The following is a 54,347-nucleotide window of genomic DNA, read 5'->3' on the forward strand; positions in this document are numbered from 1 at the left end:
CCCGCGGCCGTGGGACATGGCGGCCGTGGTGATCGTCACGAACGGGACCACCCACCGCAGCCTCACCCCGCACCTCCCTCAGGACCTTCCAGTATCGAATGCCGCCTTCGCCGAGGCGAGAGGCGAACGGCCCAGCGGCGCTCCGCCCTCCGAGGCGGTGCGGAGCAGGACCACCGCGGACGCGCTGATCAGCAGGCCCAGCAGGGTGGTGGGGTGGACCGGCTGGTCGAACATCGGGGCTGCCCACAGGGCCGTGGTGGCCGGGGTCAGGTAGAGCAGGGTGCTGGCTCGGGTCGCGCCGTCGCGGGTCGCGACGAGGTAGTACAGGCCGTAGCTGCCGATGCCCGCGACGACCGCCCACGCCACGGCTGCCCAGAAGGCGGTGCTCGACGGGGGCGTGAGGTGGCCCGCGGTCGCGGTGGACGCGGTGAAGAAGACGGCCGTGAAGAGCGCCTGCACGGCCAGGGTCTGCCCGAGCGGCGGTGTGGGCCACCGCTGCTGGAACAGGGTGCCCGCGGTCAGGGCCAGCATCGCTCCCAGCGGCAGGAGCAGGGCCGCCGCGGTGACGCCCGCGCGCAGGTCGCCCACCGCGGTCAGCGCGACCCCGGCCGTGCCGAGCGCCAAGCCCACCAGGTGGCTCACCCGCAGGCGCCGTGCGTCGAGCAGCACGGCCGCGACGAGCACCAGCGCGGGTTGCAGCGAGGCGATGAGGGCGGAGGTGCCCGCGGGCACCCCGGCGGCAGCGGCCCAGAACACGCCGCCCAGGTAGAGGCACTGGCACAGCAGCGCCAGCACGGCCTGGCGCGCCCACTCCCGCCGGTCCGACCGGGCGGCGGCGCGGACGGCCCACGGGAGCAGGACGACGGCGGTGACCAGGCACCGCCACGCCAGGACGGTGTCCGGTGCCGCGTGCCGGGCACCGAGTTCGGCGCCGATGAAGCCCGAACTCCACACCACGACCAGGGCGGCGGCGCTGATCGTCGACACGGCCCTGGGACTGGGGAACTTGGTGACCATCGAGCCAGGTAACCATACCGGTTGGTATACTCGCAGTGCACCAACCCAGGAGGCGAACCGTGCTGCCCACGCTCACCAGGCTCGACGAGTCCACCCCCGCCGCGCTGCGCCCGGTGCTCCAACCGCTGCCACCGCTGACCAGCGCGGGAACGCGGCTGCTGGAGGCCGCCAGCACCCTGTTCTACGACCGCGGGGTGCGCGCCGTGGGCGTGGACCTGATCGCGGAGTCCGCGGGCACGACGAAGAAGACCCTCTACGACCGGTTCGGCTCCAAGGACGCCCTCGTCGCGCTGTACCTGCTGCGGCGGGCCCACCGCTGGCGCGAGCACCTGCTGGCCCGGCTCGCCGAGGTGGACGGGCCGGACCAGCGGGTGCTGCTGGTCTTCGACGTGCTGGAGACGTGGATGGGCACCCAGCGGCGCGGCTGCGCCTTCGTCAACGCCTACGCCGAACTCGGGGACGGCGACCACCCGGCCGTGCCCGTCGTCCGCGCGGAGAAGGCGTGGATGCGCACCCTCTTCGACACCCTCACCGGCGACCCGGCCCTGGGCGCCCACCTGCACCTGCTCTACGAGGGCACCCTCGTCGTCCTCACCGCGGGCGCCAACCCCCTGGCGGCGGAGGAGGCGCGCGGCGCGGTCCGGGTCGCGCTCGGCCGCGGCGCGTGACGCGCGGCGTCCGGGGCGGGGTCGCGCGGTGGGGTCACCGCACGTGCGGGGCGACCTCCCGCTGCCAGAAGGCGAAGAACTCCTCCTGCTCCGGGCCGATCTGCTGCACGTACACCTCGTCGTAGCCCGCGTCCGCGTACTCGCGCACGCTCTCCACGTACCGCTTCGGGTCCGGGCCCGCGGGCAGCACGTCGGCCACCATCCGCTCGGTCACGAGGGTCGACGCCTGCTCGAAGTGGCGGGGTGTCGGGAGGACCTGCGCGAGTTCGCCGGGCAGGTGCTCGTTGGGCCACAGGCGCAGCGCCGTCCGCACGCCCTCGGCCTCGGTCGCGGCGTGGCAGACCTTGAACCCGCCCTGCGCGGGCCCCTTCCCACCCGCCGCGCGGTACCGCCCGATCAGGTCGCCGTCGGGCTTGGTGCTGCACAGCCCGTCGCCGATCCGGGCGGCCACGTCCACGGCCTTCGGCCCGAACGCCGACACGTAGATCGGCACGGGCTGCTCGGGCAGCGTGTAGAGGCGCGCGTTCTCAACGGTGTAGTGCTTGCCGTGGTGGTCGACCTCCTCGCCGGTGTGCAGGGCGCGGATGACCTCGACGGCCTCCTCCAGCATCTCCAGCCGCACCGGCGCGGGCGGCCAGGCGTCGCCGAGCACGTGCTCGTTCAGCGCCTCCCCCGAGCCGACGCCGAGCGTGAACCGGCCCTCGCACTGGACGGCCGCGGTGGCGGCGGCGTGGGCGACGACGGCCGGGTGCAGGCGCACGGTCGGGCACGTGACCGCCGTCGTGATCGGCAGGCGGGTCACCTCCGACAGCGCGCCGATGACCGACCACACGAACGGGCTCTGGCCCTGCTCGTCGTTCCACGGGTGGAAGTGGTCGGAGATCCACAGCCGCTCGAACCCGGCCTCCTCCGCCCACCTGGCTTGGCGGACCAGCTCACGCGGCCCGAACTCCTCGCAAGACAGGAAATATCCGATGCTGACCATGGTGGACGGCTACCCACCGGCGGTCCGTCGAACCCTCCGTCGACCGGGGCCGTGGATGTCATGCCGAAACGGGTACCCGTGCCCCGAACGGGAAACCCGATCGAGGAGGAGACATGCCCGGACGCCAGGAGCTGCCCAGCACCGTCGAGCGCTCGTCGAAGAAGGCGCAGCGCACGTGGATCAAGGCGCACGACTCGGCGGTCGAGACCTACGGCGAGGGCGAGCGCGCGCACCGCACCGCGTTCTCGGCGTTGAAGCACTCGTTCGAGAAGGTCGGCGACCACTGGGAGGCCAAGCGGGAGAAGGGCCCGTCGGACGCAGGGACCGGGAAGACCCACGGCGGTGTGGACACCAACGCCAGCAAGGCGCACCTGTACGACGTGGCGAAGAAGCTCGACGTGCCGGGCCGGTCGTCGATGACCAAGCAGCAGCTCGTGGAGGCGATCGGGAAGGCGAACGACCGGAAGACCGCGAAGGCGCGGTCCTGAGCGCCGCGGCTGACGACCCAAGGGGATCGGGGAGGAGCCGCGGCTCCTCCCCGATCCCGTTCCGCCGTCAGCCGCGCGCGTCCCGCGCGACCGCCTGGCCCGAGTCGCGGGCGTGGCCCGCCACGTCGGCCGAGGCGTCCTTCGCCTGCTCCGTCGTGGCGCGGGCGGCCTCGCCCGCCGTCTGCTTGACCTCCTGGACGGCCTCCTGCACGGTGCCGCCCACCTCCTCCTTGAGCCTCTGACCGGTGTCGGCCAGGGCTTCCTTGAGCGGTTCCACGTACTCCGAGGCGCGGTCGCCGACCTGGCGCACCGCGTCCTGCTCGACGCGCGTGGCGGGCAGCAGCGACGCGGCGAGCAGGCCCGCCCCGAAGGCCACCAGCCCGGCGGCGAGGGGGTTGCCCTGCGCCTGCCGCCTCGCCTGCTCGGGAGCTTCCCGAACGGCCTGCGCCGCCTGACCAGCGGCGTCCGACACAGTCTCGGCGGCGCTGTGCGCCCTCTCCTGCACGGCCTGCGCCGCGTCCTGAGCGGTGTCCCGCACGCCGGTGGTGGCGTGGTGCGTCGCCTGCGGCACGGTGCCCATCACTTTCTCCCTGAGGGTGGTCAGGCTTCGCCGCACGGTCCTCGTGCGGCGCTGCGCGATGCGCTTCGGGCTCGTGCGGTCCACGATCCGGTTGGTGTCGGCCACCAGTTCGGCGCGCGTCCGGTCGATCTCCTGCCTCAGCCGGTCGGGTGACGTGCCCATTCCGCGTCCTCCTTCAGGGTGTCGATGGTGCGTTCGGGTTTCGGGGACACGGTCTTCAGCCGGGAGCGGCCCGCGCTGAACAGCACCGCGCCCGCGATGCCCCACAGCACGGCGACGATCAGGGTCGCCCAGGCGAGGCCGACGGCGTGCGCGAGGCCGAACGCCAGGGCGAAGCTGAGCAGCACCGCGGTCATGTACCCCGCGAAGCCTGCCGCGCCGAGCATCCCGGCGGCCTTCCCCGCCTTGGCCGCCTCCTCGCGGATCTCGGCCTTGGCCAGTTCCAACTCCTGGCGCAGCAGCCGCGACAGGTCGTTCGCCAGCTCGCCGACCAGGTCACCGAGCGAGGCTCGGTCGTCGTCGACCGGTGGTGTCCCGAGGTGATCAGGGCTGGACATGCGCGGCACCCCCACCCGTGGCGGGCTGCGGCGTCCGCGGCACCGCCGGGTCCTCGTAGGGGGTGACGGTGGGCGGCACCACGGCACCGGCCGGGCCCGGCGCGGTCGCGGGCGTCGGCAGCGGCGAGTCGTACGGCGTGCCCGTCGGGGTGACGGCGGGCGGCGTGCTCCGCCACGTCTCCGCCTGCGCGGTACCGGCGCGTTCGGTCGTGCCGTCCGACGACCCGTTCGCGCTCTTCACCACGCGGCCCACCAGGAACCCGGCCAGGGCGGCGCCGACGAGGAACGTGCCGGGCTTGCGGCGGGCGAAGTCCTGGGCGGAGTCCAGGAGACCACCCGCTCCGCGCTCGTCGAGGAACCGCGCGGCCTGGCGGCCGGTGTCCGCGACCTGGCGCAGCGCGCCCGCCGCCTGCGACCCCTCGGAGGAGTGCTCGGCCATGGCGGACAGCTCGTCGGCGAGCCTGGTGATGCCCTGCGACACGCGTCGCGCCTGGTCGTCGGCCTCCCGGCCGATGCGCTGCCGCACGTCGTCCACGACCTTGCCGGTCTGCTGCTTGGCCTCGTGCGCGACCTGCTGGACCTGGTCCTTCGCGGTGGACGCCACATCCGCCGCCGCGTCCTTCGCGTGGTGGGCGACGGCGGTGCCCTCCTGCGACGCCGTGGAGGCCACCGCCCCCACCGTGCTGTCCGGCCCAGTGGACCGGCCTTGGATGTCAGTCACCGGTTGCTCCTTCAGTAGTTTCTCTCGGTCCCGCATGCGTCTACCCGCCGTCCGGCGCGGGACAACCGATCCCGACGACATCGCCGCAACCGGTTGAGCCGCCGCAGAACGGGCACCCTCCGCGGTCGTGCGCACTCAGGGACGGCACGCCGAGCACGAACACCGAGCCGCCCTCCCGGCAGTCGGGGACCGCCTCGCGGACGACAACCGGCCGGTCGGTCTCCGGGCCGACCGCGCCGCTGCCCCGCGAGCTTCCTGGACCGGGTCGGGTGGGAGGTGCGGGTCATCGCGGGCGTCCTCCGGGCAGGCGATCGGGTCTCGTTCGGACGGTGTGCCGCGGTCCGCGTTTGGGGGTGTGGCGGCGAGGCAACTCACGCCGCATGTCCACGACAGGGATCTTCACGCGCGTCCGGTCGAACTACTCGGGGGACGAGGTGCGCCCGCTGGGCGGCTACCTCCGGGCGATGGGTGGGTTCTCCGGCCTCGTCGGGCTCGCGGCGCTGGTGGGAGGGGCGCGCGGCGCGCGGCTGCCGGAGCGCTTCTCGTGGAGCGACACCGTCCTGGTGTCCGTGGCCGTCCACAAGGCGAGCAGGCTGCTGACCAAGAGTTCGGTCGCGGGAGCGCTCCGGGCGCCGTTCACCCGGTTCGAGGGCTCCACCGGTGAGGGCGAGGTCGCCGAGTCGGTGCCGCCGTCGGGAACCCACCGGCACGCCGTCGGCGAACTGCTGACGTGCCCCTTCTGCTCCGACGTCTGGCTGGCGACGGCCTTCACCGCCGGGCTGGTGCTGGCTCCGCGCGCGACCCGCCTGGTCGCCACGGCCCTGGCCGCCGTCGCGGGGTCGGACTCCCTGCACCTCGCCTACGACGCCGCCAAGTCCGCCGTCGCACGGGCTTCGGAGGGCTGAGCGGTCCGCCCCGAAGGCGCGTCCCGCGAACAGGACGCGCCTTCGTCGTGGTCACGACAGCGCGGGACCGGACTCGTCGGTGCCCGACAGCCGCGCCGGGAACCGGTGGCACTGCTCGGCGCGCTCCGAGCCCTCCTCCATCACGCGGCGGAAGAACTCCGCGATGTGCGGCTGCCCGCCGGTGGGGTGGTCCCCCGGACTCCTCGACCCGTCCCACCGCCGCTGCGCCCCTGGGTGTCCACCAGCGGGCGGGCCGGGGCTGATCCGCGGAGCTGGGACGTCGTGCGCGCTGGTAGGTTGACGGCCGTGTCCAGCCCCGAGGCAGCCAGTAGGTAGCCACCGGCTCTCCCCGGTGGCGCACCCACCAGTCGCGCGCGTTCCGCGTCTCCCCGCGTGAACCCTCCCCCGCCCGTCGTGCGGGGTTCTTCGGCGACTCGTGCCACCGTCCGGGAACCGTTCTGACGTCCGGCCTCCGCGCCGGACAGCGTCGCGCCCGGCGCCCGCCGCGGTGCGCACCACCGAACGCACACCTCTCGACCCCTCGCGGAGTCCTCCCATGCCCTTCGCCGTCTACGTCCTCGCCCTCGCCGTCTTCGCCCAGGGGACGTCGGAGTTCATGCTGTCCGGCCTGGTGCCGGGCATCGCGCACGACCTGGCCGTGTCCATCCCCGCCGCGGGATCGCTGACGTCGGCCTTCGCCCTCGGCATGGTCGTCGGCGCACCGCTGGTGGCGCTGCTGAGCCTGCGGTGGCCCCGGCGCACCGCCCTGCTGGTGTTCCTGGTGGTGTTCCTGCTGACGCACGTGGTCGGCGCCCTCACCACCAGCTTCCCGCTGCTGCTGGCCACCAGGGTGCTCGCCGCGCTGGCGAGCGCGGGGTTCCTGGCCGTGGGCCTGGCCACCGCCACCGGCCTGGTCGCGCCCGACGCCAAGGGCAGGGCCACCTCGGTGCTGCTGAGCGGCGTGACGATCGCCTGCGTCGCGGGTGTGCCCCTCGGCGCGGTCATCGGCGACCTCTGGGGTTGGCGCGCGGCGTTCTGGGCCGTGGCCGCCCTCTCCGTGCCGCCGTTCACCGCGGTCCTGCGCGCCGTGCCCGCCGCCGCACCGGACCCGAACGCCCCGAGCGCGCGCCACGAGCTGCGCGCGCTGCGCACCCCGCGCCTGCTGGTGGTGCTGGTCCTCGGCGCACTGGTGAACGGCGCCACGTTCTGCACGTTCACCTACCTCGCGCCGGTGGTCACCGACGTGGCCGCGGTGTCACCCGACCTGGTGCCGGTGGCGCTGCTGCTGTTCGGCGTCGGGTCGTTCGCGGGCGTGGCGCTCGGCGGTCGGTTCGCCGACACCGCGCCGACGCGGCTGCTGGGAGCGGGCTCCGTCGCGCTGCTGGTGGGCTGGGTGCTGTTCGCCCTCACCGCGGGCGACCCGGTCGTGGTGTTCGTGTTCGCGTTCGTCCAGGGCGCGCTCTCGTTCGCGGTCGGGTCGACGCTCATCGCCCAGGCCTTCTACTCCGCCTCCGCCGCCCCGATGCTGGCGGGCGGGTTCGCCACCGCCGCGCTCAACGTCGGCGCGGCGGCGGGCCCCGCGCTCGGTGGTCTGGCCATCGACGCCGGGGTGGGCTTCCGGGCGCCGATGCTGGTGAGCGCGGCGCTGGTCGCCACCGCGCTGGTGGTCGGCGGTGCGGCGCTGCTGGTGGCCCGGACCCGGAAGGCGGTGCGGGCCACCACGACCTGACGGCAGGTGGTCAGCGCGGCAGCGGTATCTCCCCCGGTAGCGGAGCCAGGTCGGATTCCGCCCTGTCCAGCAGGGCCCACGCCTCCGCGAGCCCGGCGGCGACGCGGTCGCGGTGCCCGCGCAGCTCGTCGACGCGCTTCCGGGCGGCCGTGATCATCGCTTCCGAGCGTTCGGCGGCCTCCCGCAGCAGGGCGTCGGCGCGAGCCCGTGCCTCCGCCTCCTGGCGGGCGAGGGCGCGGGCCGCGTCGGCGCGCCTGCCCGCCATGGCCAGCTCGAAGTCGGTCCGCACGCGCTCCCGCTCCGCGGCGGCCTGCTCGTCCAGCTCACGACGGCGGCGGGCCGCCTCGCGGACCGTCGCCTCGACGTGCTCGCGAGCCCGACGCATCAGGGCGCGGTGCTCGACCTCGGCCTCCCCGCGGCGGGCGTCCAGTCCGGCGACGAGTTCCTCGTACCGCAGGCGCAACCGGGTCGCGGCCTCGTCCGCCGCCGCCCAGGTGCGGTCGGCGGCGGCCTCGGCGCGCGTGGTGATCTCGGTGGCCTCGGCCTCGGCGAGTTCGACCCTGCGGCGCGAACGCTCGTCCAGGGTGGCGGGGTCGACGGGTGTCCGGCACAGCCGGTCGAGGCGGTCGTGCAGCTCCCGCACCTCCGCGCGGGCGGACTCCAGTGCGCGGGCCAGGCCGTCGGCACGGGCGACCGCCGCGTCGCGGTCGACGGCGAGCACCCCCAGGTCCGCCTCCACCGCCTGCACGAACCGCATGACCTGCCCAGGGTCGAACCCCCGCCACACCACGTCGAAATCGGTCCGCAACGGCACCAGTTCTTCTCGGCTGTCGACCGCCGTCACCGTTCCTCCTCCTTGCACCGCACCGCATCGCCACCGTGATGACGAACGCGGGCAGGCCGGAGTTCCCGGCTCGGGGATCGTTCCGGCGGAGCACGGGCACCAGTCCTCAAAGGACTCGAACTACCTCGGTGGACTCACTCCCGAAGATCGTCCGCGGCGCTCGGCGTGCGCACGGCCTCGGCGACCGAACCGCCGGGCTCGTCCGCGAGCTGGCCCCGTTCGACGGCCTCGCGGTGGACCTCCTCGCCGTAGACGTCGCGCGCGTCGGAGCTGATGACGTCGTCGCGGGACAGCTCCTCGGCGTCCGGCTCGCCCGCGGGCGGCTGGACGTCGGGCTGCTCCTCCTCCAGCCGGTCCTCCAGAGGACGCGGGTGGGCCTGCTCGTAGGCCGTCATCCCGTACTTGTCGGCCGCGGTCCACCGCTCGGGCGGGTCCATGCCCGCTTCCAGCGGGTCGAGCTTGAGCCGGTCCTCGTCGAGGTCCTCGGCGCTGTTCAGCGCCGCCGGATCCATCTCCGCGGAATCCGGCGACCCCGTGTCGTGGGGTGCGGTCGGGCTCTCCCGGTCGTCGGCCATCGGTGTTCTCCTCCTCGTGCGGCGGACGTGATCACGCCCGAGGGCGCGGACCCTGGGGTGTCCACAACGGCCGGACCCAAAACGCCCGGCCTGCGCGGGTCCGCGTTTCACCGGCCCTTCGCCGGGCACCCCGGACACCATGCGAGATCACCGCGGCACGCTCCTCGACCAGACCGTCCCACTGGCGCTCAAGGGCTACGGCTGGTTGCCCGACCTGCGCCGCGCGACGCCCGGCGAGACCGTCCGCACCCGCGTGGCGGGTCGGCGGGCGATCGGCCTGTGCGGCCCGGACGCCACGCGCTTCTTCTACGACGAGGACCACGTGCGGCGGCACGGCGCCCTGCCCGGTCCCGTGCGGAGCACGCTGTTCGGGCACGGCGCGGTGCACACGCTCGACGGCGACGCCCACCGCCACCGCAAGGACCTCTTCCTGTCCCTCATGACGCCGGGGAGCGTGGCGTACCTGGTCGAGCACGTCACGGCGGCGTGGGACGACGCGGTCGCGTCCTGGACCCCCGACCGGCCCGTGGTGCTGTTCGACGAGGCGAGCCGCGTCCTGACCCGAGGGGTGTGCCGGTGGGCCGGTGTCCCGCTGGCCGACGAGGACGTGCCCGCCGTGGCGAGCGACCTCACGGCGATGGTGGACGGCTTCGCGACGGCGGGTCCGCGCCACTGGCGGGCCCGGCGGGCGCGGGCGCGCCAGGAGGCCTCGTTCGCCGACCTGGTCCAGCGGGTGCGCCGGGGCACCACGACGGTGGCGACCCGCTCGGCGGTCGACGTGGTCTCCCGCCACCGGGATTCCGGTGGAACGCCGCTCGAACCACGCGTGGCCGCGGTGGAGCTGCTCAACGTGGTCCGCCCGACGGTGGCCGTCGCCTGGTTCGTCGCGTTCGCGGCGCACGCCCTGCACCGGTGGCCCGACCACCGCGAGGCGCTGCGCTCCGGTGACGCCGGGTTCGCGACGGCGTTCACGCACGAGGTCCGCCGGTTCTACCCGTTCGCCCCGTTCCTCGGCGGTCGCGCCGTCCGAGACCTCTCGTGGCGCGGCGAACCGATCCCGGAGGGGTCGCTCGTGCTGCTGGACGTCTTCGGGCAGAACCACGACGCCGCCGTGTGGGGCGATCCCTACGCGTTCCGCCCGCAGCGGTTCCTCGACCGGCCCGCGAGCGCGTTCGACCTGATCCCGCAGGGTGGCGGCGATCCGGCCGCCGGTCACCGGTGCCCCGGCGAACCCGCCACGATCGGCCTGCTGGAGGCGCTGTCGGCGCGCCTGGCCCGCCTCGACCACACCGTTCCCGAGCAGGACCTGACGATCTCGCTGTCCCGTGTGCCCGCACGGGTGCGCAGCGGTTTCGTCCTCACCCCGACCGGCTCGACCGCGCCGCGGCGCGCCGACGTCCTCGCCGCTTCCCGCGACCACGGGTGACACCGGCCGATCACGACCTGGCGACCACCCGGATGGAGTCGAGCGCCGCGTCGACGGGGTCGGGGAGCTGCACGCCGGCGGCGAGACCGCTGCGCGGGTAGTCCACCACCGGCCTGCTGACGACCTCGCCGGGCAGCACCGCTGGTGCGCCCGGCGGGTACGGCGTGATCATCTCGGCCGCGATCCGGCCGACCGCCGCGTCCACGTCCACCTGCTCGGTCTCGCCGGAGAACGCGTCCCTGGGCGGCATCGCCGTCTCCAGCTCCACCCGCTCGGGCGACGGGAGGTCGACGGGCTTCGGCGCGGGCAGGCTTCGGCGCGGGCAGGCTCCGGCCCGCCCGGCACAGGGCGTCCAGCGCCGCGACCAGGATCGCGCCGGTCTCCTCGTCGTCGGCGGTGGTGAGCTGCGCGACGACCCTCCGGTGGTCGGACAGGCCGACGGCGACCCGCTGGTGCTCGCGCAGCCAGTCGGCGGCCTGGTAGCCGCTGATGCCGAGCGGGGACACGTCGACCACCACCTTCAGCGGGTCGATCGACGACGAGAGGTCGAGCAGCTCCTCCCGCATGACCCTCAGCCCCGGTACCCGGTCCACGCGTGCCCGCACGGACTCCGCCAGCGCGAGCGTCGCGTCGAGCAGCCCGTGCCCGTGCCGCGCCATCTGCCTGCGCCAGCCGTCCAGGGTCGCGTGCACCAGCGACGTGGCGCTGGTCGTGCCCAGCAGGTCCTCGCGCGCCTTGAGCACCGCCGGTCCACGCGGTCGCCCTGGAGGTGGAACACCGAGCTCTGCTCGACCGCCGAACCGGCCTTGTGCACGCTGGTCACGCAGAGGTCCGCGCCCGCGTCCACCGCCCACGGCGGCAGGTCGGGGTGGAACGGCAGGTGCGCGCCACGCCTCGTCCTCGATCAGCGGCTCGCCGAACTCGTGGCGCACCTCCGCCACGGCCGCGATGTCGCCGCACGTGCCGTGGTCGGTCGGCGTGACCAGGAGCGTCCGGTTCGGCCTCGAAGGCCTCGCGCACGTCCTCCGCGGCGGGCGGGTTGGACAGGTGCAGGTCGGCGTCCCAGCGGGGGCGCACCCGCACGGCCGCGACACCGCTGAGGATCAGCCCGGACACGACGGACTTGTGGGACTGGCGGGCCACCAAGAGCTTCTCGTGCGGGCCCGCGACCGGCAGCACGGCGCTCCTGACCGACAGCGAACTGCCGCAGGTGGAGAAGAACGCGTGCTCGGCGCCGACCGCGTCGGCCATCAGCTCCTGCGCGTGCTCGATCACGCCGCGGCTCACCCGCCGGTCGTCCAGGCCGTTCGACGAGATGACGTCGGCCTCGAAGACCTGCCGTCCACCACCTCGGAGTCGCCTGGCGCGGATCGGGCCGAACACCCTCCCGGAGCCGCGACGTTTGCCCACCTCCCGCGGGGGAATCCCACCGGACCGGGCATCGGTGCCCGACCGGAGCGAGGAGCGAACGTGGTCGAACAGGCGCGGGACGTCGACACCGCGGGCATGGAGGAGCGGCTCGCCGAGTCGCAGCACGCGATCGACGAGGCCAAGGCGACGGCCGAGGAGCTGGCCGAGACGAACCCCGACCCGTACGAGACGGAGGCCGAGGACGACGAGCCCTCCGGGTTCGAGTCGCCGGAGGACGGTGGGCGCGGCGAAGCGCCGGGTGCCGTGCGGGCCACGCCCGAGAGCTGACCGGAGCCCTGGGCCCGCCGGTCCCCACCGGTGGGCCCAGGGCCGGTCGTGGCGGTACTACGGGTTGCGCCACTTCTCGTCGGTGAGGCGGTCGCTCGCCTGCGGTCCCATGAGGAGCATGCCGCCGTCCACGACGTAGGACGCGCCGGTCACGTAGCTCGCCGCGGGCGACGCCAGGAACGCGACCACGGCGGCGACCTCCGCGGCGTGGCCGGTGCGTCCCAGCGGCACGCCGGGGCGGCGCTGCTCGCGGGGGTCCTCGTCGGTCTGGCCGGTCATCGGCGTGGAGATCTCCCCCGGTGCCACCGAGTTCACCGTGATGCCGTGCTCGGCCAGCTCCAGCGCGAGCACCTTCGTCAGCATCCCCAGGCCCGCCTTGGCCGCGCAGTACGGCCCGGCACCGACGCGCGGCGCGTGCTCGTGGACGCTGGTGATGTTGACGATCCGGCCACCGCGCCCGGCCTCGACCATGTGCCGGGCCGCGCGCTGGGAGCACAGGAACGCACCGTCCAGGTCGACCGACAGCACGGACCGCCACGAGTCGAAGTCCATGTCCAGCAGCTTCTCCGCGCTGCCCGTCCCCGCGCAGTTGACCAGGACGTCGATGCCGCCGAGGTCGGCCACCAGGTCGTCGACGACGGTGGCCGCGGCGGGCAGGTCGGTGAGGTCCAGGTGGCGGACCGCGGCACGGGCACCCGCCTCGCGCACCTCGGCGGCGGTCCGCTCGGCCCCGTCGGCGTCCCGGTGGTAGGTGACTCCGACGTCCGCCCCCGCGCGGGCCAGCGCCACGGCGACGGCCCGGCCGATGCCGGAGTCCGAACCGGTCACGACGGCGCGCAGGGGCGTGTCCGCGCGGTCCTCGGGCAGTGGGGCGATGGTCGCCATGGGCGGTCCTCCGGGGGTCTCTGGGGTCCGGGGGTACCCGTGGCCGCCGCGCCGACACACCGGGTCGCGCGGTCGTTCACGGCTGGGCGGGCACCAGCACGCCGTCCTTGAGCAGCCTGCGCACGAGCACCCGCTGGTCCTCGACGGGCAGGCCGGGCAGGGTCCCCAGCACGACGACACCGCCCGCCGCGAGCAGGTCGAGCGCGGCGGCCGTGCCCGCGGGCAGGGTCATCCGGTCGTGCGGCAGGTCCAGCACCACGCGGTCGCCGTCGGTGCGCAGCCGGAACCGCAGGCCCGGACGCCAGCGCACGGCGTCGCCCGCGTCGGCGTTCCGCGCGGCCGTGGCCTGCGCGAGCGGGGCCAGCGGTCGTGGCGCGTTCCCGGACCACACGCGTCGCCGCACCCGCTCGGCCACGTCGCGGGGGTCGGCGTCGGCGAGCACGTCCCCGAGCAGGCCGACCACGGCGGTGAGGTGCGGCGCGAGCTGGTCCGGGTCGGCGACGTCGATCCCGAGCGGCAGCGACGCGCGCAGGTCGGTGTCCCGGCCCGCCAGCGCCAGCAGCGCCTCCACGAGCGCGTACCGCGTCAGGACGTGCACGCCGACCGTGAGGTGCGCGCTGATCTCGCCCTGCGCCACGGCCGAGTGGAGGTAGCCGCGGGGCAGGTAGAGGGCGTCACCGGGGGCGAGGACCTCGTCGAGCAGCGGTTCCCGCGCCGCGCGCTCGGCGACGGCGTCGGCGTGGTCGGCCCACGGCTGGTCGCGCAGCGGGTCCTGGTGCACCGGCTCGTGCACGCGCCACCGCTTGCGCCCCGCGACCTGGAGCACGAACACGTCGTGCACGTCGTAGTGCGCGGAGAACCCCTGCGACTGCGGCGGGGTGAGGTAGGCGTTCACCTGGACCGGGTGGCCGAGGTCCGCGCCGAGGTCGGTCGCGAAGTCGACCAGCGGGGGCCACAGCCGGTGCAGCCCCTGGAACACCAGCGTGCAGCCCTCGGCGAACAGGGAGGCGACCCGGTCGTCCGCGACCTGGTCTGCGATCTCCGCGCCCACCCCTCCGCCTCGGGTGAACTGGGACGACCCGAGCACGGCCCCGTCGCGCGCCACCCGCAGGAACGGGGTGCGCAGGCCGCGCCGGGACAGCAGTTCGTCGGCCCGCTCCAGGTCGAACAGGTCGTCGAACGGCCGGGGCAGGTCGGCCGAGGGGGTCAGCAGCGGGCGGCGGCCCCAGTGCTCGTCGGCGAACCGGTCCGGGTCGACGCCCACGCAGCGGCGCAGCGCCTCCCGGTCCGCGGACCGGGAGGCGCTGCGCTCAGGTGGAACCGCCATCAGGCCCGACCGCTGCCGGCACCGCCGTCGGCACCGCCGTCCTGCTCGGCGGGCACCCCTTCGGCGCCGCCGTCGGCCGGGCCCTCGGGGTCGGCACCCCCGTCAGCGCCGCCGTCCTGCTCGTTCGGCACCGCGTCCGCTCCGCCGTCGGCGGGACCCTCGGGGCCGCCCGTGCCGCTGGTGATGTCGTCGTCGGTGAGTCCCATGACTGTCTCCTGTGGATCGAAGGTGGTCCCGGATGCCCGTTCCGGGCGGTGTCAAACCGCACGTCATCCGTTGGTGGCGTCCGCACCCGGCCGCGAGCGGCTCCTCCTCGCCGGTGGAGGACCCCACCGGCTCGATCCCGCCCACCCCTGGGCAGGCGTCGCGGCGGACCACCTGCGCGCAGCGCGGGAACCCCGGCCCTAACGGCCCAGCGCGCCCCGGATGAGGTCGCGGACCTTGTCCACGACGGCCGTGGGCGGTCCCAGCAGCAGGTTCGCCACGGGCGACTCGACACCGGGGTGCGGGCGGGTGGGGGCGATCAGCTGCGCCGCGCGCAACGCCCCGCCGAGGGCCTTGAGCTGCTCGTCGTCGTACTGGGAGCGCAGCCGGGGGAACTCCTCCCGCTCCTCGTGGCCCGCGTGCGCGAGCACGTCCTCGCGCAGCTGCACCAGCAGCGTGTCGAAGCCCTCGGCGTCGGGGCCGATGCGGTCCAGCGTCACGAGCAGCTCCTTGGCGCGGCGCTCCTCCGCGACCCTGGCGTCCACCACGGCGTCACCGCCCTCGGAGCGGCGGGCGGCGGGGTGCACCAGCTCCTCCTCCGCGGTCTCGTGCACGGACAGGAGCCGGACCAGTTCGCGGAACGCGGTCGTGCGGTCCTTCCCGGTCGTGGTCTCCACCCGCTCGAACAGGGCTCGGATCTCCTCGTGCTGCCGGATGAGCAGGGTGAGGACGTCTTCGTCTTCGCGCGCGGTCGTCATGACCGACGGGATGCCCGTTCCACGCCGAGTCATGCACCCGGTTTGCCGGACGTCCGAGGGGCAACAACCGTCCTATGTGGCTATTGCGACCGCCGGGCGTGTACCGGCCCCAGGACGACACCCGGCTCCTGGCCGGGGCATTGGCGAAGGCGGCCGTTCCGGCGGGCGGGAGAGCCCTGGACATCTGCGCGGGCACGGGCGCGCTGGCCATCGCGGCGGCCCGCGCCGGTGCGGCGAGCGTGGTCGCGACCGACGTGTCCCGGCGCGCCGTCGTGGCGACCGCGCTCAACGCGCGGCTGCACCGGGTCCCGGTGCGCGCGCAGCACGGCGACTTCGCCGACCTGGTCGGCGGGCGGCCGTTCGACCTCGTGCTGGCGAACCCGCCCTACGTGCCGTGCGGCGATCCCGCCGAACCGCGCGGCCGGGACCGGGCGTGGGACGCCGGGCCTCGGGGGCGGGCGGTGCTGGACCGGTTGTGCGCGGTGCTGCCGCTGCTGCTCGCCGAGGGCGGGACGGCGCTGGTCGTGCACTCCGGGCTGTGCGGGACGGCCACCACGCTGGACCAGCTCAGGGGCGGCGGTCTGAAGGCGTCGGTGGTCGAGCGGCGGACCGTTCCCTTCGGACCGGTCCTGCGCGGCCGCGCGGCCTGGCTGGAGGACAGTGGACTCGTCGAACCCGGACAGCGGACCGAGGAACTGGTGGTGATCCGTGCCGACCGAAGCGCACGCCCGTCCTGACCGACCCCGCAGGGTCGTCGTCGTGCCCGGTGGGCCCGTCCTGGTGGACGGGCCCGTGGAGCTGGTCGGGGACGACGGCACCGCCGTCGTCTCCGACCGGTTCGTCGTGGCGGTGTGCGCCTGCCGCCGCAGCAAGCGCTACCCGTTCTGCGACACCAGCCACCGGCGGCGCGTCCGGACCGCTCAGAGCGGTCCGGACGAGTCCGGCAACGGCTGACGCAGCGAACTCCGGCCCGCCGACCACGCCCCGAGCAGGTGGTCGGCGAGCCGCTGTTCGAGCAGTTCGGTGGCCTGGACCCCGAAGACGACGTCGGCGGTCAGCTCGGGCTCGCGCTCCAGCAGGTCGCCGATGACGTCGCGGCGCATGACCTGCTCGTGCACGGCGTCCGCCTCGACGTGCTCGGTGAAGAACCGGGTGCAGGCCTCCCCCGCCCCCAGCCGCTCCAGCGCCTTCGCCATCCGCTGCGCGCTGGGGGCGGTGGTGATCTCGGCCGCGGCGAAGTGGCCCACGAGCGCGCCGCGCAGCCTCCGGTGCAGACCGAACATCGACATCAGGTTCACCGCGGCGGGCACGTGGGCCGTCACCCGGTCGAGGTAGTGCAGGTAGCCGGATGACAGGTCCGCGGCCTCCAGGAGGTCGGCGAACAGCCTGGAGTGCATGTCCTCCGCCCGCCCGCCGCCGAACTCGTCGAACTCCACGGCCACGAGCGCCGCCTTGGCCCTGCCCTGCAACCGCGGGATCACCCAGGCGTGCGGGTCGGCCTCCTTGAGGTGGTAGATCGACCGGTGGACCAGGTACTCGCGAAGCTGCCACCACTCACCCGCGTCCCGCAGGTGGTGGCTCACGCCCGCGCCGTCCACCGGCTCCACCAGCAGCGCGTCCAGCACCCCCGCGAGGTCGTCACCGCCCTCGACACCGGCCCTCAGCTCGCGCTCGAAGCCGCTCTCCAGCACCGATCGCAGCCGCAGCAGCTCCGGGTCCCACTCCCACCCCGGCGGCACCGCGTCGAAGCCGCGGTAGTGCAGCTCGTAGCAGACGTGCAGCGCGAGCTGGGCGTCGTCGCCGAGCGGGTCGGCGGCGCGGGCCCGCTCCAGCGGGAACGGCCGGTCGGACGGCTCACCCCGCAGCGCGGACACGACCGCGTCCGACAGCGGTCCTCTGGGCTCGGGCAGGACGGCCTGGCCCGAGCTGATCACGACGGTCTCGCCCACGGTGCCTCCGGGTTGTGCGGGTCAACGGCCCGCCGGGTACCCGGTCCGGTCCGGGTCATGCGGGCGACGCCGTGCGCCCCGCCACGTCGGGGTCATGCGGGTGACGCCGTGCGCCCGGCCACGAGGTCGACCGCGGCGGGCAGCCCGTGGACGGCCGCGGCCCGCTGCCGCTCGGCCCCGGTGCCGTCGGCGAGGACCTCCTTCACCAGCCTCCGCAGCGGCACGTCGTCACCGGTGTCCTCCATCGCCTCCGCGACGTGGTCCAGCAGCGCCGACACCAGGTCCTCGGCGGGCACGGCACGGGCCTCCAGCACGTCGACGCCCGGCCCGGTCGTCCCGTACCGCGCCGCCGACCACACGGCGGACGCCGCGACCTGGGGATCGATCTCGGGGCCCTCCACGCCGCGGTCCAGGTCGGCCAGCGCGGTGCGCACCAGCGCACGGGTCAGCCCGGCCTGGAGCACGGCCGCGCCGACCGTCGGCGCGGTGTCGGCCGCGCGCACCTCGACCGTGGGGAACGCGGGCGACGGGCGGGCGAGCCAGAAGCTCATGCGCGGGTCGACCAGCACCCCGCAGTCGACCAGCCGCGCGACCTCGGCGTCGTGGTCGGCGGCCGACGCGAACCGCGGCGGCAGGCCGGAGCCGGGGAACGCCGCCTGGCGGACCATCCGCCAGCTCCCGTACCCGGTGTCGCGCCCGCCGCCGAACGGGGAGTTCACCGACAGCGCCAGCAGCGTCGGCAGCCACGGCCGCAGGTGCCCGATCACGGCGACCGCGGTGTCGCGGTCGGGCACGCCCACGTGCACGTGGCAGCCGCACGACTCGTAGCCGTCGACCACGCCGCGGTACCGGTCCGCGACGGCGGTGAAGCGGGCTCCGGGGGTGATCAGGACGTCGGGTCCGGGCAGGGGCGGTGTCCCCGCCGCGAGGAGCAGGGCGTCCTCCTCGCGGGCGGCGAGCCCGAGGCGCTCCCGGCCCGACAGCAGGTGCCCCCGCAGCTCGCCCAGGTCGCGGCAGACCCCCGTGGAGGCCTCCACCTGGGAGTTCAGCAGCTCGGCGTGCACCAGGCCCGGTCCGTCGCGGCGGACCCGGCCCAGCACGGCGGGTGCCCTCGGCACGGTCCACCGGGACACCCGGTCCGCGAGCAGGAACTCCTCCTCGACGCCGATCGTGACGCCACCGCGGTCGGTCACTCCGGCACCCGGTCCGGGTCGGGGTACTGGCCCCTCGACCGCTCGGCCGCCGTGCCCGCGACGCCGAGCAGCACCATGCCGGCGCCGAGCCCGAGGTGCAGCCAGTTGTCGGCGACGTTGAACGGGACGACGTTGGCGGCCATGTGCTCGCCGACGGCCGAGCCGTAGACCCACAGCAGCAGGTAGACGCCTCCGCCGACCACCAGGTAGGCCCGCGCGGGGCCGCGGGTCCTGGCTGCGAGCAGCCCGAGGACGCCGAACAGCAGGTGCACCAGGTTGTGCAGGACCGACACGGCGAACACGCCGAACAGCAGCGCGCCGGAGTGGGGTCCCGCGAAGGTCATCTCGCCGAAGTCCGCCGTGACGCCGGGCACGAAGCCCAGCACGCCGACCAGGAGGAAGACGGCCCCGACGAACAGGGCGAACGACTGGACGGGGCGGCGGCGCTCGCGCGTGGCCGCCGCCACGCGCGCGTGGGGTGTGCGGTTCTGGTCCATGGTCCGGGGATAACCCGGAGCGGCGGCTCGGAACCCGGCGGGCGACCTGTTTGTGCCGACGCGATCGGGGTAGCCGCCCGCCGTGCGCACCGAACGGGATCGAGACCCGGAGCAGGCCTGCCGCAACGCGGGCCGGGCCGCGCCCCGCCCGCGGAGGAGGGCACGAGCACCGACGACGACGCGCCGCCGGGCCGCGCCGACACCGGGTCGACGCGCTCGGAGGCCGGCCCCACCGGGACCGTCGGCGCCTCCGACCACCCGGTCGCCGACGACGCCGACCGCGGGTGACGGCGGCGCACCCGGCTCCGGGCACAGGCGGACGTCACCCCCGGTCACCGACGACCCCGAACGCGGGTGACGCCCTGGAGCACCCGGCTCCGGGCACGCGCGGACGTCACCCCCGGTCACCGACGATCCCGACCGCGAGCGACGGCGGCGCACCCGGCTTCAGGCACGCGCGGGCGTCACCCCCGGTCGGCGGTGAGCAGCTCCAGCATGTCCGGCAGGTCGAAGAACCGAGCGATGTCGAGCGCCGACCGACCGCCGAGGGCCGGGTCTGCGCCCGCGGCCAGCAGCGCGGTCACGCTCTCCGTGGACCGGCGGAACACCGCGGCGCCGAGCGCGGTCTGGCCGCGGTCGTTCACCCGCGCGGTGTCCGCGCCGCGGTCGAGCAGCGCCCGGACCGACTCGGGGTGGTCGTGGTAGGCGGCGAGGATCAGCAGGGAGTCCCCCGCGCCGCTGGTGAGGTTGACCGGAACGCCCCCGTCCACGGCCTCGGCCAGCCGGGCGGTGTCGCCCTCGCGCGCGAGGTCGAGGATGGAGCGCAGGAAGTCGAGTTCGGCGTCCGTCAGTGCTTCTGCCACGGGGAAACCTTACTGGACAACGACATTCGGCGCCGCTTGAGTTGCACGATTCCAGTTCTTGCGTTTCCATCGGGGTATGCCGGAAAGGACACCGGACTCCCGATTGCGCACAGCGGGCCTGCGCGTCACCAAGCCGCGCACGGCCATCCTGCTCGTGCTCGACGGAGCTGCGGTCGAGCACGAGCACCTGACCGCCGCGCAGGTGGCGGAACGGGCCAGAACCCTGCTGGGGCGGGGTTTGTCGGTCCAGGCCGTCTACGACTGCCTGGACGCGCTGACCGGCAGGGGCGTCATCCGCCGGATCGAACCGGCGGGGCACCCGATGCGGTACGAGGCGAGGGTCGGTGACAACCACCACCACCTGGTCTGCCGGGATTGCGGCAGGACGACCGACGTGGACTGCGCCATCGGTGCCGCACCGTGCCTGTCCCCGTCGCAGCACTCCGGTTTCGTCGTCGACGAGGCGGAGATCACGTTCTGGGGCTCCTGCCCCGACTGCGCGCAGTCGGCCGGTGAACGACACCGGTGACCACCGAGAATCTCCACGAGAGGCGCACGATGACCACCGCATCCTCGCAACAACCCCGGTCCGGTGCTGATCGGCCGGTGCTGACCAACCGCCAGGGGCACGCGGTCCACGACAACCAGAACTCGCGCACCATCGGCGCCCGCGGACCCGCGACCCTGGAGAACTACCAGTTCCTGGAGAAGATCAGCCACTTCGACCGCGAACGCATCCCGGAGCGCGTCGTGCACGCGCGCGGTGCGACGGCGTTCGGCTTCTTCGAGGCCTACGGGACCGTCGGCGACGAGCCGATCTCCCGCTACACCAGGGCGAAGCTGTTCCAGGAGAAGGGCAAGCGCACGGACGTGGCGGTGCGGTTCTCCACCGTCGCGGGTGGCCGCGACTCCTCCGAGGTCGCCCGCGACCCGCGCGGCTTCGCGGTGAAGTTCTACACCGAGGACGGCAACTGGGACCTCGTCGGCAACAACCTCGGGGTCTTCTTCATCCGCGACGCCGTCAAGTTCCCGGACTTCATCCACTCGCAGAAGCCCGACCCGGTGACGTTCGAGCGCCAGGACCCGAACCGCGCGTTCGACTTCCTCAGCCAGACGCCGGAAGCGCTGCACATGGTCACGCTGGTGTTCAGCCCCAGGGGGATCCCGGCGAGCTACCGCACCCAGCAGGGCTTCGGCGTGAACACCTACCGCTGGGTGAACGCGGCGGGCGACACCAAGCTGGTGAAGTACCACTGGACGCCCGCGCTGGGCGTCAAGTCCTACACGGCGCAGGACGCGGCGAACGTCCAGGCGACCGACCTCGGCTCGCACACCCGCGACCTGTACGAGGCGATCGAGCGCGGCGAGCACCCCGAGTGGGAGCTGTCCGTGCAGCTGATGGACGACCACGACCACCCCGAACTCGACTTCGACCCGTTGGACGACACCAAGGTGTGGCCGGAGGAGGTGTTCCCGCTGCGCAAGGTCGGCCGCATGGTCCTCGACCGGGCACCGGAGAACTTCTTCACCGACAACGAGCAGATCGCGTTCGGCACCGGTGTCCTGGTCGACGGGCTGGACTTCTCCGACGACAAGATGCTGGTGGGCCGCACGTTCAGCTACAGCGACACCCAGCGCTACCGCGTCGGTCCGAACTACCTGCAACTGCCGGTCAACGCCCCGAGGACCAGGGTCGCGACGAACCAGCGCGACGGGCAGATGGCCTACGGCGTGGACCTCGGCGAGGGCCAGAACCCGCACGTGAACTACGAACCGTCCATCCTGGGTGGACTCCGCGAGTCGGAGCGCCCCGCCCACGACGAGATCGGCCCGGAGATCAGCGGCAGGCTCACCCGCGCGCGCATCCCGCGCACCAACGACTACCAGCAGGCGGGCGAGCGCTACCTGCTGTCCGAGCAGTGGGAGCGCGACGACCTGGTGGCCAACCTGGTCGACGCGCTCGGCCAGTGCGACCGACCCATCCAGGAGCGCATGGTGTGGCACCTGCTGATGGCGGAGGACGAGCTCGGCCTGCGCGTGGGCGAGGGCCTCGGCATCACCCCGGACGACGTCCGGGGGCTGGAGCCGCTGGCCACGCAGGTGCTGTCCGAGGAGGAGCGGAACCGCGCGGCCAACCTCGGCAAGAACGGCCCGCGTGACGTGACGGGCCGGGAGATGACGCACTGCGTGCCGAACGAGCACGTCGAGGTGACCCGCTAGCGGCGGAGGACGCGGTCGCCGTGCGGGGAGGGTGGTCCTCCCCGCACGGCGCCCTCACGCGTCCCGGCTCTCGTCGATCGCGACCGCTCCCAGCACCTCGTCGAACGACCCGTAGACACCGTCCGGAACGGACCTCAGCGCGTGCACGGTGTCCTCGTCGCCGTTGTTGCGCGAGGCGTGGTCCGTCAGGTGGTCCTTGGCCGCCGGGTAGGTGACGTCGGCGAGCACCGTGCGCAGCCGGTCCACCGTGGTCGTGTCCTGCATCGCTGCCTCCTCGTCGTCGGGCTTGCCGGTCGCACCCCGCTCACCCGCGACCGCGGTTCCACCGTGCGGTCCAGCGCCAGCGAGGGGCGCACACCGAGTTCACCGCGCGGCGGCTTCTCAAACAGGCGGAGCGCCTCCGCCGGACCAGGTGCGGCGCGACCAGCCCGCGGTGCGCGCTCGCGCTCGGCGGTCCCGTAGACAGCGCCACCAGCCCGACCCGCGGCGGGCGTGGAGTATTCCCGGCCGCCGGTGGTGAGCGCACAGCGCGTCCAGCGGGTCCCGTTCGTGACGGGCTGACCGGTTCGCAGGTCCGTTCGGTCGTTTGTCCGCTTTCGCGGCGGGTAGCCGGACGTCAGCCGTTCAACACCTTCGACGCAGAACGAGGTGACGGGCCATGGCCCAGCGCAACCCCACTCCCACCACCCGCGACCGCAGTCCCGTGCGCACTGCCGCACAGGCGGTGGCAGCGGTGTTCCTGCTGGTCGGTGTCCTCGGGTTCATCCCGGGCATCACCACCGACTACGACACCATGACGTTCGCGGGCCACCACTCCGACGCCATGCTCCTCGGCATCTTCAAGGTGTCGGTCCTGCACAACATCGTGCACCTGCTCTTCGGCGCGGCGGGCTTCGCCCTCGCCCGCACGGCGGGCGGCGCCAAGGCCTACCTGATCGGCGGTGGAGCCGTCTACCTGGTGCTCTGGCTCTACGGTCTGATCATCGACAAGGAGAGCGCCGCCAACTTCGTCCCGCTGAACGCCGCCGACGACTGGCTGCACCTCGTCCTGGGCGTCGGCATGGTCGGGCTCGGCGTCCTGCTCGGCAAGCGGGTCGCGGCGACCCCGCGCTGACCCGGTGAGGGGCACCGTCCGTCCACCGCGGGACGTCCGCGGTGGACGGACGGTCCGTCAGGACCGCAGCCGTCGCGCGGCCAGCCGCCCGGAGATGAGCACGGGCGGGATGCCGACGCCGGGCGTGGTGCCGCTGCCCGCCAGGACGACGTTGCCGTTGCGGAACGGCAGGTTGCGCGGGCGGAACGGGCCGGTCTGCGCGAACGTGTGGGCCGCGGAGAACGGGGTGCCCGCCGCCTGGCCCGCGGCGGCCCAGTCGGCCGGGGTCGCCAGTGCCAGCCGGGTGACGTCCGAGGTCGACCCGATCAGCTTGCGGGACACCAGTTCCCCGACCAGCTCGTCGGCGTAGCGCGGGCCGACGGCGGCCCAGTCGAGCGGGGCGGCGTCGAGGTTGGGGCAGGGCGCGAGCAGGAACTGCGTGTGCCTGCCCGGCGGCGCCAGGTCGGGGTCGGTGAGCGAGGGGGTCGTCAGCAGCAGCGACGGGTCGCTCATCAGCGACCCCCGGTGGATGATCTCGTCGAACGTGCGGTCCCACGCGCCGCCGAAGGAGATGGTGTGGTGCGCGACCTCGTCGGTGACGCGGTCCGCGCCCAGGTGGACCACCACCGCGGACGGCGACCAGCGCAGCGCGACGGGGCGGCGGGGCCGGCCGCGCAGCAGCCGGGCGCTCTGGCCGGGGCCGGTGGCCAGGACCACGGCGTCGCACGGGAAGCGGTCGGTGCCGGTGCGCACGGCGGTGACGCGGTCGCCGGAGCGTTCGAGCCCGACGACCTCGGCGCCGTGGACGAACCTGACACCGGCGGCCTCGGCGGCGGCGGCGAGCGCCCTGGGGACGGCGTGCATCCCGCCGCGCGGGAACCAGACCCCGGCGACGGTGTCCATGTACGCGATGACGGCGTAGGCCGCGAGGGCGTCGCGGGGCGCGACCCCGGCGTAGAGCGACTGGAACGTGAAGACCCGGCGCAGCCGGGGGTCGTGGAGGTACCTGCCCACGGCGCTGTCGAGCCTGCCGAAGCCGCCCATGGTGGCGAGGGCGACGAGGTCGCGGCCCACCAGGTCGAGGGGGCTGTCGAAGTTCGCGCCGATGAACCGGTCCCGCTGCACCTCGTGCAGGCGGGTGAGCCACGCGCGCAGCCGCCGGTAGCCGTCGGCCTCGGCCCCGCCCGCGAACTCGTGGACGGCCTGCTCCATCGCGGCCTGGTCGGTGTGCACGTCCAGCGAGCTGCCGTCGGCGAACGCCGCGCGGTAGGCCGGGTGCAGCGGCAGCAGCTCCAGGCGGTCGGCGAGGCGTTCGCCGACCGCGCCGAGGGCTTCGTCGAGCAGCTCGGGCATCGTGAGGACCGTGGGCCCGGTGTCGAGGTGGTGCCCGGCCACGTCGAGCCTGCCCGCGAGACCACCCGGCCGCTCGGCCTTCTCCAGCACGGTCACCTCGTGACCGTCGCCGCGCAGGTGCAGGGCGGCGGACAGCCCCGCCAACCCCGCGCCCACCACGACGACCGAGTCGGTCCGGCCGCGGACCACGTGGACCAAGGGGTTCTCCTACCGTCGGCGCGCGGTGACCTGCGTGGCCAGCCGTCGCAGGGTGGTTCGGGCGGACGCGGTCATGGTGGTCTGGTCGAGGGCGTGCAGGGCGCTCGTGGTCAGCACCGCGATCTGCTCCTCCACGGCGCCCACCGCGCCCAGGTCGTGCAGCAGTTCGCGGACCTCGGCCAGCGCCCCGTCGGTGAGGTTCCGGCCCTCCAGGCACGACCTGAGCCGCCGCACGGCGTCGTCGCGGCCGGACGCGCGGGCCAGTCCGATCGCGACGGCCATCAGCGGTGTGCGCTTGCCCTCCCGCACGTCGTCGCCGACCGGTTTGCCCGTGACGGTGCTGTCGCCGAACACGCCGAGCAGGTCGTCCCGGAGCTGGAACGCCACCCCGATGTCGCGGCCGAACTCCCGCAGGGCGTCGACGAGGTCGGGCGGGGAGTCGGCGAGCGCGGCGCCCAGGTGCAGGGGCCGTTCCACGGTGTAGGCGGCCGTCTTGTAGCGCGCCACGCGCAGCGCCTGCTCCAGCGACTCCTCGCGGCGGGCACCGGCGAGCAGGTCGAGGTGCTGCCCGGCCATCATCTCCGTGCGCATCGCCTGCCAGGGCACCCAGGCCCGTGCGAGGGCGGGACCGTCGAGGCCCGCGGTGACGAGCGCGTCGTCGGCCCAGGCCAGCGCGAGGTCACCGACGAGGATCGCGGCGGAGTCGCCGTAGAGGCGGCTCTCGCCCGCCCAGCGCGCGCGCTGGTGGCGGGTCGCGAACACGACGTGCGCCGTGGGGCTGCCCCGCCGGGTCGTCGACCGGTCCATCACGTCGTCGTGCACCAGCGCGCAGCCCTGGAGCAGTTCCAGCGCCACGAGGGCCCGCACGGTCGTCCTGGCGCGGGGACCGTCGGCGTCGCCGCCCGCGGCCCGCCAGCCCCACCACGCGAACGCGGGCCGCAGCCGCTTCCCGCCGCGCAGGACGAGCGCGCTCAGCTCTCCGACCAGCTCCGGCGCGAGGTCGGCGTTCGGCCTGCCGTCGAGGAACGACACCAGCTCGGCGTGCAGCGAGCGGAACGCGCCGACGTCGGCAGGCGCGCCGCCTCGGACCCCTGGCGGGAGGCCCGCTGGAGCGTCGGGGGCCAGCGACATCATCGCCTCCTGGGATCGACGGGTGGCCCGTCGAGCTAAGCAGTGCCGCACCGGATCCGCACGACGACGACGTCCGTCGTGCGGAGAAGCCCCACGGGCCATACGGTGGCTCCCGACGTCTTCGGAAGGATTCGCGCCCCCATGTCGGTCCACCGGGAACTCGACGCCGCCGGGATCACCGATCCCCGGCTGCGCCTGGCCTACGAGCGCTGCCGCAGGCTCAACGCCGAGCACGGCCGCACGTACTTCCTCGCCACCAGGCTGCTCCAGCGCGAGCAGCGGCCCGCCGTCCACGCGCTGTACGGGTTCGCGCGGTGGGCGGACGACATCGTGGACGAGGTCCACGACGGCCGCTCCCCCGCCGAGCGCGCGGCGGAGCTGTCCGCCGTGCAGGACCGGCTGACCAGCGGGCTGGCGGCGGGCACCAGCGACGACCCGGTGATCGCCGCGGTGGTGGACACCGCGCGCCGCTACGACATCGACCACCAGCACTTCGCGGACTTCACCGCGTCCATGCGGATGGACCTCACGGTGACGGAGTACCCGACCTACGCCGACCTCGCCCGGTACGTGCACGGGTCGGCCGCCGTCATCGGCCTCCAGGTGCTGCCGGTGCTGGGCACCAGCGTGCCGCGCGAGGAGGCCGAACCGGCCGCCGCGGCGCTGGGCGTGGCGTTCCAGCTGACGAACTTCCTCCGCGACGTGGGCGAGGACCTGGACCGGGGCCGGGTCTACCTGCCGCTGGACGAGCTGGCGGCGTTCGACGTGGACCGGCCGATGCTCGAACACGCCCGCCGGACCGGCAGGACCGATCCCCGCATCCGGCGCGCGCTGGCCCACCAGGTCGCGCGCACCCGTGCGGTGTACCGCGAGGCGGAGCCGGGCATCGCCATGCTGGCACCGCGGTCGAGGCCCTGCGTGAGCACCGCTTTCCGCCTGTACGGCCGGATCCTGGACCTGATCGAGGAGGCCGACCACGACGTGCTGTCCGGCCGCGTCGTCGTGTCCGGCCGCAGCAGGCTGGCGATAGCCCTGCCCGCACTGGCCAGGTCCGTCCTGGCCCGGTCCGCCTGAGCCCCCTGGAGCCCTGCATGGCCGTTCGCATCCCCCTGCGCCTGTTCGACAGCCGCCCGTGGCCGGAGCAGGAGCCGACGTGGCGGGCCGCGAAGCCCGCGCTGATCGAGGCCTCGCTCAAGCGCGCGCTGGCGCGGCCGTCGGGCAACTGGTTCGTGATCGGGGCCAGCCGCGAGGTGACGGCGGACAAACCGTTCGGGCGCACCGTCTCCGGCCGCGAGGTGGTCGTCTGGCGCGGTGCCGACGGCGAGCTGCTCGCCGGGCCGGGGGCGTGCCCGCACCTGGGCGCGCCGCTGTGCGAGGGGGCCGTGCACCGCGGCGAGGTCGTCTGCCGGTGGCACGGATTGGCCTTGAACGGCCGGAGGTTCGGCTCCTGGAGCCCGTACCCCGCGCACGACGACGGGGTGCTGGCGTGGGTGCGGCTGGACGAGGTCGGCGGCGAGGAGCCGCTGCCGGAACCCGTGCTGCCCGTGCGACCGCCCTCGGGGTCGGTCGAGGCGGTCGCGACCGTCGTCGGCCGCTGCGAGCCGGAGGACGTGGTGGCGAACCGGCTCGACCCGTGGCACGGCGCGTGGTTCCACCCCTACTCGTTCGCGAACCTGAGCGTGCTGGAGACCCCGACCGAGGAGGACGACACGTTCCTGGTCGAGGTGGTGTTCCGGCTGGCCGGTCGGGTCGGCGTGCCGGTGGTGGCCGCGTTCACCTGCCCCGAGCCGCGCACGATCGTGATGCACATCGTCGAGGGTGAGGGGAAGGGCAGCGTGGTGGAGACCCACGCCACTCCCCTGGCTCCCGGTCCGGACGGCGCCGCGCGCACCGCCGTGGTCGAGGCGACGATCGCCCACTCCTCCCGCCGCGGCTTCGCCGTGGCCCGCTCCACCGCACCCGCGCTGCGACCGCTCATGCGCTGGGCCGCGAAACGCCTGTGGCGCGACGACATGGCCTACGCCGAACGCCGCTACGCGTTGCGCGCCACCGGACACCTCCCCGGCTGACCCCGCCCACGGGCACCCGGCACCGCCCCGGCGAGCCACCGGACACGTCCGGGCTGACCCCACCGACGGCAGACCGGCACGGCCCCGGCCAACCACCCCGGCTGACCCACCAGCGGGCACCAGACACCGTCCGGGGAGCCACCGGACACCTCCCGCTGACCCCACCCACGGCACACCGACACGGCCGGCTTCAGCGAACCAACCTCCGACTGACCCAGCCACAGGCACCCGACACCGCCCGGGGAGCCACCGAACACCTCCCGCTGACCCCACCCACGGCACACCGACACGGCCGGCTTCAGCGAACCACCCCCGGCCAACCACCAGCGGGCACCCGAGCCCCAGCGGGCCACCGAACACCTCTGGGCTGACCTACCAGCGGGCACCCGGGCCCCAACGGGCCACCGAACACCTCCCCGCCATCCCACCAGCGGGCGCCCGACACCGTCTCGGCGCGCCACCGGCTGTCCCCGCAGGCGGCGCGCCGACACCGCTCCGGCGGCTACCCCTCTCGCACCACCGCACGTCCGCCCGACCGAGCGGGCACCGGGTCCCGGCCCCACCGCCGCGCCGCGGCCCGCAGCAGCGGCCCCCGGCCGGAGGTCGGCACCGTCCACAGTGGAGTCCCGGCCACACCCCACCGGCTGAGCAGCTCGTTGGCCGCGGTGAAGCCCGTCGTCGCCGCGCGCTCCATGAGCGCCACCGGCAGGTCGACGCGGACCAGGTCACCCGCCAGCACCAGGAAGTCGTCCGGGGTGCGCACGGTCGGCCGGTCGGCGAACCCGCCCGGCGGGAACAGCGGGCAGTCCGCCCGCAGCTCGTGGCGCTCGTCCACGATCCCCGCGCCCCTGGTCTCCGGGTAGACCACGTGCAGCTGCTCCAGCAGCCGCGCGCGGGCCGTGCCCTGGTCGACGTCGGCGGGCAGCGCGTACCCGTGCAGCTCCACCACGGAACCGCCGGTGCGCGCCGCCCAGGCCCGTGCCTCGTGCTCGTAGTGGTTGAGCACGGACACGTTGTCGAGCAGGTCGTACCCGCTGGTGCCGAGGAACCCCGGCCGGTCGGCCCGCACGGGCCGGTCCAGCCAGTAGCGCGACACCAGGAAGGGCGGTGTGGTCTCCAGCGCCGCGATGGACCTCCGCCACCCGGCGTCGCCCAGCGGCGCCGAGTCGGCGACGATCCGGCGCAGCCCCGCCACGTCAGCGGCGAGCACGAGCGCGTCCACCTCGACGGACTCGCCCGGCACCCGGACGCTGAACCGCTTGTGCCGCCCCGGTTCCACGCCCTCCACCGGGGTCCCGGTGCGCACCGAGGCGCCGAACCCGGCGAGGTGGCGGCCGAGCGGGTTCCACAGCGCGTGCGGGAACGGGTCGGCCGCCACGTCGAAGAGCAGGCCCTCGGCCGAACCGAGGAAGTAGATGTGGAACATCGTCGCCAGCTCCGCGGCCGACATCCGGCTGGGGTGGGCGAAGAAGCTGCGGGAGAACACCTCGAACGCCAGCGCGTGCGCCGCGCGCGGGAACCGCACGTGCCCGAGGTAGGTCGCCGCGTCGATGTCGTCCAGCTCGTCGTACGTGCGCGGCACCGACACGTCGAGCAGCCGCAGGGCCGCGCGCGTGTTCACCGACGGCAGGTCGCTCCACGCGAAGGTGGGGCTGCGCCAGAGGAACGCGGTCGCGTTCCACGGCACCGCGCGGGGCAGCCCGGCGAAGCCCTCGCGGTGCCCGCTCGCGTGCCACAGCGGGTAGTCCGGCAGCCCGACCAGCGCGGTCCCCGCCGGGTCGACCCTGTTCAGCAGCGACCGCAGGTTGTAGTACTGCCGGAAGAACGCGTGGAAGCCGCGGGTCATCGTGGCGCTGCTGCCGTCGGCCAGTTCCGTCGCCCACCCGCCGACCCGGCCGCCGAGGTAGTCCTCGCGCTCCCACAGCACGACCCGCGCCCCGCGCTCGGCGAGGATGGTCGCGGCGGCCAGGCCCGCGATGCCGCCGCCGACGACACCGACCACCGGCGCGTCGTGCTCGAACGCGAACCGGCCTGCCGGCCCCGGCACGCGCACCGCCTTGCGGTCACGTCCGATCATCGTCCCCGCTCCTCAGGGGTAGTGGTCTCCCGCGCCCGCTCCCACAGCAGCAGGGTGAGGGTGACCATGGCGAACCCGAACAGGAAGTCCTCGACCGGGATGTCCCAGGGCACGCGGACCCCGCTGATGGCCCAGTCGGCGTACAGCACGATCGGCGCGTACAGCTTGGTCAGCCACCCGTCCACCAGCACCTGGAAGGCGAACACGATCCCCATGCTGGTCCAGTACGCCTTGCGGCGGAACAACCCGGTGCGCAGCACCACCAACTCCACGAGCACGGTCAGGACCGCGGCGACCAGCGCCGCTACCAGGTACTCCCTGCCCACGGGCGTCCTCTCACGTTCGCTCCACCTCGACGCTCCGGTCCACCGCGGGCCGCTCACCGTGCAGCGCCGTGACGGCCTCGTAGGTCAGCACGGCGCAGATCGGGATCACGACGAAGAACACCAGCTCCTCCAGCGGCAACGCCCCCGGCAGCCGCACCCCCGTGACGAACTCGGGGTTGTAGTCCCAGTGCTGCCTGGCGATGGCCGCGAGGTCCCACGCGGTGAAGACGGCCACCACGGGCAGGACCGCGCGGGCCAGCCGGGCGGGGCGGCGGTACACCCCGGCACCGCGGAACTCCAGCGGCGCGGTCACGAGCAGGCAGGCGAGCAGCAGGGCCAAGTATTCCCAACGACTGTCCAACGACGAACCTCCCGTGCTGTCCTCCCACCGTAGAGCCGCGCCGGGGTGTTCGCTTGGTGGCCGACGACCTCAGACCTCCACGTCCGGGTCCTCGGACACCGAGCGCAGCGGCGTGAGGGTGGGGTGGCCCGCGGCCAGCAGGGCGGCGTCGCTGCCGGGTTGCAACTCCTCCTCCACGAACACGGCGGCGAGGCTGATCGACCCGTCGTCGGTGTCGTGGAGCTTGCTCCGCACGGCGCCGAAGTCGGCGAGGCCCGCCCTCTCCGGCGGACCGACCTCGGGGCGGTTGGGAACGTTGAGGTTGAGCACGCTGCCCGGTGGCAGCGCGGCGAGCCGGTCGAACAGCTCGGACGCCACCGCGACGGCCGTGGCCCAGTGGTGCTCGACATCGGCGTCCAGCCCCACGTCCAGCGACACGGCCATGGCGCGCGCGCCGTTGATGGACGCCGTCAGCGCCGCGCCGACGGTGCCGGAGTGCAGGACGGCGCGGCCGACGTTCGCGCCGCGGTTCACCCCGGACAGCACGATGTCCGGAGGGTCCCCGAAGGCCCCCTGGCACGCCACCAGCGCGATGAGGCCGGGGTGGGCGGAGACCGCGTGCGCGGGCACGTCCGGCAGGTCCGGCAGCACGCGCCGCTCGACCTCGATCCGCCGGTCGTCCTGCGCCGCGGTCAGTCCGGCGCTGGTGCCGCTGGCCTCCTGGACGGGCGCGGCGACCACCGCGGTCCACCCGTGCTCGACCGCCCCGCGCGCCAGCGCGAGCAGGCCCGGCGAGTCGATGCCGTCGTCGTTGGTGATCAGGACCCTCACGCGGCGTCCTCCCACGGTTCGAGCACGACCCGGCCGACCAGCTCGCGCACCACGTCGCCGCTGCCGGACCCCAGACCGTGCCGGGTCACGTTCACCGCGCCCGCCGCCGCCCCGAGCTTGATCGCGTCCTCCACGGACAGCCCGTTCGCCAGGCCCGCGGCGAGCCCCGCGGTCATCGAGTCACCACCGCCACGGGTGTCCACCGGGCTCAGCGCGGGCGACTCCACGAGGTAGAACCGGTCGTCGACCAGCGCCAGGGTGGCCTCGGCGGCGCGCGACACCACGACCACGCGGGGGCCGAACGCCGCCACCTCGCGGCACCCCGCCACCAGGTCGGGGAGCGAGTCGGACTCGGCCATCCCGTCGGACACCAGCTCCTCGTGGCTCACCTTCACCACCTCCGGGCCGCCCGCGAGCGCCGCGGCCAGCCGATCCCCGGACAGGTCGACCACGACGCGGCAGCCGTGCGCGCCCAGGTCCTTGGCCAGCCGCTCGTAGACGGAGCTGGGCACCGGCTCGTCCTCCTCGGCGGGCCCGCTGAGCACCGCCACCCCCGCGCCGAGCGCCTCGACCAGGGTCATCTCGTACAGGTCGTCCAGCTCGTGCCGCGTCAGCACGTCCGCGGGCATCCGGATCACCTGGTCGCGGTCGCCGTCGCGCCGGTCGTGCACGTACGCGCCGTTGCGGGCCGCGACCTCGCGCACCCGCAGCTCCACCCCGATCAGGTGCCGCAGCACCTGGCCGGTCTCACCGCCCAGCGCCGAGCACAGCACGACCTCGGCACCCAGCGACTCGATCATCCGCGACTGCCACACCCCCTGCCCGCCCGCGTGGACGTGGACGTCGGGCGTCCCGTCCAGGTCCTCCACCGTCACCGTCAGCAGTGGAGACGGTGCGAACACCGCCACTCGTCCCTTGGTCATGTCGACCAATTACCCGCTTTGTCCGCTTTTCACGCCAAGATCGTCTAGGCGTCCACGACGTGGTGGCGCTCGATGTAGCTCTTGAACCCCTTGAGGTAGCTCTGGAGCCGCGCCCCGACGACCCCGACCGTCGTACCCAGCACCTCCAGCGCGCCGTCCGGCTCGAAGTCCAGGCGCAGGTCGACGCACGACCGGCGTTCGCCGAGCGCGGTGAACGTCAGCGAGCCGGTGTGGTGCGCCCCCGCCGTGGCGCGCCAGGCGATCCGCTCGTCCGGCACCCGTTCGACGATCTCCACGTCGAACTCGCGCTGGAACCCGCCGAAACCGGTCATCCAGTGCGTGTGGTCTGCGTCCAGCTCCGTCACGTGCTCCACGCCGGACATGAACCGCGAGTACGACTCCGGCTTGTTCCACTGGCCGTACGCCACGGACACCGGCACGTCGACCTCGATCGTCTTCTCGTAGATCGGCACCGCGACCTCCTCCACCTCGTTGAGCCGTTCGGACCAACGTCCCACGCGGCACGCGGTCGTGCTGGACGAGCGCCTCGGCGGAGGTGGCTGATCATGAACGCTCGACGGTTCGCGCGGCGGCGGTTACGCTGAGTCCACACGGGTAATCCCCCTGTGCGTCAAACAGCCGGCGCGCACTCCACCGGGCGTACGTGGTGGCGATGTGTGCCGAGCAGGAACACCTCGCGCCGTCGTGCGCCGTGCGATCGCCCCTCCTCCCCCGTTCCGGACCCGGCCCAGCCTGGTCGGTGACGGCGGTCGGGCACGGGGCGTCGCAGGCTGTCCGAGGAGCAGAACAGATGACTGACGCGTACACGTCCCCAGCCTTCGCAGAGGGCCGCTGAGATGCGGGTGGCCATGGTGGCGACGGCATGGGAAGCGGAGTCCGACGACCGGAACCGGCACATCGCGGAGCTGTCCGGCGCGCTGAGCGGGCAGGGCCACGACGTGACCCTCTACCGGCGGCGGACGTCCCCGTCCGGCCAGGGGACGACGGAGGTGGACGGGTACCGGGTCGTGCGGGTTCCCGCGGGCCCGCACGCACCGCTGTCGAAGGCCGACCTGCTGGGGCACCTCGACGAGTTCGGGGCGTTCCTCGAAGACGAGTGGAGGGACCGGCGACCGGACGTCGTGCACCTGCACTCCTGGACGTCCGGGCTCGCCGTCGCCGACGGCCGCGGCGTTCCGCTCGTGCAGTCCTTCCACGGCCTCGGCGTCGTGGAGCAGCGCTTCCGGAAGACGGCCGCGCCGGGGCGGGCCACCATCGAGCGGCTGGTCGGCGCGGCCGCGTACCGGGTGCTCGCGGGCAGCGCCGAGGAGGTGTTCGACCTCATCCGGATGGGGGTGCACCGGTCACGGGTGTCGCTCGTGCCCCGCGGCGTCGACACCCGGCTGTTCCAGCCCGACGGCCCGGCCATGCGCGGCGGTGCCCGGCACCGCCTGCTGGCGCTGGGCGACGTGGCGCCGCACAGCGGGTTCGAGACCGCGATCAGCGTCCTCCCCCGGCTCCCCGGCGCCGAACTGGTGATCGCGGGCCCGATCCGGCACACCGATCCCCGGCGCGACCCGGAGGTGGAGCGGTTGGTGCTGCACGCCCGCGGGCTCGGGGTCGCCGACCGGGTCACGTTCACCGGTCGGGTCGACCACGTGAGGAAGCCCGCCCTGCTGCGGTCGGCCGACGTGGTGGTGTGCCCGTCCTGGTACGAACCGTCCGGCTCGGCGGCGCTGGAGGCCATGGCCTGCGGCGTCCCGGTCGTCGCGTCGGCCGTGGGTGCCTTCAAGGACGTCGTCGTCGACGACGTGACGGGGGTGCTGGTGCCGCCGAGGGACCCGCGCGCACTCCTGGTCGTGCTCCGCGGCCTGCTGGCCGACGGCACGCGGCGCGAGATGTACTCGATCGCGGGCGCGGACCGGGTGCACGCCCGCTACGACTGGGACCGCGTCGCGGCTGAGGTGGTGGACGCCTACGACAGGGCGCCCGCCGTCCGCTCCCCCGCGCGCGGGACCTCGGCGAGGGGTCGGTAGTCCGCCGTTCCGGGTCGCGGCCGACGCGGCCCGGAACGGTTGCGCCCCTTCACCTCCGCGGTGCCGACCGGCCCGCGGGCACCAGCGCGATCAGGAGTCCCGAGACGGCCGTGCGGGCGTAGGCCAGCCCCTCCGGTGTCGGCAGGTCGAACACGAGCGGGGAGGCGAAGTCCAGGAGCAGCCGCCCGTAGACGAGCGCGAGGGCCACCCCGTACAGCCGGGCGTGGTGGTGCCGACCGCACAGCGCGACACCCACCAGCCCGGTGCACACCTGCAACGCCTGCACCTCGGTGGGCAGGGGCAGCAGGTGGGCCGCGCCCGCCGCGACCTGCCACAGCCCCGCGACCAGCGCGAGCAACTGGATCCTGCTGAACCTCCGCCGCAGCGGTGGGGCGCCCGCCTCGACGTGTCGTGGACCGGTCATGACAGATCAGTACCCGCACCAGGTGACCGCAGTCCACGGATCGCGGCGGCGATCCGCCCGCCGACCTCGGTGGTCGGCGGGCGGGTCACCCGGCTCCGGCCGTGGCGCGGCCCGGTGCTCCCCGTCTCCCCGTCGCCGTCGGGCTGGTGGTGGTCGCCGTGGTGAAGATCAGCGGCGCGGGTCGTGGAACCCACGACGACGAACGTGCCGGGGTTCCCGTTGGTCCTGCTCGGCGTCGTGCCGGCCGCCCGCCCCCGTCAGCGCGATGTGGGACGGACGACGTCGGCTGCCCTCATCCCGTCGGGGTGACCACCGGTGCCTGCTCCTGCTGGACCTCCGGCGGCGGTGTCGACGACTCCGCCTGCGCGGGTGGTGAGCCGGTGGTCGCCGTGGTGCTCGGCTCGACCGGCTCGGCCGGGCGCGGGGGCGGCACGTAGCCCGAGCTGATCGACAGCGTCACGGTGGTGCCGGTGAGGGCGGTGCCGCGCGGTGACTGCGCGACGACGGTCCCCCTGGCCTGCGAGGAGTTCACCGTCTGCACGGCGAACCGGTACCCGGCCTTCTCCAGCGCGGCGCGGGCGTTGTCCGAGCCGCTGCCCACGACGTCGGGGATCCGGATCTCCGGCCCTCCCTTGACGTAGCGCTCCTCGACGGGCGGCATCGGCTTGGGCGGCAGTTCGGCGTGCACCTTCACCATCGTCGAGAACCACGTCCGCGCGGGCACGGTGCCGCCGTAGATGTCGCCCTCCGCGCACAGCCGGGGCGTGCCCGTCACGCAGATGCCGCGCGGTTCCGGACCGTCGTTGAACGTCTGCACGGCACCCGCGTAGTCAGCGGTCGCGCCGACGAACGCGGCCGACTTGTAGTCCTCGGTGGTGCCCGTCTTGCCCAGCATCGGCTTGTCCCACCCGACCTGCTGCGCGGCCACCGCGGACGTGCCGCTGCCCTGGTCGTCCTTGCTGAGCCCGACCGCGAGCGCGTTGGCGAGCGGCTCGGCCACGACCTGCTCGCACGGGGCTCGGGTGACCTCGACCGGCTCGCCGTTGCGGTCGACCACCTCGCGGACCGGCGACGGCGGGCACCACGTGCCGCCGCTCATCAGCGTCGCCGCGACGTTCGCCAGCTCCAGCGTGCTGACGGGAGCGGGGCCGAGGGTGAACGACGCGTTGCCGTTCGCCTTGTAGAACTCGGCCTGCGACACGCGCAGGTCCTTCTGCTCGGCGGTGGGGTTGGGCTCGTACCCGGCGATCGTGGTGGCCATGGTCCGCCGCATCCCCAGCCGCGACGCCATGTCGACGACGTTGTCCAGGCCGACCTGCTCCTCCAGGATCACGAAGCCGGTGTTCGGCGACGTGGCGAGCGCGGTCTGCAACGTCATCTGCTGCGGGTAGCGGTCGGTGTTGTTCTCCAGGCAGTACCAGCGGGTGTTCGGCTCCCCCGTGGCCGGGCACCCGGCGGCCCCGCCCTTGAAGACCGCGGAGACGTGACGGCTGGGCGTGGAGATCGTGTTCTCGATGCCCAGGCCCTTCTCCATCGCCGCGGCGGCGGTGAAGATCTTGTAGACGGACCCGGCGCCGAACTTGTTCTCCACGCCGCTGGGCAGGTCGAACTGGGTCTGGTTCGCGTCGACCTTCAGGCCGTAGTCGCGGTTCGCCACGAGCGCCACGACCTCGTGGTTGTCCTTGCCCGGCCGGACGACCGCCATGGTGTTGGCGATGCCGGGGGTGTCCTTGGCGACCTGCTCCTCGGCGGCCAGCTTGGCGTGCTGGGTGATCGTGCGGTCGAGCGGCGTCCTGATCGTGTAGCCGCCGGTCTTCAGCTGCTCCAGGCTGAACCCCGACTCGGTCAGGTAGTTCACCACGTACGAGCAGTAGAACCCGTACTCGGGACCCGCGCCGACGCACCCGCTGGGCAGGGTCCGCACGGGCTGCCGCAGGACGATCGGCTCCCGCTGGTAGGCGTCGGCCTCGGCGCGCGCGAGCTTGCCGTTGTCCACCATCATGTCGATCACGTCGTTGCGGCGCTTGAACGCCTTCTCCGGGTAGGCCTCGGGGTCGAGGGCGGACGGGCTGTTCACCATCCCCGCCAGGACGGCGGCCTGCGGCACGGTCAGCTTGTCCGGCGTCGTGTCGAAGTAGGCCTGCGACGCGGCTGCGACGCCGAAGATGGTCGAGCCGAACGGCACCACGTTGAGGTAGCGCGCCAGGATCTCGTCCTTGTCCAGCTCGTTCTCCAGCTGGATCGCGATGCGGGCCTCGCGCGCCTTGCGGGCGATGGTCTGCTCCTGGGCCTTCTGCTGCTCGGCCTTGTTGTTCCGCGCGACCACGTGCACGAGGTAGTTCTTCACGTACTGCTGGGTGAGCGTGGACGCCCCCTGCGACACGGTGCCGCTGGCCTGGTTGGTCGCGGCGGCGCGCAGCGTGCCCAGCCAGTCCACGCCGTGGTGCTCGTAGAAGCGGCGGTCCTCCACGGACGTCAGCGCGTCCTTCATGGCCGACGAGATCATGGCCGCGGGTGTCAGCACGCGGTACTGGTCGTAGAGGTACGCGATGGGCTCACCGCCGCTGTCGGTGATCGTGGTCATCAGCGGCGGGTCCGTCTCCACCAGCACCGTCGAGATGCTGTCCACCTGGTCGCTCATGCGGTTGGACACGACCCCGACGGCCCCGACCGCCGGGAACATGATCCCCGCCAGCACGAAACCACCGAGCAGGGACAGCACACCCAGCTTCGCCAAGCACTCCCAGATCCTCACCTGTCCACGGTAGACCCGAACGGCGGCGGAAGTGCCCGTACGGCAACGGGTTCATCACTTGGGCGGACGAACGCCGCGAGGATGTTTGGACCCGTGGGCTCACCCCGAACGGGGACGATCACCCGGCAGGCGAGCGGCAGCGGCGGTCGCGGTCACGGCGTGCTCCCACGACCGCCTCGCACGTCACCCGGCAGGGTCGACCGCACGACGGTGGGTTTCCCCGGCGTCGGGGCGGGGGTAGCCCCCACCGAACGCACGCACCCCACCGGCTCCCTCCACAGTGGACCATGCCGCTGGGGCGAGCCGCCACCAGGAGAAGGAGGCCACGTGTCGATCCGATCCGGCGCACCGAGGCCGACGTCCCGCGTCAGCGTCGTCGCCATCACCGCGGTACTGCTCACCACGACCGCTCCCGCCCGCGCGGAGACCGTCCTGCCCGCCGGGTCGGCCGACCACTACGCGGGGTCGCAGATCGCCCGGCACGAAGGTCCTGGCGACACGTCGATGTCCGTGACGCCGTCCTCGCAGGACGTGGTGGAGGGCATCGACGTCAGCAGCCACCAGGGCGACGTCGACTGGCCGCTGCACTGGGAGGAGGGCAAGCGGTTCTCCTACGTCAAGGCGTCCGAGGGCACCGGCTACCTCAACCCCTCCTTCGCGCAGCAGTACAACGGCTCGTACGACGTGGGCATGATCCGGGGCGCCTACCACTTCGCCCTGCCCGACCGGTCCGACGGCGCCACGCAGGCCGACTACTTCGTGGACAACGGCGGCGGGTGGTCGGCGGACGGGCGCACGCTGCCCGGCGCGCTCGACGTCGAGTACAACCCCTACGGCAGCACCTGCTACGAGCTGTCCGCGGAGGAGATGGTGGAGTGGATCACGAGCTTCAGCGACACCTACCTCGCCCGGACGGGCCGCAGGCCGGTCATCTACACGTCGACGAACTGGTGGAACCAGTGCACCGGGCGGCTCGGCGACCTGAGCGGCACCAACCCGATGTGGGTGGCCAAGTACTCCGAGGAGGTCGGCGCGCTGCCGCACCCGTGGGAGGTGCACACGATCTGGCAGTACAGCTCGACCCCGCTGGACCAGAACACCTTCAACGGCTCCTACGACCGGCTGGTCTCGTTGAGCACCGGGGCCCCGTCCGTCTGATGTGGATGGACCCGGTCGGCGCGCAGGGCGTGGCGGGGCGCGGTGGTCCCGGACCGGCGGGGCGCCGGCACGTCGGCCGGGGCCTCGTGCTTCGGCGACCGCGACGCGCCCTCCCGGTGCGCGGTCTCGACGACGACCGCGATCAGCCTCGCGAGGCGGAGCAGCCCTCCGGTGTGCGCGAGCCGGGTCCGGACGGCCTCGGCGCGGAGCGCGACGAGCTGCCGGGTCGCGTCCTCCGCCGCGGCCAGCGCCGCGTCGCGGTCGGAGCGCGCCAGGTCGACGTCCCGGTCGGCGGCGGCGAGCGCGGCGTCGACCTGGTCCCGGTCGTAGCCGCGCCACCTCGTGTCGAACTGCCGGTCACCCAGGTCCAGCATCTCGTCGAGCATGGCGACTCCTCGGACGGTCGAAGCACTTCCCTGGGGGCACGGATACCCGAGGCCCCCTCGACCAGTCCGCACACCGTGGAATTCACCCGTTCTCGTGACACCACTCACCGCGAGTGACCCACGCCCCCGACTGACCGGATGACCGATCCGGTCAGTGTGGTCGACGGCATGAGCGACAACGAGCGCGAGCGGGTCCTGGTCGTCGGGACGGGCATCAGCGGGATCGCCACGGCGGGGCGGCTGCACCGGGCCGGGCGGGGTGGACGTGACGCTGCGGGGCGCGGTGGCGCGCACCTCGACCACCGAGCGCTTCGAGCTGGTGGTGGGCGCGGACGGGCTGCGCTCGACGGTCCGGTCGCTGGCGTTCGGCCCGCACGAGCGGTACCCGGAACGCCTCGGCTTCATGGTCGCCGCGTTCGAGCACCCCGGCACACCCGCCGGGCTCGCACCCGGACAGGGCGGCCACGCTGCTGGAGCCCGACCGCTCGATGTGGGTGTTCGCCTTCGCCGACCACGACCCGACCGTGCCGCTGAGCCGGCGCACCGACGACGTGGACGCCCAGGTCACCCGCCCGCCGAGACGGCGCGCCGCGTTCGGGCCGCGGGAGCCGGGCAGCGCGCTCGGCGCCGCGCTGGACGCGATGGAGAACAGCGACGCTGCCCGACGACCCCCGCTCGGCCGGGCTGCTCGACGCCCCGTGCCCCGACGCGGTGATGCGCCGGTTCCCGCCGATCTGGCGGGCGAACGACCTGGCCAGGACCGACTGGCCGTTCGTCGACCCGGCGTTCGCCCCGCGGCCCCTCGTCCCCCGGTTCCCGGTGGCCACCGCGGACCCCCACCCCCGATCGGGCGTCGACGATCCCGAACGGGTCCTCGCCCCGGCCGTCACCGCGCTGCTCGGACCCGGACGGGCGACCCTGGAGCAGGTCGGGGCGACCGCGGAGCAGTGCCCGCGAGCGCGCCACCGTGCTGGACCTCGTCGGCGGCCCGTCCGGTTCGGACTGGGGGCGGGCGGTCACCCCGCGGTGCCGCGCCGGAACGTGTGCAGCACGGCCACCACCAGCACCACCCCGCTCAGGAACACGGCCAGGACCCCGCCGAGCAGCAGCGCCGCGGCCGTCGGCCCGAGCGCGGGGACGCTGGCACGGGCCGACAGCCGGGTGTCGACCACCCGCGACCCGTCCGGGTTCAGCACGACGACGGCCCACTCCCCCTCCTCCGCCTGCCACGCCAGCGTTCCGGTCCCGTACGCGACCCAGATCGGCCTGGCCGCGGGCGCGCTCGGCGCCGGGCCGCCCTCCCGGTGCCGGTAGCCGATGTCCGCCCCGTTCGTGCGCACCTCGTCGTAGGCCACGCCGGAGAGGTAGTCGGCCACGTCGGCGGCGGCCCCGATGCCGACGAACACGTCGGGGTCGGCCCGCAGTTCCACGATCCCGAGCCAGTCGTGCCCGATCGTCACCCCGGTCCTGGTCCACCGCATGTCGACGGTGCCGAACGACAGCGCGTACCCGCTGGTGCGGAACGACTTCGAGCCGGTGGCAAGGAAGCCGTCGGCGTCCCGCCGGGTCGTGTCCGCCCAGAGCCCGACCGACCCCGCCGCCGAGAGGACCGAGCCGAGGACGAGCAGGAGCGCGCAGAGCACGACGGCGGCCGTGCGAGCACCGGACCGGCGGTCGGCGGTGGGCGGGAACGGGTCTCGGTCGCTGGTCGTCACGGCGGGCTCGTCGTCACCGGTCCCCCGGCGGAACGGCGGGTACACGTCGCTCATCAGGCCAACGTACGCGCAGCGGGAGGACCGCAGAGGGCGAGTTCTCGGCGTTCGGCCCAGTGATCACCGGCCTCCCGCGCCCTTCCGTCCATTCGAGACGGACCTCGACCGCGATCGGGCAGAAGGCGCTCGGGGTTGATCCGTTCGGGCGCGGTGACAAGGGCCGCCGGGTGCGCGACGCTCAGGGGGACACGTCCGTTCGCGCTCGGAGGTGGTGGGTGACGGGCTGGGAGCAGCAGGTCGCCGAGAACGCGGTGCGCTACCGGCGGCTCCACGAGCGCCTCGCGCGGACGTCGATCACCGAGTCGTCCGGGGACGGCACCGTGAAGGTGACGGTGTCGGCCAGCGGCCTGATCACCGACCTCGTGCTCCGGGAGCGCCGGCGCCCCGAGCCGCTGCCGCGGATCGCCGCGGAGATCATGGACTGCGTCCGCCGGGCCCAGGCGCGGATCCCGGACCTGTTGCGGCAGGCGATGGTCGACACCGTCGGCCCGCAGGACCCGAGCACGCACCTGCTGGTGTCGGAGGCCAGGCAACGGTTCCCCCAGCCCCCTGGCGGCACCTCCGACGCGCCGGACCCGGTCCGACCGCGGACCGTCCACGAGCAGCGACCGGCGGCGCGGCGGGCGGTCGCCGACCCCGACGACGACTGGGCCGACCCGGTGGTCATGGACGAGGGCTAGGGCCTGGACAGGGGCAGCCGGACCGCGGGCGGCAGCGCCGCCGGGACGGGGTCGGCCTGGAACGACTGGATCATCAGCGCCGCGAAGCGGCGGGACGCGGCCACCCTCATCGCGGGCGACTCGGCGCGGATCCCCTCGTTCGCCATCAGCGCGAGGCTGATGTCCTCCACCACGAAGTCGCCCCGCAGCGAGCCAGCCTCCTTGGCGCGCCGCACCAGTTCGAACAGCTGCCGCAGCGTGCGGTCGCGCTCGGCGACGAAGTCGACCGCGCGGTCCACCCTGGAGGTGAACGCGCGGGCGAACCCGCGGTCGAGGGCGTGCACCTCCATCAGCCCCTCGACCACCAGGCAGAAGCCGCTCCACGGGTCGGCCGCCGCGAGCCCCTCCCGCACGATCGCCGAGCACGAGGCCATCTGCTCGGCGAACGCCTCGGTGAGCAGGGCCTCCTTGCTCCGGAAGTGCCGGTAGACGGTCGCGACACCGACCTCGGCGCGCCGGGCGATCTCCCGGATCGGCACGTCGAGGCCGTCGGCGGCGAAGGCCGCGCGGGCGACCGCCAGCACCCGCAGGCGGTTGTCGCGGGCGTCCGAGCGGAGGCTCGCTACCACTTGGGCCGTCACCGTTCTCACTTTAGCCAAACGGACGGGGTGCTCCGTTACGGTCCCGCCGCATGAGAGCAGTCCAGTTCACCAGGTACGGCCCGCCCGACGTCGTGCACGTCGCCGAGGTGCCCGCGCCGCACGCCGGGCCCGGCGAGGTCCGCGTCGCCGTCCGCGCCTCCGGCCTCTCCTCCGGGGAGACCCTCATCCGGTCCGGGGCGCTGCGCGACGTCGTGCCGACCGCGTTCCCCCACCGGACCGGGTACGACGCCGCGGGCGTGGTCGACGAGGTCGGCGACGGCGTGACGGGTGTGGCCGTCGGCGACGAGGTGTTCGGCATGACCGACCCCGCCAGGCGCGGGTCCAACGCCGACCACGCGGTCCTGTCCGCCTGGGCGCCCAAACCGGCGGCGTGGAGCTGGGAGGAGGCGGGCGGCGCGGCGGGTAGCGTCGAGACCGCCACCCGCGTCCTCGACCGGCTGGCGGTCGGCGCCGGGCACACCGTGCTCGTGCAGGGCGCGGCGGGCGGGGTGGGCACCGTCGCCGTCCAGCTCGCCCTCGCCCGCGGCGCCACCGCCGTCGGCACGGCGTCGAAGCGCAACCACGACTTCCTGCGGTCCCTCGGCGCGCAGCCCACGACGTACGGTGCCGGGCTGGTCGACCGCGTCCGCGCGCTCGCCCCGGCCGGGGTGGACGCGGTCTTCGACTGCGCGGGCGGAGCGCTGCCGGACCTCGTGGCGATCGCGGGGGACGCGGCCCGCGTCGTGACGATCGCCCCGGACCTCACCGCGGCGGCCCACGGCGTGCACGTGTCGCACGGCGCGCCCGCCGACGGCACGGCGTCGGCCGTGGGGACCCGTGCCGACCCGCTCGCGCTGCACGGCTTGGCGCTCGCGGTGGCGCTCGCGCGCGAGGGCAGGCTGCGGGTGCCGGTCGCGGCGGCGTTCCCGCTCACCGAGGCCGCGGCGGCGCACGAGCTGAGCGAGAGCCGCCACGCACGGGGTCGGATCGTGCTGGTGCCCTGACCACCCCGTCGTCCGCCGCGGAATTCGCGGACCACCGTCGTCGAATCCGCCCGGTCCACCCGGAAGTGGACCGGGACGGGTTCGACGACAGACCCGTTGCGGTTATCGAGGTGGCCGGAAAAGCACCGGCACGCGGCTCCCACCCCACCGACCGGGGAATCCCACTGGTCCATTCAGGTAATCCCGACCAGCGCCGAGACCACCGGTTATGCGCTGTCGATCACCATGACCATTCGCATTCGAGCGACCTCCCACATGCCCCGAAAGTGTCATTGCACCGACAGATCAACTTGCTATGTTCGTCCAAGCGACATCGACTCCGGTGAATTCGACAATTCGAGCCCGGACGGTTCCCCACGCCGCGATCGTCCCGTCGCACCGGCCCCCAGGAAGGGATCCACTCCTGTGACCTCTGTCCGCACCGCTCCCGCCGAGGTTCTCCGCACCGACTACCAGAAGTCCGTCGCGTCCTACTGGAACGCCGAGCAGGACCCGGTCAACCTGCGGCTGGGCGACGTCGACGGGCTGTACCACCACCACTACGGGATCGGCGAGGTCGACCCGTCCGTCCTGGAGGGGCCGGAGGCCACGCGCGACGAGCGGATCATCGCCGAGATGCACCGGCTGGAGACGGCGCAGGCGGAGGTGCTGCTCGACCACCTCGGCGACGTCCGGCCGCAGGACCGGCTGCTCGACGCGGGGTGCGGGCGGGGCGGCAGCAGCATCATGGCCAACCAGCGGTTCGGCTGCGAGGTCGACGGCGTGTCCATCTCGCAGAAGCAGGTCGACTTCGCCAACCGGCAGGCGGCCGCGCGGGGCGTGGGCGACAAGGTGCGCTACCACTTCCGCAACATGCTGGACACGGGGTTCGAGACCGGGTCGCGGCGGGCGATCTGGAACAACGAGAGCACGATGTACGTCGACCTGTTCGACCTGTTCGCCGAACACGCGCGGCAGCTGGAGTTCGGCGGTCGCTACGTCACCATCACCGGCTGCTACAACGACGTGACCGGCGGCCGGTCCAAGGCGGTCGCCCAGATCGACCAGCACTACACCTGCAACATCCACCCGCGCAGCCAGTACTTCAAGGCCATGACGGCGAACGGGCTCGTGCCCATCTCGGTGGTCGACCTGACCGCGCAGACGATCCCGTACTGGGAGCTGCGCGCGAAGTCGTCGGTGGCGACCGGGATCGAGGACCCGTTCCTCACCGCGTACCGGGAGGGCAGCTTCCACTACCTGCTCATCGCCGCCGACCGCGTCTGACCCGATCCCGTCGCGGCCGAGCCCACAGGAAGCGAAGCGATGCCGGACCCGCACCACACCACGTCCACGTTCACCGGCCTCGGCACGTCGGCCGCGCGCTTCGCCGCCCGGCTCGGCGGCGGCGGTCTCGAACTGGGGTCGCACCACCCGGAGGCCGGGCACGACCCGGCGTACGCGTACCGGCGGTGGGGTGGCGGAACGGCCTCACCGCTGTACTGCCCGCTGCCGGAGCGGGTGGACGACGCGCTGGCGGAGGAGGTGGACCGGCGGCTGGTCGCCTGGGCGGAGGGGTGCGGCTTCTCCGAGGAGGAGGCCGCCCAGCTCGGCAGGGCGGAGTTCGGGCGCCTGGTCGTGCTGGCCCACCCGGACTGCGACGACCTGGAGCGGCTGCTCATCTCGGCCAGGCTCAACGCGGCGTGGTGGGCCGCGGACGACCTCTACGCGGACGACACCGCGCTCGGGGCCGTCCCGGCCGAACTCCCCCAGCGCCTCGCGCTGGCGATGGCCGCCATGGACCCGCTGCCGGGCGCGGGCGAGTTCACCCGCGACCTCGACGAGGCACTGCGCGCCGACCGGGTGCTCGTCGCGCTGCGCTCGGGCATGGAGCACCTGGCCGACCACGGCACACCCGCCCAGTGCCAACGGGTCTGCCACTCGACGTTCACGATGTTCGTGAGCTGGACCGCCTACGCGGCGTGGAAGCACAAGGGCGTGCAGCCGCCCGCGTGGGAGTACCTGGCGGCCAGGCAGCACGACAGCTTCTACACGTCCATGACCCTCGTCGACGTGCTCGGCGGCTACGAGCTGCCCGCGAACCTCTTCTACGAACCCCGCGTGCGGAGCGCCGCCATCCAGGCGGGCACGGCGGCCGTGCTCGTCAACGACCTGTTCTCGGTGACCAAGGACCTCGCCGACGAGAACCCGCCGGGCAACATGGTCCTCCAGGTCGCCGCGGACCGCGGCTGCTCGGTCGAGGAGGCGACCGAGGTGACCGTGGACCTCCACAACGGTCTGGTCCGCGACTTCCAGGCCACGCACCGGACACTGCGGACGGTGGCGTCCCCGCAGTTGCAGCGGTTCATGCACGGCCTGCGGGCGTGGATGGGCGGCGGGTTCGAGTGGCACTCGACCAGTCCGCGCTACCGGACCGACGCCACGACGTAGTTCAGGTCCGTGAACCCGTGGGGCGCCACGGGTTCACGGCGGCGCCACCGCCGTCCGCCGGGCCGACCGACCACGGCCCCGCGTTCCCGCCTCCTCGCGCCGCGGGTCCGCCCGACCAACCGCGCCGCCGACATCCGGCCGCGGGCCCTGGCCAGGACCGCCGAGACCCGCCGGCGCACCGAGCACCACCGCGAACCCGAGGACGGCTCGGCCCGGACCGGTGTCCGCCACACCCGCCCCTGCTAGGCCGACGTGGCGATTGACACCCACACCTCGAACATCACTCTGAGAGCGCTCCCAGTCGCCTGTGTCACCGAGGACATCCGACGAAGCGCACACGTCACGCGGTCCTGCCCGCCCTGGTCCTGGTCGGCGCACAACTGTTCGCACCGGACACGGGAGCGCTGGCCGGGCCCGGCGTGAGCGTCTCGGCAACACCCGTGCCGGGCTGGAGACCGTCAGCGACACCGCCATCGGCGCGAACCACGCCATCTGGGACACCACCCTCGGCACGCCCGAGGTCGCCGACCTCGTGAAGGGCGCGGGCGTGCGGGCGCTGCGCTACCCCGGCGGCTCGTACTCCGACATCCACCACTGGCGCGACCACACCGCCCCCGGCGGCCACGTCGCGCCCTGAAGCACTGGGAGATCGGCAACGAGCTGCACGGCAACGGCCACCACGGCGCCGCGTGGGAGGCCGACGACCACCCCGAGAAGACCCCGGCGGAGTACGCGACCATCGTCCGGCAGTACGCCGAGGCGATGAAGGCGGTCGACCCGACGATCGAGGTCGGCGCCGTGCTGACGACGCCGGGCGACTGGCCGGACGGGATCGTGGCGAGCGGCGACGCGGGCACGTGGAACGAGGTCGTGCTCTCGATCGCGGGTCCGGTGGTCGACTTCGGGATCGTGCGCTGGTACCCGACCGGGTCGAACGGCCCCGAGTCGCTGTCCAGGACCGACCGGATCGCCAACTTCGTGAGGATGGTCCGCGAGCAGGCGACCCGCCACGCGCACAAGGACCTGCCGATCGCGCTGACCGAGGTCAACACGTCGTACGGGATGAACACCCAGCCGGGCGCGCTGTTCGCGGCGGACGCCTGCGCGACCCTCATGGCGAACGGCGTGTTCACCACCGACTGGTGGAACGTCCACAACGGACCGACGAGCTTCTCCACGATCGCCGGGCAGCCCGACTGCGCCGGCTTCGGCCTGCTCTCCAGCGCGGGGTGCCTGGCCGGGGGCACGATCTGCCAACCCGCCCTCAACACCCCGTTCGCGCCCTACCACGCGCTGGCGATGACCTCGACGTTCGCCGCTCCCGGCCAGGACCCGGACGCCGCCAAGTCCGTCACCCTCGACTACACCGGCTACACCCCGGCCGCGACCGCGCAGGTCCTCGGCTACACCAACGGCGCCACCGGCATCACGACCACGACGGGCGGCAGCGCGGCCACGACGCTCCCGCCGTACTCGCTGACCACCCTCGTCCTGCGCCCCGAGGCCCGGTCCGCGACGCCCGCCGCGCCCGCCCGGCCCACCGCCATCACCGACCACGAGGCCACCATCGCGTGGACGCCGTCCGCTCCCGGCGTGAAGCACGAGGTCCACCGCCCGGTCGGCGCGACGACCCAGCAGTGGGGTGAGACCACCGGGTCGTCCTTCACGGTCCACAACCTCGCGCCCAGCACGCGCTGCACGGTCAACGGCTGGAGCGGGACCTGGACGCAGACCGGCACCGCCGTGCGGGTCACCAGACCGAGGACAACCACACCCTCGCCCCCGGAGCCACGGCGACGACCGGCTTCGTGGGCGCCTACCAGGGCCCCGACGTCCTCCCGTCCGCCTTCACCCTCAACGGCACCCGCTGCACCACCCGGTGAACGCCCTCAGGAGCCACCCGCGAGGCGGTCCACCCAGGACTGCCAGGCCGCCGTGCGGGACGCGCGGTCCACCGCGACGCCGTAGCGGTAGTGCGTCACGCTCACCATGCGGTGCAGCTCGTCGACCACGAACCGCGAGAAGCCGTGCGCGGTGCGGACACCGAGGACCGTCCCGCCGCGCAGGTCCACCACGCCCTCGACGGGGTCGAGGCCCTCCGGGGTGAGGCGCACCCGCTCGCCGAGCGCCGGGTCGGCGCCGAGCCGGGCGAGCAGCTCCGCCCACACCGCGTCGCCGGGCAGGCCGGTGAACGCGGTGGCGACCACGCCGGTCACCGGCAGCCCGGCGAAGTGGCGGAAGTAGCCGTCCAGGTTGTGCAGGAACACGTCCCAGCCGCGGCCGAAGCCGTCGTACTCGGCCTCCCAGTCGTCGCCGCCGAAGAATCCGCTCTGGACCAGGCGCAGCACGGTGGTGCCGCCCTCCCTGCCCTCGACCAGGAACTCGATCGCCACAGCGGGTTCACCGTCCGGGCCGGGCGCCCCGTAGACGATCCGCCTGCCCGGCTCCTGCTCCAGCACCAGGCCCGCCTGGGTGTTGCCGCCGCCGAAGTCCGCCTCCACCGCCCCGTCCGCGGGCTCGTGCGGCACGAACCACACCGACATGCCCTCCGGGGTGGAGACGGCCCGCCAGACCTCCTCCGGGGTGGCGGCGAGCTCGACCTCCCGCTCCAGCCGTCGGCGCTCGTCCACCGCGGTCAGTCCTGCTGGACGAGGACGATGAGGTTGCCGCAGGTGTCGTCGAACACCGCCACGGAGCCGAAGTCGGTCTCCGTCGGCTCCTGGGTGAACCTGACCCCGAGGCCCGCCATCCGCTCGTGGTCCTTGCGCAGGTCAGTGGTGCCGAGCATGGTGAACGGCATCCCCGCGTCGTAGAGCGTCTTCTTGTACACGCGCGCGGCGGGCTCGCCGCCGATCTGGACGCCGGGGTTGCCGTCGGGCTCCAGCAGCAGCTCGACGCCGTCCGGCGCGTCGGGCGAGACGACGGTCAGCCACCTGGCACCGCCCGCCGGGACGTCGGTCTTCTTCACGAAGCCCAGCACGTCGGTGTAGAACGCCAGAGCCTTCTCCTGGTCGTCGACCAGGATGCTGCTCACCGGAACGAACATCATCGACCCTCCTCTTCTCGGTTGACCGTCGGGTGCACGGCGAGCACGACCCGGTGCGCCCGCCCGCCCGCCGCGGCGCCGTCGTGGTACTTGGAGATCAGCGACGCCACCGCCCCGGCCAGCTCCTCGGCGAACGCGGCCCGGTCGGCCGCGGAGGCGAACCGGACCTCGCCGTCCACGGCGAACGTCGCGAGCCGCTTGCGGGCCCTGGTGGCGCCCGCGAGCAGCTCGCCCACGTCGCGCACCAGCCGCGCGGCCACCGCCAGCAGCCAGCGCGCGGACATCCGGTCGGGGTCGCGCCCCGGATCGGGCTCGACCGCGGCAAGCGCGCTGGGCGAGATCACGTACGAGGCCGCGGTCGCCCGCAGCACCCGTTCGGTGACGTTGCCCCTGCGCCGCTCCTCGACCAGCTCGACCAGCCCGTGCCGCTCCAGCGTGCGCAGGTGGTAGTTGACCTTCTGCCTGGTCAGCCCCACCTGGCGCGCCAGCGTGGTCGCCGAGCCCGGTTCCGACAGCTCGGCGAGCAGCCGGGCCCGCACCGGGTCCAGGGCGGCCTCGGCCGCGCCCGCGTCGTCGATCACCGCTACGTCGTGCACGGGAGGACCCTCACACCGACAACTTTTTTTGTCAAGGCGAGACCGGTCAGGAGGGGCCGCTCCGGCGGTGGCGCTTCTGGCTCACCACGAGGTCCGCCATCGACGGCACCAGGTCCTCCGCGGGCCAGCCGGAGGGGTCCCACAGCGACGAGCGGCGCAGGGCCTGCCCGCAGTGCAGGAACAGCTCCTCGACCGCCAGCACCACGCCCAGCCCGGAGCCGCCGGCGTCACGCAGGAACGGCGCGTCGCGGACGAGCGTGGCACTGCCGTTGACCCGCAGCACCTCCTGGCGTCCGGCGACCAGGAACAGCATCCCCGTCCGCGGGCGTTCCAGCACGTTGCGGAAGCTGTCCAGGCGCCGGTTGCCCGGCCGGTCGGCGAACGCGACGGTGCGCTCGTCGAGCACGCGCACGGATCCCGCGGGGTCGCCGCGCGGGGAGACGTCGACGGTGCCGTCCGCGCCGGTCGTCGCGAAGAGGTAGAACGTCGACGCCTCGAGGAACCGGCGCGATCCCTCGTCCACGACGGTGATGGCCTTGTCGCGGATCTCGGGGAGCGGGTCACCCACCAGCGCGCGGAGTTCGGCCAGGTCGGCGATCGGGATCCCGTGAGCGCTCACGGGCGGGCCGCGGTGGGGCGGAATCGGACGGTGCTCATGCGCGACGGCTCCAAGGGGGTTGATCAGGATTGCCCACCCCCAGTAAATCAGCCACCAATGGATCGTTCGGCCGGGACGCGGAGCGCCGGCCGAGAGTGTCGTCACCTCACGCCTGTTAGCGTTAACAGACTGTGTGCTTGTTCGACGTGGATCGCTGATCAGCCGGCTCGGCCATCCAGGTGAGCGATCACATCCGACACCGCGAAATCGTTGACGGCGCTTCCGCGCGGTCGCTACCTTTCGGCCGGACCCGTCGCCATCGGAGTCGACCGAGGGAGTCCCATGTCCTCACGGTTCAGCCGTCGCACCCTGCTCCAGGCCGCCGGTGTCGCCGCCGTCGCGAGCACCGCGCCCGGCCTCCTCGAAGGGACGGCCTCGGCCGACGCGGTGCCGCCGGTCCGCGCCGACCTCGGCGTCTCGGCCCACCCGTTCGACCTGGGCCAGGTGCGCCTGACGGCGGGGCGCTGGCTGGACAACCAGAACCGCACGCTGTCCTACCTGCGGTTCGTCGACGTGGACCGGCTGCTCTACAACTTCCGCGCCAACCACCGCCTGTCCACGAACGGCGCGGCGGCGCTGGGCGGCTGGGAGGCGCCGAACTTCGAGTTCCGCACCCACAGCCAGGGCCACTTCCTCAGCGCGTGGGCGTACGCCTGGGCGCTGCTGGGCGACACCGCGTGCCGCGCCAAGGCCGACCACATGGTGGCCGAACTGGCCAAGTGCCAGGCGAACAACGCGGCGGCCGGGTTCACCGCGGGGTACCTGTCGGGGTTCCCGGAGTCCGACCTGGACGTGGTGGAGACGGGCACCCGCAAGGGCGTGCCCTACTACTGCCTGCACAAGACCCTCGCGGGCCTGCTGGACGTGTGGCGCTACACGGGGAGCACGCAGGCGCGGGACGTGCTGCTGCGGTTCGCGGGCTGGGTCGACTGGCGCACCGGGAGGCTGTCCTACAGCCAGATGCAGACCACGCTGCGGACCGAGTTCGGCGGCATGAACGCCGTGCTGACCGACCTGTACCAGCAGACGGGCGACAGCCGCTGGCTCACCACCGCGCGGCGGTTCGACCACGCGGCCGTCTTCGACCCGCTCGCGGCGAACCAGGACCAGCTCAACGGGTCGCACGCCAACACGCAGGTGCCCAAGTGGATCGGCGCGGCGCGCGAGTACAAGGCGACCGGCACCACGCGGTACCGCGACATCGCGACCAACGCGTGGACCATCACGGTGGGCGCGCACACCTACGTCATCGGCGGCAACAGCGAGGCCGAGCACTTCCGCGCACCCCACGCCATCGCCGCCCACCTCGACCGCGACACGGCCGAGGCGTGCAACACCTACAACATGCTCAAGCTCAGCCGCGAACTGTGGCTGCTGAACCCGAACACCGCGGCCTACTTCGACTTCTACGAGCGCGCGCTGATCAACCACCTGATCGGCCAGCAGAACCCGGCCGACCCGCACGGCCACGTCTGCTACTTCACCGGCCTCAACCCCGGCGGACGGCGCGGCCAGGCGGGCCCGGTGATGGGCGGCGGCAGCTTCAGCACCGACTACGGCACGTTCTGGTGCTGCCAGGGCACGGCGCTGGAGGTCAACACCCGGCTGGCCGACTCGATCTACTTCCACGACGGCACCACGCTGACCGTGAACCTCTACGCGCCCTCGGTGCTGACCTGGTCGCAGCGCGGCACCACCGTCACGCAGACCACGAGCTTCCCGGTCTCCGACACCAGCACGCTGACCGTGACCGGCGGCGCGGGCGGGTCGTGGACGATGCGCCTGCGCATCCCGTCCTGGACCAGCGGCGCGACGGTCAGCGTCAACGGCGTCCCCCAGAACACCGCCACCACGCCGGGGAGCTACGCCTCGCTGACCCGGTCGTGGGCCTCCGGCGACACCGTCACCGTCCGGCTGCCCATGCGCGTGGTCCCGTGGCCCGCCAACGACAACCCCGCCGTGGCCGCGATGACCTACGGCCCGGTCGTGCTGTCGGGCAACTACGGCACCACCGCGCTGACCGCCCTGCCAGCGCTGGACACCGCCTCCGTCACCCGCACCAGCACCTCGGCGCTGGCGTTCACCGCGAGGGCGAACGGCGCGGCGGTGGACCTGGGCCCGTTCCACGACGCCCACGGCCACAACTACACCGTCTACTGGAACACCGGCGGTGCCGCCGCCGCGGGCCACCGGCTGGTCAACGCGGGCACCGGTCTCGTGCTCGGCGTGCGGGACATGTCGACGGCCGACGGCGGCCTCGCGGTGCAGTGGAACGACACCGGCACCCCCGACCACACCTGGCGGCTCGTGGCGGACGGCTCCGCGGTCCGGCTGCGCAACGGTCACAGCGGCAAGGTCCTCGGCGTGGAGAACGCCTCCACCGCCGACGACGCCCGCGTCCTCCAGTGGTCCGACACGGGCACGGCGGACCACCGGTGGACCGTCGTCGACCACGGCGACGGCACCCACGGCCTCCGCAACGCCAACAGCGGCAAGCTGCTCGGCATCCTCGGCGGCTCCACCGCCGCGGGCGCGCAGGCCGTGCAGGACCCGGACAACGGCAGCGCGGACAACCGCTGGAGGTTCGTGCCCGTCGGCGCCCGCCGGATCCAGAACGCCGCCAGCGGCCTCGTGCTCGGCGTGCGGGACATGTCCACGGCCGACGGCGGTGCGGTGGTGCAGTGGGAGGACAACGGCACCGCCGACCACCTGTGGACACCCGTCGTCGACGCCGACGGGTACTTCCGGCTGCGCAACGGCCACAGCGGCAAGGTCCTCGGCGTCGAGAACGCCGCCAACGCCAACGGCGCCCGCGTGCTCCAGTGGTCCGACACCGGCACGGCCGACCACCGGTGGCGGCTGCGCCACGGCGGCGGTGACGCCTTCCGCGTCCAGTGCGGCAACGGCGGACGGGTGCTGGGCGTCACCGGGGCGTCCACGGCTCAGGGCGCGCAGGTCGTGCTGTGGGACGACAACGGCACCACCGACCACCTGTGGCGGTTCGTCTGACCTCAGTCCACTTCGGACGCCCGATCAGCGGTGAGCGCGGCGACGAGGTCGTCCGGCCTGGCCACGGTGACGGTCAGGCCGGGGTGGCGGACCAGCCCCCACGGCTCCAGGCCCCGCACGGGCTCGCGGAACGCCACGCACACGCCCGACCGGGTGGACGAGCCGAACGTGAGACCCCTGTCGCCCATCGACACGCGCACGCCCACGGCCTTCCACCACCGGTAGGGCCCGCCGGTCGACGCGCTGACGACGTTGGTCAGCGGGGTGCGGACCGTCCACCGTCCGAAGTGGGCGGTGAACCACTCGTCGTCGACCAGGACGGCGGAGTTGCGCCGCGTGATGCCCGCGAGGTGGAGGACCCGCTCCGGAACCTGCTCGAACGCGAACTCGAATCTCATCCGGGGACCTTCCCGATCAGCGGCACGTTGCCCGTCGGGTACCGCGAACGGGACCCGGCCAACCCTGTTGCGCCCCAGCGGTCCCGTGGACGCCCGTCCACTCCGGACGCCTTCCCCCGGTCGGCCGCGCGGAGCTGACGCCGGGTGGCCCAGCGCGTTGATCCACGCACCCGTGAGCAAAAAATGTCACCAAATAACCATCTACCCAGGTCAGCGTGTCACCGGGCAACCTCTCCGGCCGTGGTACCCGTTTCCACCGGTCCTAAACCGGTAACGAACCCGCGTGCCGGGTCCGATGTTCCAGGAGTGATGGACGACTTGTGACCGCGGTCGGCGCCACGGGCCAGGCCCGTGGCAGCCGGACTTCCGCCGTCCAGGTGGGGTTCGCCGCGCTCCCGCGACGACCCGCTCCCGCCGCCCCCGACCCGGTCAGGGCGTTCGCCGTGCCCACGACCCCCGAACCGCGCCCAGCAGGACGCCACCGTCCGCCGGCGAGACGAGGTAGAGGAGGACCGCCCGTGATGGCGCAGTCTGAGGATGCATTCTCCGTGGACGTGGTCCGCGTACCCGGAGCGGTGCTCGTCACCGCCACCGGCGAACTGGACGCCGACACCGCCCCGGTGCTGGCCCACCACCTGGACGACGCCGTGGTCGACCCGTGCGTGCTGGTGATCGACCTGCGGGCCGTGCCGTTCTGCGACTCCGTGGGCCTCGCCTCCTTCATCGCCGTCGTCAAGCGGGGCGCGGACCTGCGCGTGGTCGGCTCGCCCCAGGTGGTCCGGCTGATGAGGCTGACCGGGATGGACCGGCACGTGGTGCTCGCGGCGTCGGTCGAGGACGCGCTGCTCCCCCGCGAGCTGAACCGCTGACCGGCCGGGAGAGCCCTGTCACGGCGGGATCACCCGAAGCCACCGCGGGCCGCACCTCGGAGAACTCGACCCCGGT

General features: G+C 73.8%; 59 protein-coding genes. 23 read left to right on the forward strand and 36 right to left on the reverse strand.

Annotated features, from left to right (window positions below; all coding sequences use genetic code 11):
* Nucleotides 1–78: 78 nt before the first annotated feature.
* Nucleotides 79–1,017, reverse strand: a complete 939-nt coding sequence (locus tag AC156L_RS09845) for a DMT family transporter (protein WP_330874189.1) — start codon at nt 1,015–1,017, stop codon at nt 79–81.
* Between the two features lie 59 nt (nt 1,018–1,076).
* On the opposite strand from AC156L_RS09845, the gene AC156L_RS09850 reads away from it, so the two are divergent.
* Complete coding sequence (locus tag AC156L_RS09850; protein ID WP_330874190.1) at nt 1,077–1,685, forward strand: TetR/AcrR family transcriptional regulator; 609 nt, start codon at nt 1,077–1,079, stop codon at nt 1,683–1,685.
* A gap of 34 nt (nt 1,686–1,719) precedes the next feature.
* Here AC156L_RS09850 and AC156L_RS09855 read toward each other — a convergent pair whose 3' ends face one another.
* Nucleotides 1,720–2,670: a TIGR03557 family F420-dependent LLM class oxidoreductase gene (locus AC156L_RS09855; protein WP_330874191.1), complete on the reverse strand. Its 951-nt coding sequence runs from the start codon at nt 2,668–2,670 to the stop codon at nt 1,720–1,722.
* Nucleotides 2,671–2,783: 113 nt separating this feature from the next.
* Between AC156L_RS09855 and AC156L_RS09860 the strand changes: the two genes are divergently transcribed.
* A complete protein-coding gene (locus AC156L_RS09860; protein WP_330874192.1) occupies nt 2,784–3,158 on the forward strand; it encodes a ChaB family protein in 375 nt (124 codons plus the stop codon).
* A gap of 67 nt (nt 3,159–3,225) precedes the next feature.
* On the opposite strand, the gene AC156L_RS09865 is transcribed toward AC156L_RS09860, so the two are convergent.
* The 3 genes from AC156L_RS09865 to AC156L_RS09875 are packed head-to-tail and all read right to left on the reverse strand — an operon-like array spanning nt 3,226 to nt 5,016.
* A complete protein-coding gene (locus AC156L_RS09865) occupies nt 3,226–3,900 on the reverse strand; it encodes a DUF3618 domain-containing protein (RefSeq protein WP_330874193.1) in 675 nt (224 codons plus the stop codon).
* Complete coding sequence (locus AC156L_RS09870) at nt 3,876–4,295, reverse strand: phage holin family protein (protein ID WP_330874194.1); 420 nt, start codon at nt 4,293–4,295, stop codon at nt 3,876–3,878. Before AC156L_RS09870 ends, AC156L_RS09865 begins: the two co-directional genes overlap by 25 nt.
* Nucleotides 4,282–5,016: a hypothetical protein gene (locus AC156L_RS09875; RefSeq protein ID WP_330874195.1), complete on the reverse strand. Its 735-nt coding sequence runs from the start codon at nt 5,014–5,016 to the stop codon at nt 4,282–4,284. The genes AC156L_RS09870 and AC156L_RS09875 overlap by 14 nt, the downstream gene beginning before the upstream one ends.
* A 380-nt stretch (nt 5,017–5,396) precedes the next feature.
* On the opposite strand from AC156L_RS09875, the gene AC156L_RS09880 reads away from it, so the two are divergent.
* Complete coding sequence (locus AC156L_RS09880) at nt 5,397–5,921, forward strand: DUF1360 domain-containing protein (RefSeq protein WP_330874196.1); 525 nt, start codon at nt 5,397–5,399, stop codon at nt 5,919–5,921.
* 556 nt (nt 5,922–6,477) lie between these two features.
* Nucleotides 6,478–7,650: a Cmx/CmrA family chloramphenicol efflux MFS transporter gene (locus tag AC156L_RS09885; RefSeq protein ID WP_330874198.1), complete on the forward strand. Its 1,173-nt coding sequence runs from the start codon at nt 6,478–6,480 to the stop codon at nt 7,648–7,650.
* Nucleotides 7,651–7,660: 10 nt separating this feature from the next.
* On the opposite strand, the gene AC156L_RS09890 is transcribed toward AC156L_RS09885, so the two are convergent.
* Both AC156L_RS09890 and AC156L_RS09895 read right to left on the reverse strand, forming a co-directional pair.
* A complete protein-coding gene (locus AC156L_RS09890; RefSeq protein ID WP_330874199.1) occupies nt 7,661–8,494 on the reverse strand; it encodes a hypothetical protein in 834 nt (277 codons plus the stop codon).
* A gap of 134 nt (nt 8,495–8,628) precedes the next feature.
* Nucleotides 8,629–9,069, reverse strand: coding sequence for a hypothetical protein (locus AC156L_RS09895; RefSeq protein WP_330874200.1), 441 nt, complete (start codon nt 9,067–9,069; stop codon nt 8,629–8,631).
* 139 nt (nt 9,070–9,208) lie between these two features.
* Between AC156L_RS09895 and AC156L_RS09900 the strand changes: the two genes are divergently transcribed.
* Nucleotides 9,209–10,495: a cytochrome P450 gene (locus tag AC156L_RS09900; protein WP_330874201.1), complete on the forward strand. Its 1,287-nt coding sequence runs from the start codon at nt 9,209–9,211 to the stop codon at nt 10,493–10,495.
* 10 nt (nt 10,496–10,505) lie between these two features.
* On the opposite strand, the gene AC156L_RS09905 is transcribed toward AC156L_RS09900, so the two are convergent.
* A complete protein-coding gene (locus tag AC156L_RS09905) occupies nt 10,506–10,745 on the reverse strand; it encodes an Orn/Lys/Arg family decarboxylase (RefSeq protein WP_330874202.1) in 240 nt (79 codons plus the stop codon).
* 569 nt (nt 10,746–11,314) lie between these two features.
* On the reverse strand, nt 11,315–11,905 hold the full coding sequence (locus tag AC156L_RS09910) for an aminotransferase class I/II-fold pyridoxal phosphate-dependent enzyme (protein ID WP_330874203.1): 591 nt from the start codon (nt 11,903–11,905) through the stop codon (nt 11,315–11,317).
* 60 nt (nt 11,906–11,965) lie between these two features.
* On the opposite strand from AC156L_RS09910, the gene AC156L_RS09915 reads away from it, so the two are divergent.
* Nucleotides 11,966–12,193, forward strand: coding sequence for a hypothetical protein (locus AC156L_RS09915; protein WP_330874204.1), 228 nt, complete (start codon nt 11,966–11,968; stop codon nt 12,191–12,193).
* 57 nt (nt 12,194–12,250) lie between these two features.
* On the opposite strand, the gene AC156L_RS09920 is transcribed toward AC156L_RS09915, so the two are convergent.
* The 4 genes from AC156L_RS09920 to AC156L_RS09935 all read right to left on the reverse strand — a co-directional run bounded on the left by AC156L_RS09920 (nt 12,251) and on the right by AC156L_RS09935 (nt 15,400).
* Nucleotides 12,251–13,078, reverse strand: coding sequence for an SDR family oxidoreductase (locus AC156L_RS09920; RefSeq protein WP_330874205.1), 828 nt, complete (start codon nt 13,076–13,078; stop codon nt 12,251–12,253).
* A gap of 76 nt (nt 13,079–13,154) precedes the next feature.
* A complete protein-coding gene (locus AC156L_RS09925; RefSeq protein WP_330874206.1) occupies nt 13,155–14,405 on the reverse strand; it encodes a cupin domain-containing protein in 1,251 nt (416 codons plus the stop codon).
* Nucleotides 14,405–14,611, reverse strand: coding sequence for a hypothetical protein (locus tag AC156L_RS09930; RefSeq protein ID WP_330874207.1), 207 nt, complete (start codon nt 14,609–14,611; stop codon nt 14,405–14,407). Before AC156L_RS09930 ends, AC156L_RS09925 begins: the two co-directional genes overlap by 1 nt.
* A 198-nt stretch (nt 14,612–14,809) precedes the next feature.
* The gene (locus AC156L_RS09935) at nt 14,810–15,400 is read right to left on the reverse strand and encodes a hemerythrin domain-containing protein (protein WP_330874208.1); all 591 of its coding nucleotides are present in this window, start codon (nt 15,398–15,400) and stop codon (nt 14,810–14,812) included.
* Nucleotides 15,401–15,441: 41 nt separating this feature from the next.
* Here AC156L_RS09935 and AC156L_RS09940 point away from each other — a divergent pair, with 41 nt between their 5' ends.
* Nucleotides 15,442–16,104, forward strand: coding sequence for a HemK2/MTQ2 family protein methyltransferase (locus AC156L_RS09940; RefSeq protein WP_330874209.1), 663 nt, complete (start codon nt 15,442–15,444; stop codon nt 16,102–16,104).
* Nucleotides 16,076–16,321 carry a CDGSH iron-sulfur domain-containing protein gene (locus AC156L_RS09945; RefSeq protein WP_330874210.1) on the forward strand — a complete coding sequence of 82 codons (246 nt, stop codon included), beginning with the start codon at nt 16,076–16,078 and terminating at the stop codon, nt 16,319–16,321. Before AC156L_RS09940 ends, AC156L_RS09945 begins: the two co-directional genes overlap by 29 nt.
* Here AC156L_RS09945 and AC156L_RS09950 read toward each other — a convergent pair.
* The 4 genes from AC156L_RS09950 to AC156L_RS09965 all read right to left on the reverse strand — a co-directional run bounded on the left by AC156L_RS09950 (nt 16,288) and on the right by AC156L_RS09965 (nt 19,869).
* A complete protein-coding gene (locus tag AC156L_RS09950) occupies nt 16,288–17,316 on the reverse strand; it encodes an iron-containing redox enzyme family protein (RefSeq protein WP_330874211.1) in 1,029 nt (342 codons plus the stop codon). The two genes, AC156L_RS09945 and AC156L_RS09950, sit on opposite strands and share 34 nt — an antisense overlap.
* Nucleotides 17,317–17,408: 92 nt before the next feature.
* A complete protein-coding gene (locus tag AC156L_RS09955; RefSeq protein WP_330874212.1) occupies nt 17,409–18,509 on the reverse strand; it encodes a carboxylate-amine ligase in 1,101 nt (366 codons plus the stop codon).
* Nucleotides 18,506–19,006 (reverse strand): DUF4383 domain-containing protein, encoded by a 501-nt coding sequence (locus AC156L_RS09960; protein ID WP_330874213.1) that lies wholly within the window; start codon nt 19,004–19,006, stop codon nt 18,506–18,508. Before AC156L_RS09960 ends, AC156L_RS09955 begins: the two co-directional genes overlap by 4 nt.
* A 464-nt stretch (nt 19,007–19,470) precedes the next feature.
* Nucleotides 19,471–19,869, reverse strand: a complete 399-nt coding sequence (locus AC156L_RS09965) for an ankyrin repeat domain-containing protein (RefSeq protein WP_330874214.1) — start codon at nt 19,867–19,869, stop codon at nt 19,471–19,473.
* A gap of 76 nt (nt 19,870–19,945) precedes the next feature.
* On the opposite strand from AC156L_RS09965, the gene AC156L_RS09970 reads away from it, so the two are divergent.
* Both AC156L_RS09970 and AC156L_RS09975 read left to right on the forward strand, forming a co-directional pair.
* A complete protein-coding gene (locus AC156L_RS09970; protein ID WP_330874215.1) occupies nt 19,946–20,398 on the forward strand; it encodes a Fur family transcriptional regulator in 453 nt (150 codons plus the stop codon).
* 29 nt (nt 20,399–20,427) lie between these two features.
* On the forward strand, nt 20,428–22,089 hold the full coding sequence (locus AC156L_RS09975) for a catalase (protein ID WP_330874216.1): 1,662 nt from the start codon (nt 20,428–20,430) through the stop codon (nt 22,087–22,089).
* Between the two features lie 54 nt (nt 22,090–22,143).
* Here AC156L_RS09975 and AC156L_RS09980 read toward each other — a convergent pair whose 3' ends face one another.
* Nucleotides 22,144–22,353: a DUF2795 domain-containing protein gene (locus tag AC156L_RS09980; protein WP_330874217.1), complete on the reverse strand. Its 210-nt coding sequence runs from the start codon at nt 22,351–22,353 to the stop codon at nt 22,144–22,146.
* 394 nt (nt 22,354–22,747) lie between these two features.
* On the opposite strand from AC156L_RS09980, the gene AC156L_RS09985 reads away from it, so the two are divergent.
* Nucleotides 22,748–23,203, forward strand: coding sequence for a DUF4383 domain-containing protein (locus AC156L_RS09985; RefSeq protein WP_330874218.1), 456 nt, complete (start codon nt 22,748–22,750; stop codon nt 23,201–23,203).
* Nucleotides 23,204–23,260: 57 nt separating this feature from the next.
* On the opposite strand, the gene crtI is transcribed toward AC156L_RS09985, so the two are convergent.
* Both crtI and AC156L_RS09995 read right to left on the reverse strand, forming a co-directional pair.
* On the reverse strand, nt 23,261–24,733 hold the full coding sequence (gene crtI / locus AC156L_RS09990) for a phytoene desaturase family protein (protein ID WP_330874219.1): 1,473 nt from the start codon (nt 24,731–24,733) through the stop codon (nt 23,261–23,263).
* A gap of 9 nt (nt 24,734–24,742) precedes the next feature.
* The gene (locus AC156L_RS09995) at nt 24,743–25,864 is read right to left on the reverse strand and encodes a polyprenyl synthetase family protein (RefSeq protein ID WP_330874220.1); all 1,122 of its coding nucleotides are present in this window, start codon (nt 25,862–25,864) and stop codon (nt 24,743–24,745) included.
* A 141-nt stretch (nt 25,865–26,005) separates the two neighbouring features.
* Here AC156L_RS09995 and AC156L_RS10000 point away from each other — a divergent pair, with 141 nt between their 5' ends.
* A complete protein-coding gene (locus tag AC156L_RS10000) occupies nt 26,006–26,938 on the forward strand; it encodes a phytoene/squalene synthase family protein (RefSeq protein ID WP_330874221.1) in 933 nt (310 codons plus the stop codon).
* Between the two features lie 17 nt (nt 26,939–26,955).
* Nucleotides 26,956–27,933, forward strand: a complete 978-nt coding sequence (locus tag AC156L_RS10005) for a Rieske (2Fe-2S) protein (protein ID WP_330874222.1) — start codon at nt 26,956–26,958, stop codon at nt 27,931–27,933.
* A 502-nt stretch (nt 27,934–28,435) separates the two neighbouring features.
* On the opposite strand, the gene AC156L_RS10010 is transcribed toward AC156L_RS10005, so the two are convergent.
* The 6 genes from AC156L_RS10010 to AC156L_RS10035 form a co-directional block, all read right to left on the reverse strand.
* Entirely contained in the window at nt 28,436–30,010 is a 1,575-nt protein-coding gene (locus AC156L_RS10010) for an FAD-dependent oxidoreductase (protein WP_330874223.1), read from the reverse strand.
* Complete coding sequence (locus tag AC156L_RS10015; RefSeq protein ID WP_330874224.1) at nt 30,007–30,336, reverse strand: lycopene cyclase domain-containing protein; 330 nt, start codon at nt 30,334–30,336, stop codon at nt 30,007–30,009. The genes AC156L_RS10010 and AC156L_RS10015 overlap by 4 nt, the downstream gene beginning before the upstream one ends.
* A gap of 10 nt (nt 30,337–30,346) precedes the next feature.
* On the reverse strand, nt 30,347–30,697 hold the full coding sequence (locus AC156L_RS10020) for a lycopene cyclase domain-containing protein (RefSeq protein WP_484406766.1): 351 nt from the start codon (nt 30,695–30,697) through the stop codon (nt 30,347–30,349).
* A gap of 69 nt (nt 30,698–30,766) precedes the next feature.
* Nucleotides 30,767–31,507, reverse strand: coding sequence for a 5'/3'-nucleotidase SurE (surE, locus tag AC156L_RS10025; protein WP_330874226.1), 741 nt, complete (start codon nt 31,505–31,507; stop codon nt 30,767–30,769).
* Entirely contained in the window at nt 31,504–32,430 is a 927-nt protein-coding gene (locus tag AC156L_RS10030; RefSeq protein WP_330874227.1) for a 1-phosphofructokinase family hexose kinase, read from the reverse strand. The genes surE and AC156L_RS10030 overlap by 4 nt, the downstream gene beginning before the upstream one ends.
* A 44-nt stretch (nt 32,431–32,474) precedes the next feature.
* On the reverse strand, nt 32,475–32,948 hold the full coding sequence (locus tag AC156L_RS10035) for an SRPBCC family protein (protein ID WP_330874228.1): 474 nt from the start codon (nt 32,946–32,948) through the stop codon (nt 32,475–32,477).
* A 339-nt stretch (nt 32,949–33,287) separates the two neighbouring features.
* On the opposite strand from AC156L_RS10035, the gene AC156L_RS10040 reads away from it, so the two are divergent.
* Nucleotides 33,288–34,466, forward strand: coding sequence for a glycosyltransferase (locus tag AC156L_RS10040; protein WP_414719800.1), 1,179 nt, complete (start codon nt 33,288–33,290; stop codon nt 34,464–34,466).
* Between the two features lie 49 nt (nt 34,467–34,515).
* Here AC156L_RS10040 and AC156L_RS10045 read toward each other — a convergent pair whose 3' ends face one another.
* Together AC156L_RS10045 and AC156L_RS10050 are read right to left on the reverse strand one after the other, a co-directional pair.
* Nucleotides 34,516–34,890 (reverse strand): hypothetical protein, encoded by a 375-nt coding sequence (locus tag AC156L_RS10045; RefSeq protein WP_330874230.1) that lies wholly within the window; start codon nt 34,888–34,890, stop codon nt 34,516–34,518.
* Nucleotides 34,891–35,182: 292 nt separating this feature from the next.
* Entirely contained in the window at nt 35,183–37,645 is a 2,463-nt protein-coding gene (locus tag AC156L_RS10050) for a transglycosylase domain-containing protein (RefSeq protein ID WP_330874231.1), read from the reverse strand.
* 327 nt (nt 37,646–37,972) lie between these two features.
* Here AC156L_RS10050 and AC156L_RS10055 point away from each other — a divergent pair, with 327 nt between their 5' ends.
* On the forward strand, nt 37,973–38,803 hold the full coding sequence (locus AC156L_RS10055) for a lysozyme (protein WP_330874232.1): 831 nt from the start codon (nt 37,973–37,975) through the stop codon (nt 38,801–38,803).
* Here the strand turns inward: AC156L_RS10055 and AC156L_RS10060 are convergent.
* Both AC156L_RS10060 and AC156L_RS10065 read right to left on the reverse strand, forming a co-directional pair.
* Entirely contained in the window at nt 38,758–39,189 is a 432-nt protein-coding gene (locus AC156L_RS10060; protein WP_330874233.1) for a DivIVA domain-containing protein, read from the reverse strand. The two genes, AC156L_RS10055 and AC156L_RS10060, sit on opposite strands and share 46 nt — an antisense overlap.
* A 1,016-nt stretch (nt 39,190–40,205) precedes the next feature.
* Entirely contained in the window at nt 40,206–40,958 is a 753-nt protein-coding gene (locus AC156L_RS10065; protein ID WP_330874234.1) for a hypothetical protein, read from the reverse strand.
* 218 nt (nt 40,959–41,176) lie between these two features.
* Between AC156L_RS10065 and AC156L_RS10070 the strand changes: the two genes are divergently transcribed.
* Nucleotides 41,177–41,641 carry a YbaB/EbfC family nucleoid-associated protein gene (locus AC156L_RS10070; RefSeq protein ID WP_330874235.1) on the forward strand — a complete coding sequence of 155 codons (465 nt, stop codon included), beginning with the start codon at nt 41,177–41,179 and terminating at the stop codon, nt 41,639–41,641.
* On the opposite strand, the gene AC156L_RS10075 is transcribed toward AC156L_RS10070, so the two are convergent.
* Nucleotides 41,638–42,261, reverse strand: a complete 624-nt coding sequence (locus tag AC156L_RS10075) for a TetR/AcrR family transcriptional regulator (protein ID WP_330874236.1) — start codon at nt 42,259–42,261, stop codon at nt 41,638–41,640. The genes AC156L_RS10070 and AC156L_RS10075 overlap by 4 nt on opposite strands.
* Before the next feature lie 50 nt (nt 42,262–42,311).
* On the opposite strand from AC156L_RS10075, the gene AC156L_RS10080 reads away from it, so the two are divergent.
* The 5 genes from AC156L_RS10080 to AC156L_RS10100 all read left to right on the forward strand — a co-directional run bounded on the left by AC156L_RS10080 (nt 42,312) and on the right by AC156L_RS10100 (nt 47,663).
* Nucleotides 42,312–43,265, forward strand: coding sequence for an NADP-dependent oxidoreductase (locus AC156L_RS10080; protein WP_330874237.1), 954 nt, complete (start codon nt 42,312–42,314; stop codon nt 43,263–43,265).
* A 405-nt stretch (nt 43,266–43,670) separates the two neighbouring features.
* Nucleotides 43,671–44,531, forward strand: coding sequence for a geranyl diphosphate 2-C-methyltransferase (locus AC156L_RS10085; RefSeq protein ID WP_330874238.1), 861 nt, complete (start codon nt 43,671–43,673; stop codon nt 44,529–44,531).
* 39 nt (nt 44,532–44,570) lie between these two features.
* A complete protein-coding gene (locus AC156L_RS10090) occupies nt 44,571–45,695 on the forward strand; it encodes a family 2 encapsulin nanocompartment cargo protein terpene cyclase (protein ID WP_330874239.1) in 1,125 nt (374 codons plus the stop codon).
* Nucleotides 45,696–46,002: 307 nt separating this feature from the next.
* Nucleotides 46,003–46,332 carry a hypothetical protein gene (locus AC156L_RS10095; RefSeq protein ID WP_330874240.1) on the forward strand — a complete coding sequence of 110 codons (330 nt, stop codon included), beginning with the start codon at nt 46,003–46,005 and terminating at the stop codon, nt 46,330–46,332.
* Between the two features lie 125 nt (nt 46,333–46,457).
* Nucleotides 46,458–47,663: a hypothetical protein gene (locus tag AC156L_RS10100; protein ID WP_422664576.1), complete on the forward strand. Its 1,206-nt coding sequence runs from the start codon at nt 46,458–46,460 to the stop codon at nt 47,661–47,663.
* On the opposite strand, the gene AC156L_RS10105 is transcribed toward AC156L_RS10100, so the two are convergent.
* From AC156L_RS10105 to AC156L_RS10120, 4 genes are read right to left on the reverse strand one after another with little or no spacing between them, the layout of a single operon-like run.
* Nucleotides 47,585–48,325 carry an SRPBCC family protein gene (locus tag AC156L_RS10105; RefSeq protein WP_330874241.1) on the reverse strand — a complete coding sequence of 247 codons (741 nt, stop codon included), beginning with the start codon at nt 48,323–48,325 and terminating at the stop codon, nt 47,585–47,587. The two genes, AC156L_RS10100 and AC156L_RS10105, sit on opposite strands and share 79 nt — an antisense overlap.
* Nucleotides 48,326–48,330: 5 nt before the next feature.
* On the reverse strand, nt 48,331–48,744 hold the full coding sequence (locus AC156L_RS10110) for a VOC family protein (RefSeq protein WP_330874242.1): 414 nt from the start codon (nt 48,742–48,744) through the stop codon (nt 48,331–48,333).
* Nucleotides 48,741–49,337, reverse strand: coding sequence for an ArsR/SmtB family transcription factor (locus tag AC156L_RS10115; protein ID WP_330874243.1), 597 nt, complete (start codon nt 49,335–49,337; stop codon nt 48,741–48,743). Before AC156L_RS10115 ends, AC156L_RS10110 begins: the two co-directional genes overlap by 4 nt.
* 46 nt (nt 49,338–49,383) lie before the next feature.
* On the reverse strand, nt 49,384–49,956 hold the full coding sequence (locus AC156L_RS10120; protein ID WP_330874244.1) for an MSMEG_1061 family FMN-dependent PPOX-type flavoprotein: 573 nt from the start codon (nt 49,954–49,956) through the stop codon (nt 49,384–49,386).
* Nucleotides 49,957–50,277: 321 nt separating this feature from the next.
* Here AC156L_RS10120 and AC156L_RS10125 point away from each other — a divergent pair, with 321 nt between their 5' ends.
* The gene (locus AC156L_RS10125; protein WP_330874245.1) at nt 50,278–53,004 is read left to right on the forward strand and encodes a beta-L-arabinofuranosidase domain-containing protein; all 2,727 of its coding nucleotides are present in this window, start codon (nt 50,278–50,280) and stop codon (nt 53,002–53,004) included.
* A gap of 2 nt (nt 53,005–53,006) precedes the next feature.
* On the opposite strand, the gene AC156L_RS10130 is transcribed toward AC156L_RS10125, so the two are convergent.
* Nucleotides 53,007–53,402 (reverse strand): hypothetical protein, encoded by a 396-nt coding sequence (locus tag AC156L_RS10130; RefSeq protein ID WP_330874246.1) that lies wholly within the window; start codon nt 53,400–53,402, stop codon nt 53,007–53,009.
* Nucleotides 53,403–53,923: 521 nt separating this feature from the next.
* Here AC156L_RS10130 and AC156L_RS10135 point away from each other — a divergent pair.
* On the forward strand, nt 53,924–54,271 hold the full coding sequence (locus AC156L_RS10135; RefSeq protein WP_330874247.1) for an STAS domain-containing protein: 348 nt from the start codon (nt 53,924–53,926) through the stop codon (nt 54,269–54,271).
* The last annotated feature ends 76 nt before the right edge of the window (nt 54,272–54,347 follow it).

It is taken from the genome of Umezawaea sp., assembly GCF_057122925.1.

Excerpts from the sequence above, each read along its gene's own strand:
- AC156L_RS10090 (WP_330874239.1), top strand. The coding sequence starts at position 44,571 with ATGCCGGACCCGCACCACACCACGTCCACGTTCACCGGCCTCGGCACG.
- AC156L_RS09975 (WP_330874216.1), top strand. The coding sequence starts at position 20,428 with ATGACCACCGCATCCTCGCAACAACCCCGGTCCGGTGCTGATCGGCCG.
- AC156L_RS10010 (WP_330874223.1), bottom strand. The coding sequence starts at position 30,010 with ATGATCGGACGTGACCGCAAGGCGGTGCGCGTGCCGGGGCCGGCAGGC.
- AC156L_RS10100 (WP_422664576.1), top strand. The coding sequence starts at position 46,458 with ATGAAGGCGGTCGACCCGACGATCGAGGTCGGCGCCGTGCTGACGACG.
- AC156L_RS10005 (WP_330874222.1), top strand. The coding sequence starts at position 26,956 with ATGGCCGTTCGCATCCCCCTGCGCCTGTTCGACAGCCGCCCGTGGCCG.
- AC156L_RS10000 (WP_330874221.1), top strand. The coding sequence starts at position 26,006 with ATGTCGGTCCACCGGGAACTCGACGCCGCCGGGATCACCGATCCCCGG.
- AC156L_RS10135 (WP_330874247.1), top strand. The coding sequence starts at position 53,924 with ATGGCGCAGTCTGAGGATGCATTCTCCGTGGACGTGGTCCGCGTACCC.
- AC156L_RS09895 (WP_330874200.1), bottom strand. The coding sequence starts at position 9,069 with ATGGCCGACGACCGGGAGAGCCCGACCGCACCCCACGACACGGGGTCG.
- AC156L_RS09865 (WP_330874193.1), bottom strand. The coding sequence starts at position 3,900 with ATGGGCACGTCACCCGACCGGCTGAGGCAGGAGATCGACCGGACGCGC.
- AC156L_RS09885 (WP_330874198.1), top strand. The coding sequence starts at position 6,478 with ATGCCCTTCGCCGTCTACGTCCTCGCCCTCGCCGTCTTCGCCCAGGGG.
- AC156L_RS09920 (WP_330874205.1), bottom strand. The coding sequence starts at position 13,078 with ATGGCGACCATCGCCCCACTGCCCGAGGACCGCGCGGACACGCCCCTG.
- AC156L_RS09870 (WP_330874194.1), bottom strand. The coding sequence starts at position 4,295 with ATGTCCAGCCCTGATCACCTCGGGACACCACCGGTCGACGACGACCGA.
- AC156L_RS10130 (WP_330874246.1), bottom strand. The coding sequence starts at position 53,402 with ATGAGATTCGAGTTCGCGTTCGAGCAGGTTCCGGAGCGGGTCCTCCAC.
- AC156L_RS10110 (WP_330874242.1), bottom strand. The coding sequence starts at position 48,744 with ATGATGTTCGTTCCGGTGAGCAGCATCCTGGTCGACGACCAGGAGAAG.
- AC156L_RS09930 (WP_330874207.1), bottom strand. The coding sequence starts at position 14,611 with ATGGGACTCACCGACGACGACATCACCAGCGGCACGGGCGGCCCCGAG.
- AC156L_RS09935 (WP_330874208.1), bottom strand. The coding sequence starts at position 15,400 with ATGACTCGGCGTGGAACGGGCATCCCGTCGGTCATGACGACCGCGCGC.
- AC156L_RS10045 (WP_330874230.1), bottom strand. The coding sequence starts at position 34,890 with ATGACCGGTCCACGACACGTCGAGGCGGGCGCCCCACCGCTGCGGCGG.
- AC156L_RS10125 (WP_330874245.1), top strand. The coding sequence starts at position 50,278 with ATGTCCTCACGGTTCAGCCGTCGCACCCTGCTCCAGGCCGCCGGTGTC.
- AC156L_RS10080 (WP_330874237.1), top strand. The coding sequence starts at position 42,312 with ATGAGAGCAGTCCAGTTCACCAGGTACGGCCCGCCCGACGTCGTGCAC.
- AC156L_RS09980 (WP_330874217.1), bottom strand. The coding sequence starts at position 22,353 with ATGCAGGACACGACCACGGTGGACCGGCTGCGCACGGTGCTCGCCGAC.
- AC156L_RS09995 (WP_330874220.1), bottom strand. The coding sequence starts at position 25,864 with ATGTCGCTGGCCCCCGACGCTCCAGCGGGCCTCCCGCCAGGGGTCCGA.
- AC156L_RS10060 (WP_330874233.1), bottom strand. The coding sequence starts at position 39,189 with ATGCTCGACGAGATGCTGGACCTGGGTGACCGGCAGTTCGACACGAGG.
- AC156L_RS09960 (WP_330874213.1), bottom strand. The coding sequence starts at position 19,006 with ATGGACCAGAACCGCACACCCCACGCGCGCGTGGCGGCGGCCACGCGC.
- AC156L_RS10065 (WP_330874234.1), bottom strand. The coding sequence starts at position 40,958 with ATGAGCGACGTGTACCCGCCGTTCCGCCGGGGGACCGGTGACGACGAG.
- AC156L_RS10040 (WP_414719800.1), top strand. The coding sequence starts at position 33,288 with ATGCGGGTGGCCATGGTGGCGACGGCATGGGAAGCGGAGTCCGACGAC.
- AC156L_RS09845 (WP_330874189.1), bottom strand. The coding sequence starts at position 1,017 with ATGGTCACCAAGTTCCCCAGTCCCAGGGCCGTGTCGACGATCAGCGCC.
- AC156L_RS09855 (WP_330874191.1), bottom strand. The coding sequence starts at position 2,670 with ATGGTCAGCATCGGATATTTCCTGTCTTGCGAGGAGTTCGGGCCGCGT.
- AC156L_RS09970 (WP_330874215.1), top strand. The coding sequence starts at position 19,946 with ATGCCGGAAAGGACACCGGACTCCCGATTGCGCACAGCGGGCCTGCGC.
- AC156L_RS09860 (WP_330874192.1), top strand. The coding sequence starts at position 2,784 with ATGCCCGGACGCCAGGAGCTGCCCAGCACCGTCGAGCGCTCGTCGAAG.
- AC156L_RS09940 (WP_330874209.1), top strand. The coding sequence starts at position 15,442 with ATGTGGCTATTGCGACCGCCGGGCGTGTACCGGCCCCAGGACGACACC.
- AC156L_RS09905 (WP_330874202.1), bottom strand. The coding sequence starts at position 10,745 with ATGCCGCCCAGGGACGCGTTCTCCGGCGAGACCGAGCAGGTGGACGTG.
- AC156L_RS10030 (WP_330874227.1), bottom strand. The coding sequence starts at position 32,430 with ATGACCAAGGGACGAGTGGCGGTGTTCGCACCGTCTCCACTGCTGACG.
- AC156L_RS09900 (WP_330874201.1), top strand. The coding sequence starts at position 9,209 with ATGCGAGATCACCGCGGCACGCTCCTCGACCAGACCGTCCCACTGGCG.
- AC156L_RS09925 (WP_330874206.1), bottom strand. The coding sequence starts at position 14,405 with ATGGCGGTTCCACCTGAGCGCAGCGCCTCCCGGTCCGCGGACCGGGAG.
- AC156L_RS09880 (WP_330874196.1), top strand. The coding sequence starts at position 5,397 with ATGTCCACGACAGGGATCTTCACGCGCGTCCGGTCGAACTACTCGGGG.
- AC156L_RS09985 (WP_330874218.1), top strand. The coding sequence starts at position 22,748 with ATGGCCCAGCGCAACCCCACTCCCACCACCCGCGACCGCAGTCCCGTG.